Source organism: Luteimonas pelagia (assembly GCF_054776035.1).
In genome coordinates this window covers 845,846-901,969 of the sequence record NZ_BAAHCG010000001.1, presented here as the reverse complement: position 1 = coordinate 901,969, position 56,124 = coordinate 845,846, and the positions used below count along the sequence as shown (strand labels likewise).

48 protein-coding genes, 1 other RNA gene and 2 pseudogenes (2 of these 51 only partly in view) are annotated in these 56,124 nt (G+C 72.5%); 38 read left to right on the top strand and 13 right to left on the bottom strand.

The window, feature by feature from the left end; all coding sequences use genetic code 11:
• The 7 genes and pseudogenes from ACYU7H_RS04145 to ACYU7H_RS04115 form a co-directional block, all read left to right on the top strand.
• Nucleotides 1-763: the 3' portion of a type II secretion system minor pseudopilin gene (locus ACYU7H_RS04145; RefSeq protein WP_460813065.1), read on the top strand. It extends 80 nt beyond the left edge of the window; 763 of the gene's 843 nt are visible here — the last part of the coding sequence; its start codon lies off the left edge, out of view; it ends in the stop codon at nt 761-763.
• Nucleotides 760-1,956, top strand: coding sequence for a PilN domain-containing protein (locus ACYU7H_RS04140; protein WP_460812703.1), 1,197 nt, complete (start codon nt 760-762; stop codon nt 1,954-1,956). Before ACYU7H_RS04145 ends, ACYU7H_RS04140 begins: the two co-directional genes overlap by 4 nt.
• Nucleotides 1,940-2,563 (top strand): type II secretion system protein GspM, encoded by a 624-nt coding sequence (gspM, locus tag ACYU7H_RS04135; RefSeq protein WP_460812702.1) that lies wholly within the window; start codon nt 1,940-1,942, stop codon nt 2,561-2,563. The genes ACYU7H_RS04140 and gspM overlap by 17 nt, the downstream gene beginning before the upstream one ends.
• Nucleotides 2,553-3,359, top strand: a complete 807-nt coding sequence (locus ACYU7H_RS04130) for a type II secretion system protein XpsN (protein WP_460812700.1) — start codon at nt 2,553-2,555, stop codon at nt 3,357-3,359. The genes gspM and ACYU7H_RS04130 overlap by 11 nt, the downstream gene beginning before the upstream one ends.
• Nucleotides 3,360-3,519: 160 nt before the next feature.
• Nucleotides 3,520-5,658 carry a type II secretion system secretin GspD gene (gspD, locus tag ACYU7H_RS04125; protein ID WP_460813063.1) on the top strand — a complete coding sequence of 713 codons (2,139 nt, stop codon included), beginning with the start codon at nt 3,520-3,522 and terminating at the stop codon, nt 5,656-5,658.
• Nucleotides 5,659-5,665: 7 nt separating this feature from the next.
• Nucleotides 5,666-6,508 (top strand): annotated as a pseudogene (locus ACYU7H_RS04120) (glycosyltransferase family 2 protein); the annotation flags it as partial.
• A gap of 89 nt (nt 6,509-6,597) precedes the next feature.
• The gene (locus ACYU7H_RS04115; RefSeq protein ID WP_460812698.1) at nt 6,598-7,455 is read left to right on the top strand and encodes a glycosyltransferase family 2 protein; all 858 of its coding nucleotides are present in this window, start codon (nt 6,598-6,600) and stop codon (nt 7,453-7,455) included.
• Here ACYU7H_RS04115 and ACYU7H_RS04110 read toward each other — a convergent pair.
• The 3 genes from ACYU7H_RS04110 to ettA all read right to left on the bottom strand — a co-directional run bounded on the left by ACYU7H_RS04110 (nt 7,452) and on the right by ettA (nt 10,834).
• The gene (locus tag ACYU7H_RS04110; RefSeq protein WP_460812697.1) at nt 7,452-7,967 is read right to left on the bottom strand and encodes a hypothetical protein; all 516 of its coding nucleotides are present in this window, start codon (nt 7,965-7,967) and stop codon (nt 7,452-7,454) included. The two genes, ACYU7H_RS04115 and ACYU7H_RS04110, sit on opposite strands and share 4 nt — an antisense overlap.
• An 85-nt stretch (nt 7,968-8,052) precedes the next feature.
• Nucleotides 8,053-8,865, bottom strand: a complete 813-nt coding sequence (gene pyrF, locus ACYU7H_RS04105; RefSeq protein ID WP_460813062.1) for an orotidine-5'-phosphate decarboxylase — start codon at nt 8,863-8,865, stop codon at nt 8,053-8,055.
• A gap of 307 nt (nt 8,866-9,172) precedes the next feature.
• Complete coding sequence (gene ettA, locus ACYU7H_RS04100; RefSeq protein WP_460812695.1) at nt 9,173-10,834, bottom strand: energy-dependent translational throttle protein EttA; 1,662 nt, start codon at nt 10,832-10,834, stop codon at nt 9,173-9,175.
• Nucleotides 10,835-11,246: 412 nt separating this feature from the next.
• Here ettA and glyA point away from each other — a divergent pair, with 412 nt between their 5' ends.
• The 5 genes from glyA to ACYU7H_RS04075 all read left to right on the top strand — a co-directional run bounded on the left by glyA (nt 11,247) and on the right by ACYU7H_RS04075 (nt 15,701).
• Nucleotides 11,247-12,515, top strand: a complete 1,269-nt coding sequence (gene glyA, locus ACYU7H_RS04095; RefSeq protein WP_460812694.1) for a serine hydroxymethyltransferase — start codon at nt 11,247-11,249, stop codon at nt 12,513-12,515.
• A 156-nt stretch (nt 12,516-12,671) separates the two neighbouring features.
• Nucleotides 12,672-13,196, top strand: a complete 525-nt coding sequence (nrdR, locus tag ACYU7H_RS04090) for a transcriptional regulator NrdR (protein WP_460812693.1) — start codon at nt 12,672-12,674, stop codon at nt 13,194-13,196.
• Nucleotides 13,193-14,317, top strand: a complete 1,125-nt coding sequence (gene ribD / locus ACYU7H_RS04085) for a bifunctional diaminohydroxyphosphoribosylaminopyrimidine deaminase/5-amino-6-(5-phosphoribosylamino)uracil reductase RibD (protein ID WP_460812691.1) — start codon at nt 13,193-13,195, stop codon at nt 14,315-14,317. Before nrdR ends, ribD begins: the two co-directional genes overlap by 4 nt.
• Complete coding sequence (locus ACYU7H_RS04080; protein ID WP_460812689.1) at nt 14,314-15,075, top strand: class I SAM-dependent methyltransferase; 762 nt, start codon at nt 14,314-14,316, stop codon at nt 15,073-15,075. The genes ribD and ACYU7H_RS04080 overlap by 4 nt, the downstream gene beginning before the upstream one ends.
• Nucleotides 15,075-15,701, top strand: coding sequence for a riboflavin synthase (locus ACYU7H_RS04075; protein WP_460812687.1), 627 nt, complete (start codon nt 15,075-15,077; stop codon nt 15,699-15,701). The genes ACYU7H_RS04080 and ACYU7H_RS04075 overlap by 1 nt, the downstream gene beginning before the upstream one ends.
• Here the strand turns inward: ACYU7H_RS04075 and ACYU7H_RS04070 are convergent.
• Nucleotides 15,664-16,605: a hypothetical protein gene (locus ACYU7H_RS04070; RefSeq protein WP_460812685.1), complete on the bottom strand. Its 942-nt coding sequence runs from the start codon at nt 16,603-16,605 to the stop codon at nt 15,664-15,666. The genes ACYU7H_RS04075 and ACYU7H_RS04070 overlap by 38 nt on opposite strands.
• Before the next feature lie 58 nt (nt 16,606-16,663).
• The gene (locus ACYU7H_RS04065) at nt 16,664-17,215 is read right to left on the bottom strand and encodes a hypothetical protein (protein WP_460812683.1); all 552 of its coding nucleotides are present in this window, start codon (nt 17,213-17,215) and stop codon (nt 16,664-16,666) included.
• Nucleotides 17,216-17,435: 220 nt separating this feature from the next.
• On the opposite strand from ACYU7H_RS04065, the gene ribB reads away from it, so the two are divergent.
• From ribB to thiL, 4 genes are all read left to right on the top strand, one after another.
• Complete coding sequence (ribB, locus tag ACYU7H_RS04060; protein ID WP_460812682.1) at nt 17,436-18,548, top strand: 3,4-dihydroxy-2-butanone-4-phosphate synthase; 1,113 nt, start codon at nt 17,436-17,438, stop codon at nt 18,546-18,548.
• A gap of 30 nt (nt 18,549-18,578) precedes the next feature.
• Nucleotides 18,579-19,046, top strand: coding sequence for a 6,7-dimethyl-8-ribityllumazine synthase (gene ribH, locus ACYU7H_RS04055; protein ID WP_460812680.1), 468 nt, complete (start codon nt 18,579-18,581; stop codon nt 19,044-19,046).
• Nucleotides 19,043-19,498, top strand: a complete 456-nt coding sequence (gene nusB, locus ACYU7H_RS04050; RefSeq protein ID WP_460812678.1) for a transcription antitermination factor NusB — start codon at nt 19,043-19,045, stop codon at nt 19,496-19,498. The genes ribH and nusB overlap by 4 nt, the downstream gene beginning before the upstream one ends.
• A gap of 61 nt (nt 19,499-19,559) precedes the next feature.
• Nucleotides 19,560-20,573, top strand: coding sequence for a thiamine-phosphate kinase (thiL, locus tag ACYU7H_RS04045; protein WP_460812677.1), 1,014 nt, complete (start codon nt 19,560-19,562; stop codon nt 20,571-20,573).
• Nucleotides 20,574-20,944: 371 nt separating this feature from the next.
• Here thiL and ACYU7H_RS04040 read toward each other — a convergent pair whose 3' ends face one another.
• The 3 genes from ACYU7H_RS04040 to ACYU7H_RS04030 are packed head-to-tail and all read right to left on the bottom strand — an operon-like array spanning nt 20,945 to nt 24,243.
• Nucleotides 20,945-22,330 (bottom strand): FAD-binding oxidoreductase, encoded by a 1,386-nt coding sequence (locus ACYU7H_RS04040; RefSeq protein WP_460812675.1) that lies wholly within the window; start codon nt 22,328-22,330, stop codon nt 20,945-20,947.
• A 37-nt stretch (nt 22,331-22,367) separates the two neighbouring features.
• On the bottom strand, nt 22,368-22,772 hold the full coding sequence (locus ACYU7H_RS04035) for a YraN family protein (RefSeq protein ID WP_460812673.1): 405 nt from the start codon (nt 22,770-22,772) through the stop codon (nt 22,368-22,370).
• Nucleotides 22,756-24,243 carry a penicillin-binding protein activator gene (locus ACYU7H_RS04030; RefSeq protein ID WP_460812672.1) on the bottom strand — a complete coding sequence of 496 codons (1,488 nt, stop codon included), beginning with the start codon at nt 24,241-24,243 and terminating at the stop codon, nt 22,756-22,758. Before ACYU7H_RS04030 ends, ACYU7H_RS04035 begins: the two co-directional genes overlap by 17 nt.
• Nucleotides 24,244-24,313: 70 nt before the next feature.
• Here ACYU7H_RS04030 and rsmI point away from each other — a divergent pair, with 70 nt between their 5' ends.
• The 17 genes and pseudogenes from rsmI (at nt 24,314) to lpxC (ending at nt 43,203) form a co-directional block, all read left to right on the top strand.
• The gene (gene rsmI / locus ACYU7H_RS04025; RefSeq protein WP_460812670.1) at nt 24,314-25,180 is read left to right on the top strand and encodes a 16S rRNA (cytidine(1402)-2'-O)-methyltransferase; all 867 of its coding nucleotides are present in this window, start codon (nt 24,314-24,316) and stop codon (nt 25,178-25,180) included.
• Between the two features lie 12 nt (nt 25,181-25,192).
• An RNA gene (rnpB, locus tag ACYU7H_RS04020) (RNase P RNA component class A) lies at nt 25,193-25,544 on the top strand.
• A gap of 831 nt (nt 25,545-26,375) precedes the next feature.
• Nucleotides 26,376-26,822, top strand: coding sequence for a division/cell wall cluster transcriptional repressor MraZ (gene mraZ / locus ACYU7H_RS04015; RefSeq protein WP_460812668.1), 447 nt, complete (start codon nt 26,376-26,378; stop codon nt 26,820-26,822).
• Nucleotides 26,819-27,772, top strand: a complete 954-nt coding sequence (gene rsmH, locus ACYU7H_RS04010) for a 16S rRNA (cytosine(1402)-N(4))-methyltransferase RsmH (RefSeq protein ID WP_460812666.1) — start codon at nt 26,819-26,821, stop codon at nt 27,770-27,772. The genes mraZ and rsmH overlap by 4 nt, the downstream gene beginning before the upstream one ends.
• Nucleotides 27,769-28,041, top strand: a complete 273-nt coding sequence (ftsL, locus tag ACYU7H_RS04005) for a cell division protein FtsL (RefSeq protein ID WP_460812664.1) — start codon at nt 27,769-27,771, stop codon at nt 28,039-28,041. Before rsmH ends, ftsL begins: the two co-directional genes overlap by 4 nt.
• Nucleotides 28,038-29,798: pseudogene (locus ACYU7H_RS04000) on the top strand (peptidoglycan D,D-transpeptidase FtsI family protein); the annotation flags it as partial. The gene ftsL and the pseudogene ACYU7H_RS04000, both read left to right, overlap by 4 nt.
• A gap of 32 nt (nt 29,799-29,830) precedes the next feature.
• Nucleotides 29,831-31,312 (top strand): UDP-N-acetylmuramoyl-L-alanyl-D-glutamate--2,6-diaminopimelate ligase, encoded by a 1,482-nt coding sequence (locus tag ACYU7H_RS03995; protein ID WP_460812662.1) that lies wholly within the window; start codon nt 29,831-29,833, stop codon nt 31,310-31,312.
• Entirely contained in the window at nt 31,303-32,715 is a 1,413-nt protein-coding gene (locus ACYU7H_RS03990; RefSeq protein ID WP_460813060.1) for a UDP-N-acetylmuramoyl-tripeptide--D-alanyl-D-alanine ligase, read from the top strand. Before ACYU7H_RS03995 ends, ACYU7H_RS03990 begins: the two co-directional genes overlap by 10 nt.
• Nucleotides 32,705-33,784, top strand: a complete 1,080-nt coding sequence (gene mraY / locus ACYU7H_RS03985) for a phospho-N-acetylmuramoyl-pentapeptide-transferase (RefSeq protein ID WP_460812660.1) — start codon at nt 32,705-32,707, stop codon at nt 33,782-33,784. The genes ACYU7H_RS03990 and mraY overlap by 11 nt, the downstream gene beginning before the upstream one ends.
• Nucleotides 33,784-35,109 (top strand): putative lipid II flippase FtsW, encoded by a 1,326-nt coding sequence (gene ftsW, locus ACYU7H_RS03980; protein ID WP_460812658.1) that lies wholly within the window; start codon nt 33,784-33,786, stop codon nt 35,107-35,109. The genes mraY and ftsW overlap by 1 nt, the downstream gene beginning before the upstream one ends.
• A complete protein-coding gene (gene murG, locus ACYU7H_RS03975) occupies nt 35,109-36,224 on the top strand; it encodes an undecaprenyldiphospho-muramoylpentapeptide beta-N-acetylglucosaminyltransferase (protein ID WP_460812656.1) in 1,116 nt (371 codons plus the stop codon). Before ftsW ends, murG begins: the two co-directional genes overlap by 1 nt.
• Nucleotides 36,221-37,681 carry a UDP-N-acetylmuramate--L-alanine ligase gene (gene murC, locus ACYU7H_RS03970; protein WP_460812655.1) on the top strand — a complete coding sequence of 487 codons (1,461 nt, stop codon included), beginning with the start codon at nt 36,221-36,223 and terminating at the stop codon, nt 37,679-37,681. Before murG ends, murC begins: the two co-directional genes overlap by 4 nt.
• A complete protein-coding gene (locus ACYU7H_RS03965; RefSeq protein ID WP_460812654.1) occupies nt 37,678-38,682 on the top strand; it encodes a D-alanine--D-alanine ligase in 1,005 nt (334 codons plus the stop codon). Before murC ends, ACYU7H_RS03965 begins: the two co-directional genes overlap by 4 nt.
• Complete coding sequence (locus ACYU7H_RS03960) at nt 38,679-39,455, top strand: cell division protein FtsQ/DivIB (protein WP_460812652.1); 777 nt, start codon at nt 38,679-38,681, stop codon at nt 39,453-39,455. Before ACYU7H_RS03965 ends, ACYU7H_RS03960 begins: the two co-directional genes overlap by 4 nt.
• Complete coding sequence (ftsA, locus tag ACYU7H_RS03955) at nt 39,452-40,687, top strand: cell division protein FtsA (protein ID WP_460812650.1); 1,236 nt, start codon at nt 39,452-39,454, stop codon at nt 40,685-40,687. Before ACYU7H_RS03960 ends, ftsA begins: the two co-directional genes overlap by 4 nt.
• A gap of 32 nt (nt 40,688-40,719) precedes the next feature.
• The gene (gene ftsZ / locus ACYU7H_RS03950) at nt 40,720-41,970 is read left to right on the top strand and encodes a cell division protein FtsZ (protein WP_460812649.1); all 1,251 of its coding nucleotides are present in this window, start codon (nt 40,720-40,722) and stop codon (nt 41,968-41,970) included.
• Between the two features lie 324 nt (nt 41,971-42,294).
• On the top strand, nt 42,295-43,203 hold the full coding sequence (gene lpxC, locus ACYU7H_RS03945) for a UDP-3-O-acyl-N-acetylglucosamine deacetylase (protein WP_460812648.1): 909 nt from the start codon (nt 42,295-42,297) through the stop codon (nt 43,201-43,203).
• A 308-nt stretch (nt 43,204-43,511) separates the two neighbouring features.
• Here the strand turns inward: lpxC and ACYU7H_RS03940 are convergent, their stop codons facing one another.
• Nucleotides 43,512-43,991 (bottom strand): DciA family protein, encoded by a 480-nt coding sequence (locus ACYU7H_RS03940; protein ID WP_460813058.1) that lies wholly within the window; start codon nt 43,989-43,991, stop codon nt 43,512-43,514.
• Between ACYU7H_RS03940 and ACYU7H_RS03935 the strand changes: the two genes are divergently transcribed.
• The 3 genes from ACYU7H_RS03935 (at nt 43,976) to ACYU7H_RS03925 (ending at nt 49,002) form a co-directional block, all read left to right on the top strand.
• Nucleotides 43,976-44,890: a M23 family metallopeptidase gene (locus ACYU7H_RS03935; protein ID WP_460812646.1), complete on the top strand. Its 915-nt coding sequence runs from the start codon at nt 43,976-43,978 to the stop codon at nt 44,888-44,890. The genes ACYU7H_RS03940 and ACYU7H_RS03935 overlap by 16 nt on opposite strands.
• A gap of 155 nt (nt 44,891-45,045) precedes the next feature.
• Nucleotides 45,046-47,775, top strand: coding sequence for a preprotein translocase subunit SecA (secA, locus tag ACYU7H_RS03930; RefSeq protein WP_460812645.1), 2,730 nt, complete (start codon nt 45,046-45,048; stop codon nt 47,773-47,775).
• Nucleotides 47,776-48,045: 270 nt separating this feature from the next.
• The gene (locus tag ACYU7H_RS03925; RefSeq protein WP_460812643.1) at nt 48,046-49,002 is read left to right on the top strand and encodes a Nudix family hydrolase; all 957 of its coding nucleotides are present in this window, start codon (nt 48,046-48,048) and stop codon (nt 49,000-49,002) included.
• A gap of 247 nt (nt 49,003-49,249) precedes the next feature.
• Here the strand turns inward: ACYU7H_RS03925 and ACYU7H_RS03920 are convergent, their stop codons facing one another.
• Complete coding sequence (locus ACYU7H_RS03920; RefSeq protein ID WP_460812642.1) at nt 49,250-49,723, bottom strand: REP-associated tyrosine transposase; 474 nt, start codon at nt 49,721-49,723, stop codon at nt 49,250-49,252.
• Nucleotides 49,724-49,944: 221 nt separating this feature from the next.
• Here ACYU7H_RS03920 and coaE point away from each other — a divergent pair, with 221 nt between their 5' ends.
• The gene (coaE, locus tag ACYU7H_RS03915) at nt 49,945-50,574 is read left to right on the top strand and encodes a dephospho-CoA kinase (protein WP_460812640.1); all 630 of its coding nucleotides are present in this window, start codon (nt 49,945-49,947) and stop codon (nt 50,572-50,574) included.
• Between the two features lie 493 nt (nt 50,575-51,067).
• On the opposite strand, the gene ACYU7H_RS03910 is transcribed toward coaE, so the two are convergent.
• The 3 genes from ACYU7H_RS03910 to pilB all read right to left on the bottom strand — a co-directional run bounded on the left by ACYU7H_RS03910 (nt 51,068) and on the right by pilB (nt 55,207).
• Nucleotides 51,068-51,931: a prepilin peptidase gene (locus ACYU7H_RS03910; protein ID WP_460812639.1), complete on the bottom strand. Its 864-nt coding sequence runs from the start codon at nt 51,929-51,931 to the stop codon at nt 51,068-51,070.
• A gap of 74 nt (nt 51,932-52,005) precedes the next feature.
• On the bottom strand, nt 52,006-53,274 hold the full coding sequence (locus ACYU7H_RS03905; RefSeq protein WP_460812637.1) for a type II secretion system F family protein: 1,269 nt from the start codon (nt 53,272-53,274) through the stop codon (nt 52,006-52,008).
• A 211-nt stretch (nt 53,275-53,485) separates the two neighbouring features.
• Entirely contained in the window at nt 53,486-55,207 is a 1,722-nt protein-coding gene (gene pilB / locus ACYU7H_RS03900; RefSeq protein ID WP_460812636.1) for a type IV-A pilus assembly ATPase PilB, read from the bottom strand.
• Nucleotides 55,208-55,525: 318 nt separating this feature from the next.
• Between pilB and ACYU7H_RS03895 the strand changes: the two genes are divergently transcribed.
• A protein-coding gene (locus ACYU7H_RS03895; RefSeq protein WP_460812634.1) for a glycosyltransferase family 2 protein crosses the window boundary here: on the top strand, nt 55,526-56,124 show its 5' portion. 277 nt of this gene lie beyond the right edge of the window; 599 of the gene's 876 nt are visible here — the first part of the coding sequence; its start codon is at nt 55,526-55,528; its stop codon lies beyond the right edge, outside the window.

Below are 56,124 nucleotides of genomic sequence, written 5' to 3'. Positions count from 1 at the left end.
GCTGGCCGGCGGCGTCGCCGCGGCGCAGGCCGCGCGCGCCGGCATCGAGTACGCGGTGTCGCGTGCGTCCTCGCAGGACCCCGAACGGATCTGGGTCCCGGACGGCCGGCCGTACGCGTGGACGTTCGACGGCGCGCGGGTCGACGTGTCGCTGGTGGACGAATCCGGCAAGCTCGACCTCAACCTCGCCGACGCGGTCCTGCTCGCGAACCTGCTGCGGGTGCTGGATGTCCCCGACGGCGACGCAGGTCGGTTGGCCGCGGCGATCGTCGACTGGCGCGACACCGATTCGCTGACCCAGCCGGGCGGCGGCGCGGAGGACGCGCAGTACGCGGCGGCCGACCGCCCGTACGGCGCGAAGGACGCGCCGATAGAGGGCATCGCCGAACTCGAGCAGGTGCTGGGCATGACGCCGGACCTGTTCGCGCGGCTGGTGCCCAACATCACCGTCTTCGGGGGGCGCGGCCGGCCGGACGCGGCGTATGCGCCGCCCGCGGTGCTGGCCGCGCTGGGACTGGACCCGGAGCAGGTCGCCGGCCTGCGCGCGCGCTGGGACCCCGCGTCCGGCGTGCCGCCGCCGATGTTGCCGGGCTTGGGCCCGGTCTCCGGCGGCGGCAGCGGCACGTATAGTATCGAGAGCCGCGCGCAGCTCGAGGACGGTCGACGTTCGACCCTTCGCGTCGTGGTGCGCGCCGGCGGGACCGGCCTGCCGGGCTCGGTCTACACACCCCTGTCGTGGGAGGAGGGAGTGGTGTCGCGATGACGTCGCTGCGCGCCAGGCTCGGCCGCGTGGGTGCCCGTGTTGCGCCCGGCGGGGGCGGTTTCCTCTCGTGGTGGGGCCGTGCGCTCGCCGCGTGGCTGCCGCGTCGCTGGCGGATCCTGTTCGGCCTCGAGCGCGGGCGGTTGCTGCTCGCGCCGGCGACCGGCGCGGACGGGATCGCGGAAGTGCGGCTCCGCCTGCAGGAGGACGCCGACCTGCGCGACCTCGGCCAGGTGCCGCTGCCCGCGTCGCCGTGGCCGGACGCCCTCCCGGCCGACGCGGCCACGGCCGATCCGTTCGCGCACCTGCTGTCCCCGGCGCTCGCCGACCTGCCGCGCTGGCTGGTGCTGCCCGCGGCCGACGCGCTGCGGCGGCGGCTCGTGCTCCCGGCCGCCGCGGTCGATCGGCTGCGCGAGGTGGTGGGCTTCGAGATCGATCGACAGACGCCATTCCCCGCCGAGGCGGTCGCCTACGATGCGCGCGTGGTCGGTCGGCGCGGCGACGCGCAGGTCGAGGTGGAGCTGGTCGCGGTGCCGCGGACCGCCGTGCAGGCCGGGCGCCAGGCGCTCGGTCCGCTCGACCGCAGCCTCGCCGGCATCGACGTCGCGGGCGCGGACGGCCTGCCGGTCGGCGTGAACCTGCTGGCACCGGCCGAACGCCGGCACGTCGCCGATCCCTGGCGCGGCTGGAACCTCGCGCTCGCGGGCGTCGCGCTGCTCACCCTCGCGCTCGCCCTGTGGCAGGTGCTGGACAACCGGCGCGACGCGGCCGACGCGTTCGAACAGGCGCTGGCGCCGCGTGCCCAGCAGGCACGCCAGGCCGCGATCCAGCGCCAGCAGTTGCAGGCGCTCGTCGAGGGCCAGGCCTTCCTCGACCAAGCGCGTGCGGCCCGCCCGGCGATGGTCGAGGTGCTGGACGAACTCGCGCGCCGGCTGCCCGACAGCACGTACCTGGAAAAGATCTCCGTCGAGGACGACCGCTTGCTGATCATCGGCCTGAGCGCCGAGGCCTCGGCGCTGGTGCGCCGGCTGGAGGCATCCAGCCTGTGGCGCTCGCCGGCGCTCACCGGGGCGCTGCAGCCCGACCCGCGGACCGGGCGCGACCGCTTCACGCTCACCGCCCAGCTGGTGGCCCCACCGGCACCCGGCGCGGCGCCGGTCACGGACACGGAGGCCGGCGATGCGGCTGCCCGCTGACCGCGACCGCTGGCTGGCACTCGCGCTGCTGCTCGGCGTGCTCGCGCTCGCGTACCTGTTGCTCCTGCACCCGTGGTGGACCGTGCCGATGGCCGAGGCGCAGGCGCGCATCGAGGCGCTGCGCGAGCGCGACCTGCGCGTGCGCGCGCAATTGCAGCAGGCGCCCGCGCTGGCGACGCGGCTGCAGGAAGTGCGTGCCACGCAGGCGCGGGGCGCGGGTTTCCTCGAGGAGCCCACCGCCGAACTGGCGACGGCAAGCCTGGTGCAGCGGCTCGAGTCGGTGGTGCAGGAGGCGAGCCCCGGAAACACGGCCTGCGCGATCACCAACCGCGCACCCGTGCCCGCCGCGGGCCGCGAGGACGACTACCGGCGTGTGACCGTGCAGGCGCGCCTGCGGTGCGGCCACGCCGAACTGGCTGCGGTGCTGCACGCGCTGGAGAGCGGGACCCCGCGCCTGTTCGTGGACAACCTCAACCTGGTCGCCGAGACGCGGGTCTTCCTGGGTGGCTCGAGCGGGGGGCAGGGCGGCATGGACGCAAGCTTCGAGCTGCACGGCTTCCTGCGGCCGACGCCGGCGTCCGATGGCGGGGTGGTCGATGCGCCTTGACGCCGCCGGCCCGCGCACCTGGTTGCTGGCCGCCCTCGCGGGTGGTGGCGCGGTGGCGTGGGTGCTCGCGCTGGCCGGCATGGGCGGGCGCATCGAGCCGCTGCCGGACGATCCCTCGCTGCAGCGGCCCCTGCCGCGCGACGTGGCGCCCGCGCCCGCGCGACTCGGCCCGCTGGCGCAGTACGACGAGATCGGCAGCCGCCCGCTGTTCACCTCCGACCGCCGTCCGAAGCCGTTCTCGCTGCAGTCCGGCGAGCCCGGCGCCGAGGCGCAGACCTTCGACTACGTCCTGACCGGCGTGATCCAGGCGCCGTCGCTGCAGATCGCGGTGCTGCAGCCGGCCGGTGGCGGCGAGCCCGTGCGCCTGCGCGTGGGCGAGTCGCCGGAAGGCGCCGGCGCCTGGCGCCTGGTCGCCGTGCATCCGCGCAGCGCCGTGTTCGAGGGGCCGGAGGGCCAGCAGGCGATCGACCTGCGCACCTGGGATGGCGTGGGCGGGGCGCCACCGACGCCGTCGCAACCGCCGGCGCCGCCGGCATCGGCCGACGTGATGACCGACGCGGACGCGCCCGCGCCGCCGGACGCCGCGATGCCCACCGCCGCGCCCCAAACCGTCGAATCCGCGGAGGCCGACCAGGCCCCCACCGCCGATGACGCGCAGGCGCGGATGGACGCGATCCGCCGACGCATCGAGGCGCGTCGCGAGCAGTTGCGGCGCGAGGCGCAGTCCGGCGGCAACGCGAAACCCACAGGCGAGGCCGGCCGCGAGGATCCGCCCATGTCGCCACCGACCCGATAGAGTGCACCCGATGACGACATCGCCCCTGACGACATCGCCCCGGATCCAGAGCCAGACGCCGGCCCATGCCGCTCCGGGCGCCGCGCCCACCGGGCCACGACCGCTGCGCGCGGGCCTGGCCGGGTTCGCGCTGGCGCTGCTGCTGGCGGCCTGCACCACGATGCCCGGGCCGGTGGTGTCGCGCGCCGGTGCGATCGGCACCGCGCCGCCCGCGGGCGCGCAGGCCGGCACGACGCCGGGGGCCACGACCACCGAGATCCTGCCCGAACGGGGCGCGGCGACCGGCGACCCGGCACCACAGGTCCGTCGCGGGACGGGCCAGGTGATCAACCAGGCGGCCGCCGCCGCGCCGCGCCCGGATCTGGGCGGCACCAGCGGCGCGGTGCGGCTGAATTTCGAGGGCGAGGCGCTGCACGCGGTCGTGAAGGCGGTGCTGGGCGACATGCTCGGCCAGAACTACGTGATCGCGCCGGGCGTGCAGGGCACGGTGACCCTGGCCACGCCGCAGGCCGTCAGCCCGGCGCAGGCGCTGAGCCTGCTGGAGATGGTGCTCGCCTGGAACAACGCGCGCATGGTGTATTCGGACGGCCGCTACAACATCGTGCCGTCCGACGTCGCGCTGGCCGGCACGGTGGCGCCGAGCACCGGGCCGGCGTCGGCCGCGCGCGGCTTCGAGTCGCGGGTGGTCCCGTTGCGCTACATCTCCGCCGAGGAGATGAAGAAGGTGCTCGAGCCGTACGCGCGGCCGAACGCCATCGTCGCCACGGACTCCGCGCGCAACCTCATCACCATCGCCGGCACGCGCGCCGAACTGCAGAACTACCTGCGCACGATCGAGATCTTCGACGTCGACTGGCTGAGCGGCATGTCGGTCGGCGTGTATCCCGTCGCCGGCAAGGCCTCGGACGTGGTGTCGGACCTGGAGAAGGTGTTCGGCGAGGACAGCAACTCGCCCGTCGCCGGCATGTTCCGCTTCCTGCCGCTGGACGGCGCCAACGCGGTGCTGGTGATCACGCCGCAGCCGGCGTACCTGGACGACATCCAGCAGTGGCTGGACCGGATCGCCGACGCGGGCGGCGAGCCGCAGCTGTTCTCTCACGAGCTCAAGTACGTGCGCGCACGCGATCTCGCCCAGCGGCTTTCGGAGGTGTTCGGCGGCAACCAGGGTTCGAGCCGCGGTCGCGGCGAGCCCTCGCTGATGCCGGGACTGACCGCGGGCAGCCTCGGCGGCGGTGGCGGAGGCCGCTCGCTCGGCGGCGGCCGCGACGCCGGGATGGGGGACGGCATGTCCGCCGGCGGGCAGGGCGGCGGGATGGAAAGCACGATGTCGCTGGACCCGCGCGAGGAGGGCGACGGCAGCGTCGCGCTGGAGGTCGAGGGATCCCGCGTGGGCGTGTCCGCGGTCGAGGAGACCAACACGCTGCTGGTGCGCGCCACGCCGCAGGCGTGGCGGTCGATCCGCGAGGTCGTCGAGCGCCTGGACGTGATGCCGCTGCAGGTGCACATCGAGGCCCAGGTCGCCGAGGTGAAGCTCGCCGGCGACCTCCGCTACGGCGTGAACTGGTTCTTCGAGAACGCGATCGACGACAGCCTGCGCGGCGCCGCGCTGAACCGCGGCTTCTGGGGCGACATCGAGGGCAGCGCGGGCAACGCGGGGCTGGCCTGGACGTTCCTGGGCAACAACGCGATGGCCACCATCAGCGCGCTGGACGAGGTCACCGACGTGCAGTTGCTGCAGACCCCGTCGGTGGTCGTGCGCAACAACGCCGAGGCCGAACTCAACGTCGGCACGAGCATCCCGGTGCAGACGGTGTCGTTCAACCCGATCGGCGGCAACGAAGGCACCGTCGCCCAGGTGCAGTACCTGGACACCGGCGTGATCCTGCGGGTGCGCCCGCGCGTCACCCGCGAGGGCATGGTGTTCCTGGAGATGGTCCAGGAAGTCAGCTCGCCGGGGCCGGTGCCGCAGAACTGCGACGTCAACTGCAACGTGCCGATCGACACCCGGCGCCTGAAGACCGAGGCCGCCGTGCAGAGCGGCGAGACGGTGATGCTGGCCGGCCTGATCAGCGACGGCGTGGCCCGTGGCTCGAGCGGCATCCCGGGCCTGAGCCGGATCCCGGTGATCGGCGGCCTGTTCGGCACGCAGACCTCGCGCACCGACCGCAGCGAAGTGATCATCCTGCTGACGCCGCGCGTCATCCGCGATCCGCAGCAGGCCCGCGAGCTGACCGACGAATACGGCCGCCGGTTCCGCGCGCTGGAGCCGATGCGGGTGACCACCCAGCCGGTGCCCTGATCGCCGCGTGACCGCTTCCGCACCCACCGCGGATGCCCTGCCGGTGGTGCTGCTGCCGCTGGGCCCGGACGACGACGCGCTCGACGCCTGCCTGGCCTCGCTGGAGGCGGGCACGCCGCGCGGCACGCGCGTGTGGCTGGCGGACGACGCGGCCGCAGGCCCGCGCGCGCTGGCGATCGTCGACGGCTGGCTGGCGCGCACCCGGTTGCAGGCGCACTACACCCGGCGGCAGCGCCCGGTCGGCGAGAGCGCGCACCTGCACGAACTGCTCGCCGCCTGCGGCGATGCCGACGTCGTGGTGCTGGCGCCCGACGCGCGGCCGGCGCCCGGCTGGCTGGTGCAGCTGGCCGCCTGCCTGCGGCGCGACCCCGCCATCGGCACCGCGACGCCCTGGTGCAACGCCGGCGAGGCGACCGCGTGGCCCCGCATCGGTGACATCGCGCCCGCGCCGCCGTTGGCCGACATCGCGCCGGCCGCCGCGGCGATGCCGCCGCGCCATCCCGAACTGCCCTCGGCGGTGGGCCACGCGGTCGCGCTCCGGGGGCGCGCCCTGCAGCGCGCCGGCGGACTGGACGTGGACAGCTTCGGCTCGTGGTACGCGGCGCTGGTCGACCTGTCGCTGCGCCTGGCGGGCCTGGGTTGGCGCAACGCGCTGTGCGACACCGCCTTCGTCGCGCGCGAACGCGAGGGTGCGCCGTTCGACGGCGACCTCGACGCGCTGGCCGCGCGCTGGCCGGCGTGGCACGCGCGCCTGGCCCGGTTCCTGATGGACGACCCGCTGCGGCCGCTGCGCGAGGAACTTGCGCGCCGGCTGGCCGCCCGCGACGCCGCCGGCCCGCAGCCCGACCTGTTTCCCGGCGCCGCGGCGCCGGCAGCCGCCCCCACCGATGACGCGGCCTCCGGCGCAGCGCTCCCGGCGCCGGCCGCCGAGGCCGTGCCATGAGCGGGTCCGGCGACGCGATCGGCGCGGTCGTGGTGACCTACCGGAGCGAGGCGACGATCGGCGAGTGCCTGGACCGGCTGCGCGCGGCGCGCGGCGTTGCCGCGATCCGCGTGGTCGACAACGGCTCCGACGACGGCACCGTGTCGGTCGTGCAGCGCCACGCGCTGGCGGATCCGCGGGTGCGCTTCGTCGCCAACCCCGACAACCCCGGCTTCGCCGTGGCCTGCAACCAGGGCGCGGCCGACCTGCGCGACGACGCGCCCGCGTGGCTCGCCTTCGTGAACCCGGATTGCCTGGTCGATGCGGACTCGCTGGTCCGCCTGCGCGAACACGCCGTGGCGCTCGGCGGCGACGCGCTGGTCGGCGCGGACCTGGTCGACGAGGCGGGCGTGCGCGACGCCGCGGCGCGGCGCCGAGACCCGGACTTCGCCGCGATGCTGCGCGCCCCCTGGGCGGCGACGCGCCTCGGGGTGCCGTTCGACGGCGACGCTCCCCTGCAGCGGGTGGACGCGGTGTCGGGCGCGCTGATGCTCATGCCATGGCGGCTGTTCGCGCGCATCGATGGCTTCGACACCGGCTACCGCCTGCATGCCGAGGACCTGGACCTGTGCCGGCGCGCGCGCGAGGCCGGCGCCGCCGTCGCGGTCGCCAACGACGTGCGCGTGGTGCACCTGCGCGGCGTGTCCTCGCGCTCCCGGCCGGTCTTCGTGGAGTGGCACAAGCACCGCGGCCTGTGGCGCTACTTCCGCCGCTTCGAGGCGGCGCGCCGGCCGGCGTGGCTGCGTGCCGCGGTCGGGGCGATGATCTGGGCGCGCTTCCCGCTCGGGGTGCTGCGCGCGCTGGCCCGGCGCTAGCGGAAGCGGAACTTCACCTGCAGGCCGAGCGTGGCGGGCGTGACGTCATCCAGCGGCGGCAGCAGGATCAGGTTGGCCCCGACGCGGGTCCATTCGATCTTCGCCACCAGGCCGCCCGCGGGCGCGATGCCGCCGTCGTTGTAGCCCGGATAGCCGGTGACCACGCCGCCGAACGCGCCGACGCGCACGTGGTCCCCGAGCGCGAACGGGGTGAACTGGTAGACGGCGTAGAACGAGCCTTCCTCGAGCGAGTTGTGGAACCAGCCGGCCGCCACCGCGTGCGCCGGCCGCCATTGCGCCTCCACGCCCACGCCCGGGTTGAACTCGTTGAACGACTCGCCGGGCGCCAGGTAGTCGGATTCGTCGCCGAAATGGTGCGAACCGATGTTGGCGTTGCCCCACCACTCGGGCGCGGCCGGTCGCCCGTCCGCGGCCTGCGCGGTGGCGGTGGAGAGCAGGCCGACCAGGCCGAGCGCGACGGCGGTGCGGAGGGCGGAACGCGGGGTGTGCATGCGGGCGACCGTATGGCGGGCACGCGCGGATGCTAGCGCGCGGCTGTCATGCCGCGGTCATCCGTCCTGCACCTGGCTGAACCGGTCAGCGGTGGCGGTTGAGCAGGTCGCGCAGGTCGCGCGCCGCGGCCGCGGCGGCGTCGGCGAAATCCTCGCCCCCCGAGGCATAGAGGATCGCGCGCGAGGAACTCACCAGCAGGCCGGTGCCCTCGGCCGTGCGCGCGTTGCGCACCACCGCCCCGGCGTCGCCGCCCTGCGCGCCGACGCCCGGTACAAGCAGCGGCATGTCGCCGACGATCGCGCGCACCTCGCGCAACTGTTCCGGCCAGGTCGCGCCGACCACCAGCGCGCAGTTGCCATTCCCGTTCCATTCGCCCGCCACCTTCCGGGCGACGTGCTGGTACAGCGGACGGCCATCGATCACCAGGTCCTGCAGGTCGCCTGCGCCCGGGTTGGACGTGCGGCACAGGATCACCACGCCGCGGTCGGCGCGGTCCAGGAACGGCTGCACGGAATCCCGGCCGAGATACGGGTTGGCGGTCACCGCGTCCGCGGCGTAGCGGTCGAAGGCCTCGGCCGCGTAGTGCTTCGCGGTGCTGCCGATGTCGCCGCGCTTGGCGTCCAGGATCACGGGGATGCCGGGGTGGGCGGCGTGCACGTGGGCGATGAGGCGGGCGAGGGCGTCCTCGGCGCCGAGCGCCGCGAAGTGGGCGATCTGCGGCTTGAAGGCGCAGGCGAACCCGGCGGTCGCGTCGACGATGTCGCGGCAGAAACCGAACGCCGCATCGGGATCACCGGCGAACCGCGCGGGGAACTTCGCCGGCTCCGGATCCAGCCCGACGCAGACCAGCGTGTCGGCGTCCGCCCAGCGTGCCCTCAGTGCCTGCATGAAGCCCATCGCCACCTCCCTCCGGTTGACCGTCATCCCGCTCGGCCGTCATTCCCACCGGGCCGTCCTTTCCAACCGCCCGTCATTCCCAGCCCGCTGCCGTCATTCCCGCCCCGGTGCCGTCATTCCCACCCCGCTGCCGTCACCCCGGTGCCGTCATTCCCACCCCGCTGCCGTCATTCCCGCGAAGGCGGGAATCCATCTTGCCCCCCGCAGTGGATCCCCGCCTTCGCGGGGATGACGACGTCGGGCCGGGCGAAGCGAAAATGGATCCCCGCCTTCGCGGGGATGACGCCGTGGCCGGGCCGCCGCGAGGTCACTTCAGCGCCTTGAACCGCAGGCGGTGCGGGCCGGCGGCCTCGTCGCCCAGGCGGCGCTTCTTGTCTTCCTCGTACTCGCGGTAGTTGCCCTGGAAGAACTCCACGTGCGAGTCGCCCTCGAACGCCAGGATGTGCGTGGCGATGCGGTCCAGGAACCAGCGGTCGTGCGAGATCACGAAGGCGTTGCCCGGGAACTCGAGCAGCGCGTCCTCGAGCGCGCGCAGCGTCTCGACGTCCAGGTCGTTGGACGGCTCGTCGAGCAGCAGCACGTTGCCGCCCTGGAGCAGGGTCTTGGCCATGTGCAGGCGGCCGCGCTCGCCGCCCGAGAGCGAACCCACGCGCTTCTGCTGGTCGGAACCCTTGAAGTTGAAGCGGCCGATGTAGGCGCGCGACTGGATCTCGATGCCGTTGATGTTGAGGATGTCCAGCCCGCCGGACACCTCCTCCCACACGTTCTTGTCGCCCTCCAGCGCCTCGCGGCTCTGGTCGACGTAGGCCAGGTTCACGGTCGGGCCCATGATGATCTCGCCCGAGTCCGGCTTCTCCTGCCCGGTGATCATCTTGAACAGGGTCGACTTGCCGGCGCCGTTCGGGCCGATGATGCCGACGATCGCGCCCGGCGGGACGATGAAGCTGAGGTCGTCGATCAGCAGCCGGTCGCCGAACTTCTTCGACACGTTGCGGAACTCGACCACCGAGTTGCCCAGGCGCTCGCCCGGCGGGATGAAGATCTCGTTGGTCTCGTTGCGGCGCTGGTAGTCGACCGACTGCAGCTCGTCGAGCCGCGCCAGGCGCGCCTTGCCCTTGGAGCGGCCGCCCTTGGCGTTCTGCCGCGCCCACTCGAGCTCCTTCTGGATCGCCTTCTGGCGCGCCTTCTCCTGCGATTCCTCGCGCTTGAGGCGGTCCTCCTTCTGCACCAGCCACTCGGTGTAGTTGCCCTTCCAGGGGATGCCGCGGCCGCGGTCGAGCTCGAGGATCCACTCGGCGGCGTTGTCCAGGAAGTAGCGGTCGTGGGTGACGGCCACCACGGTGCCCGGGAAGCGGGCCAGGAACTGCTCCAGCCACTCGACCGACTCGGCGTCCAGGTGGTTGGTCGGCTCGTCGAGCAGCAGCATGTCCGGCTTCGACAGCAGCAGGCGGCACAGCGCGACGCGGCGCTTCTCGCCGCCCGACAGCGGGCCGATCTTCGCGTCCCACGGCGGCAGGCGCAGGGCGTCGGCGGCGACCTCGAGCTGCTGCTCGAGCAGGTGCGCGTCGCCCGAGGCCAGGATCGCCTCCAGGCGCTCCTGCTCCTTGGCCAGCGCGTCAAAGTCCGCGCCTTCCTCGGCGTAGGCGGCGTACACCTCGTCCAGGCGGTGCTGCGCCCTGAGGATGTCGCCCACGCCTTCCTCGACCGCCTCGCGCACGGTCTGCTCCGGATCGAGCTCCGGCTCCTGCGGCAGGTAGCCGACCTTGATGCCGGCCTGCGGACGCGCCTCGCCGGTGAAGTCCTGGTCCACGCCGGCCATGATCCGCAGCACCGTGGACTTGCCCGAGCCGTTCAGGCCCAGCAGGCCGATCTTGGCGCCGGGGAAGAACGACAGCGAGATGTCCTTGATGATCTGGCGCTTCGGCGGGACCGTCTTGGACACGCCGTTCATGGTGTAGATGTACTGCATGGATGCGTTCTCGGTGCGTGGGGCGACGCGGCTCGCAGGCGGACGGCAGCGACCTGCCTGTGGGGGCAGGGGCCGGCCTGGATCGCGGGAAGCGCGCATTATCGGTGATCCCGCCGGCCGCTGCCACGGCGCCGGTGGGCGCGTCCGCGGGCAGGGGCGGGCATCCGCCCGGGCGGTCACGGACCCGTTCGCGGCGACGTCGCGAAGGGCATCGCGGGCGTAGGCCCGCTCCTACGGGGGTATTCGACGACGCCCGCCTGCCCCTGTAGGAGCGCGCCTACGCGCGCGATCGCTCCGAAGCGGATCCAAGGGGGCGCCAGCCACCCGGCCCGCAGCCACCACACCTCCGCCCCGGCAGCCGCCACGGCCGAGCCGCTACACTGCATGGCCTTCCCCAGCCCCCGGAGCGGCGATGTTCCCGCGCGATGCCCGCATCGAAGGATTCGACCCCGAACTGGCCCAGGCGATCGCCGACGAGCGCCGCCGCCAGGAGGACCACGTCGAGCTGATCGCCAGCGAGAACTACGCCAGCCCGCGGGTGCTCGAGGCCCAGGGCAGCGTGCTGACCAACAAGTACGCCGAGGGCTACCCGGGCAAGCGCTACTACGGCGGCTGCGAGTACGTCGACGTCGCGGAGCGGCTGGCCATCGACCGCGTGAAGCAACTCTTCGGCGCCGACTACGCGAACGTCCAGCCCCATTCCGGCTCGCAGGCCAACCAGGCCGTGTACCTGTCGCTGCTGCAGCCGGGCGACCGCATCCTGGGCATGAGCTTGGCCCACGGCGGCCACCTGACCCACGGCGCCAAGGTCAACATCTCCGGCAAGCTCTTCGACGCCGCCCAGTACGGCGTCAACGACCAGGGCCTGATCGACTACGACGAGGTCGAGCGCCTCGCCGTCGAGCACAAGCCGAAGATGGTCGTCGCCGGCTTCTCCGCGTACTCGCAGGTGGTGGACTGGGCGCGCTTCCGCGCCATCGCCGACAAGGTCGGCGCCTACCTGTTCGTGGACATGGCGCACGTCGCCGGCCTGATCGCCGCGGGTGTCTACCCGAACCCGCTGCCGCACGCCCACGTGGTCACCTCCACCACGCACAAGACCCTGCGCGGTCCGCGCGGCGGCATCATCGTCGCGAAGGCGCCGGACGAGGACCTGCAGAAGAAGCTGCAGTCGATCGTGTTCCCGGGCATCCAGGGCGGGCCGCTCATGCACGTGATCGCCGCGAAGGCCGTCGCGTTCAAGGAGGCGCTCGAGCCGGGGTTCAAGAGCTACCAGCAGCAGGTCGTGAAGAACGCCCAGGCGATGGCCCGCACGATCATCGAACGCGGCTACCGCATCGTGTCCGGCGGCACCGGGAACCACCTGATGCTGGTCGACATGATCGGCAAGGAAGTGGCCGGCAAGGCGGTCACCGGCAAGGAGGCGGAGGCCGCCCTCGGCCGCGCCCACATCACCGTCAACAAGAACGCGGTGCCCAACGACCCGCAGAAGCCGTTCGTGACCTCGGGCCTGCGCATCGGCACCCCGGCGGTCACCACCCGCGGCTACGGCGAGCAGGACTGCGTGGACCTGGCCAACTGGATGTGCGACGTGCTCGACGCGCCCGCCGACGAGGGCGTGATCGCCTCGGTCCGCGACAAGGTCACCGCGCAGTGCCGCAAGTTCCCGGTGTATGGCTGACCGCGATCGCGCCACCCCCGTCGTCCCCACCCCCCCTGTCGTCCCGAACGCAGTGAGGGACCTGCGTTTCCGGTGCACGCCGCGGATGAAGAGCAATAGCAGGTTCCTCGCTGCGCTCGGAACGACATCGGTTGCGGGCGGAAGCCGCGCACGCTGATGCACTGCCTCTTCTGCCAGCACGACGACACCCGGGTGATCGACTCGCGCGTGTCCGAGGACGGCGCCACCATCCGCCGGCGCCGCGAGTGCGCCGCCTGCGGCGAGCGCTTCTCCACGCTGGAGACGATCGAACTCAAGCTGCCCGCCATCATCAAGGGCGACGGACGGCGCGAGCCGTTCGATGCGCGCAAGCTCCGCCACGGCTTCGATCGCGCGCTGCACAAGCGGCCGGTCTCGGAGGAGGAGGTGGAGGCCGCCGTGCGCGCGGTGGTCCATCAGCTGCGCATGACCGCCGAGCGCGAGGTCGCCTCGCGCCGCGTCGGCGAGTTCGTGATGTCGGAACTGCGCAAGCTCGACCACGTCGGCTACGTCCGCTACGCCTCGGTCTACCGCGCGTTCGAGGACGTGGCGGATTTCCGCGAGGAACTCGACCGCCTGGAGAGCGACAGCGCCGGCGAGGGCCAGTTGCCGCTGCTGGATCCGGATGCACCGGCGGGCCGCACCGGGAAGCGACGCCCATGAAGAAGACGACGATGGACGGACCCGCGTTCAGCGCGATCGACCACGCGCTGATGGCACGTGCGCTGCGCCTGGCCGACAAGGGCGCGTACACCACGCGGCCGAACCCGATGGTCGGTTGCGTGCTGGCGCAGGGCGACCGGATCGTCGGCGAGGGCTGGCACGTGCGCGCCGGCGAGCCGCATGCCGAAGTGCATGCGCTCAAGGCGGCGGGCAAGGACGCGCGCGGCGCGACCTGCTACGTGACGCTGGAGCCGTGCGCGCACGACGGCCGCACCGGTCCATGCGCCGACGCGCTCGTGCGCGCCGGCGTGGCGCGGGTGGTGGCGGCGATGCGCGATCCGTTCGACCAGGTCGACGGAGCCGGCCTCGAAGTCCTGCGCCAGGCCGGTATCCAGGTCGACGTGGGCCTGCTCGAGCGCGAGGCGCGCGAGCTCAACCGGGGATTCGTGTCCCGCATCGTGCGTGGCCGGCCGTGGGTCCGGGTGAAGCTCGCGAGCAGCCTCGACGGGCGGTCCGCGCTCGCCGACGGCGACTCCAAGTGGATCAGCGGCGAGGCGTCGCGTGCCGACGTCCAGCGCTGGCGTGCACGGTCGGGCGCGATCCTCACCGGCGCGGGCACCGTGCTGGCGGACGACCCGTCGCTGACGGTCCGCCTCGGGGACGACACGCCGTTCGTCCCGCCGCTGCGCGTGGTGCTGGACCCGGGCCTGGCGACGGTCTCGCGCGGCAAGGTGCGCGAGGGCGACGCGCCCACCCTGTACGTCCATGCGCCTGACGTGAAGCCCCCTCGCGGCCTCACTGCAGAGCGCGTCCACGTGCCGGTCCATCGCGGGGGGTTCGACCTGCTTGCCGTGATGAAGCTCCTCGCGGAACGGCAGATCAACGAAGTGCAGGTGGAAACCGGCGCCACGCTGGCCGGTGCGCTGCTGGCCAGCGGGCTGGTCGACGAGTTGCTGCTCTACGTCGCGCCGGTGCTGCTCGGCGCGGAGGCCCGGCCCCTGTTCGACGGCCTGGACATCGCGACGATGGGCGAGCGCCTGGGACTCGACATCCTGGAAACGCGCCGGTTCGGCCACGACCTGCGCGTGCTGCTGCGTCCGCCGGAACCCGCCAGGCCATGACCGCGCGCGTGGCGTTCGCCGACCACTTCTCGGCGGTCGCGGCGGACTACGCCGGCGCCCGGCCGGACTATCCCGACGCGCTGTTCGACTGGATCGCCGCGATCGCCCCCGGCAGGGCGCTGGCCTGGGAGGCGGGCTGCGGCAGCGGGCAGGCCACCGCGGACCTGGCCACGCGCTTCGACCGTGTGCACGCGACCGACCCGAGCGTCGCCCAGGTGGCGCAGGCCCGTGGGCCGTCCAACGTCCGGTTCGTGGTCGAACGCGCCGAGGCCTGCAGCCTGGCCGACGGGAGCGCGGACGTCGCCTGCGTCGCACAGGCGCTGCACTGGTTCGACCGCGACGCGTACTTCGCCGGATGCGATCGCGTGCTGCGCCCCGGCGGCGTTCTGGTGGCCTGGGGCTACGGGGATGTCGTCGTGTCGGCGTCGCTGCGCGCGGCGAACGATGCGTTCCAGCGCGACATCCGGGCGCACTGGCCCGCCGAACGCGCGTTGGTCGACGCGGCGTACGCGGGTTTCGCCTGGCCGTTCGAGCGGGTGGACGCGCCGGCGTTCGCGATGACCGCACGCTGGCCGCTGTCGCGCCTGCTGCGCTACTTCGCCAGCTATTCGGCCTCCCGGCGCTGCCGGGACGCCACCGGCCACGATCCGGTCGAGGCGCACCGCGCCACGTTCGAAGCCGCGTGGCCCGACGCCGCGGTGCCGGTCGACGTGCGTTGGCCACTGTTCGTCCATGCCCGCAGTAAGGGGACGGCCTGATGTTCACCGGGCTGGTGGAGGGCGTCGGCACGCTGGCCGGTCGCGACGCGCGCGGCGGCGACGCGCGCCTGCGCATCGCGATCGGCACGTTGCCCTGGGGCGACGGCGCGGCCGTGGCGCTGGGGGAGAGCATCGCCGTCAACGGCACGTGCCTGACGGTGGTCGCCTTCGACGACGGCGGGTTCGAGGCGGACGCCTCCAACGAAACGCTCGCGCTGACGACGCTCGGGGAACTCGAGCTCGGACGCGCGGTGAACCTGGAGCGCGCGCTTCGCGCCGACGCGCGCCTCGGCGGGCACCTGGTGAGCGGCCACGTGGACGGCGTCGGCCGCGTGCTGTCGGTCACCGGCGACGCGCGCGCGCAACGCTGGCGCTTCGCGGCGCCCGCGCGGCTGATGCGCTACCTCGCCACCAAGGGCTCGATCTGCGTCGACGGGGTCAGCCTGACGGTCAACGCGGTCGAGGACGCCGCCGCGGACGCCGGCGGCGGCGACGGTGCCTTCGAGGTCGCGCTGGTCCCGCATACCGTCGCGCACACGGCGTTCGGCGCCACGGCGCCCGGCGACCCGGTCAACCTGGAGGTCGACGTCATCGCCCGTTACGCGGAGCGGTTGCTGGCGCGCTGACGCCGCACGTGGCGCCGTTGGAGTCGCGCCAGAGTTCGCCGGGTTTGCTGTCCATGAAGTCGGGTGCCCGTGCTTCGACGCAGGCGCAGTAGCCGCGGATGGAAGCAAACCTCGGATCTGCTTCCGACTCGACCGGTTCCGTCCCCAGGAAGAGGCCGAGGTTGAGCTGTGCGAGGACGCCGCCCCGGAGGCTTGTGCGCGTTTCATTGCGGAAACGAAGTCCGAGAAATTCTCTCGGCGTGTCCTGGGTGAAGAGATCGAGCAGGATGGGTGGCAGGACGTGCGCGACCTCCAGCGTCGAAGGAATGCGCCCCGCGGAGTCGAGCCAGCTGCAGGCCTGCGCGGTGTACGCGAGCGCCTCGTTGTTGACCAGGTGCAGGTCGCGGCGATGGAGTTTCACGTGCGTGAGTTCGTGCGCCACTGCCAGTGCACCCCTGGCCGGTGCGGATTCGATGTCGTCGCATGCCATGTGCACACCGACCGCGATGCTGGCCTCGGTTCCGCCGAGGCGGAAGATTCCCTCGCGCAACGCGAAGGAGCGGCCTTCCGGGACCAGGTGGATGGTGACGGCTACCGGAAGTTCCTTCAGTGCACGTCGTACCTCGGGCGCCCGGGCGGCGGCTGCCATCGAACGCGACGCGCGCTGGAGTGCCTGCCGGCTCGGTGTCGACCTGCATGTCGCGTCCGGATGGAGCTTCCACGCGACCCGGAACCGATCATCGATCCGATCGATGTGGATGTCGGCAAACCCGGCCGGTGCCACGGGAGGACCGCCGCCGAGTTGCGTCCGAAGCGTCGTGGGATGCCCGGTGAACCAGTTGAAGAACAGGCGAACCTCTGCGTGGACGGGGCTTGCCACTAGCAACGCTGCAAGCGCAAGTAATGCGGCTCTGCTTCCTTTCATTGGCTTTCGTCCCTGATGCGTGCGGGAAGCCGGGCTTGCGCCCGGCTTCCGTTGGCGATTACTGCATTCGACGGAAGTCCCCGTCGGGGAACTGCGCGTGGTGCCACGAGTCTGTGGCCGCGGCGACGTCGGTGCCAAGGTACTTCAGGACGAGCGAGAAGACGTTCGTGCCCGTGACGGATCCGACGCGGACGCCGTCGATGTCCATCTCGATCGCCGTTGCACCGACCGCGGTCGCGCGAAGCCAGCGGTTGACCATCACCGGATCCGCCAGCCTGAGGGCATCGCCCGACCGGTTAACGGTGAACGTCCTGCTTGCGTAGGTGGTGTCGTCCACCTTCAGGCGGATCGTTGCGGTCGACGTGTTGGACAGCACCGGGACATTGCCTTGGCCCAGGTCCGCGGCGACCCCGTTGGCGTCGAACGCCGCCAACTCGGCGGAAGTGATCGGTGCCTTGTGCGACCTCAGCACGAAACTCGGTCGGCACGTCGCGGTGGCGCTGCCCGAGTCGTAGTCACAGGCGTCCTGGAAGAACTTGACGAGGTCGCATCCGCTGAGCGCGATGCCACCCAGCACGATCAGGCCGATCAGGCGTGTCTTTCCGAACATGGGTCCAACTCCTTTTGGTCATGAGCGCTGCGTCCTGCAGCGGCGGGCTTTTTAGTCCGCGATCCGGCCCGCGTCCACCCGGGTGGAGGCCCGCGAAGGGGCGGGCCGCGTGGCCGTCCCATCCACGGAACACAGCACCATCAGGCACTTGCGCGACACGACCCCCGCCGATCGGCGAAAATGGTCGGGTTTCCCCCACGCCACGCCCTCCGGAATCGCCATGGCCTTCGCACCCATCCCCGACCTGCTCGACGAGATCCGCGCCGGGCGGATGGTCGTGATCGTCGACGACGAAGACCGCGAGAACGAGGGCGACCTGATCATGGCCGCCGAGCTCGTGCGGCCGCAGGACGTGAACTTCATGGTCACGCACGCGCGCGGCCTGGTGTGCCTGTCGCTCACGCGCGAGCGCTGCGGCCAGCTCGGCCTGCCGCCGATGGTCCGCGACAACACCTCGCAGCACCACACGAACTTCACCGTCTCGATCGAGGCGGCCGAGGGCGTGACCACCGGCATCAGCGCGTACGACCGCGCCCACACCATCCGCACCGCCGTGCGGCCGGACGCCAAGCCGGCCGACCTCAGCCAGCCGGGCCACATCTTCCCGCTGCAGTCCCAGCCCGGCGGCGTGCTCAGCCGTGCCGGCCACACGGAGGCCGCGGGCGACCTGTCGATGCTCGCCGGCCTGGAGCCGGCCGGCGTGCTGGTCGAGATCCTCAACCCCGATGGGACCATGGCCCGCCGGCCGGAACTGGAGGTGTTCGCGCGCGAGCACGGCTTGATGATGGGGTCGATCGCCGACCTGATCGCCCACCGCCTCGCCACCGAGCACACCGTCGAGCGCATCGAGGAGCGCGACATCGACACCGAGTTCGGCCCGTTCCGGATGGTCTGCTACCGCGACCGCATCGCGCACGACCTGCACTTCGCGCTGGTGCGCGGCGCGCCGGACGCGGCCACCCCGACGCTGGTCCGCGTGCAGGTCGAGAACCCGTTGGCGGACCTGCTCCACTGGCGCCGCGAGGACTTCGGCGTGCATGCCACCGACGCGCTGCGCGCGATCGACGCCGCGGGGCAGGGCGTGATGGTGGTGCTGTCGGCGCCTCGCGACCCGGCCTCGCTGCTGGCCCGCCTGCGCGCGCAGCCGGAGGCGGCCTCCGGCAAGGACGTCGGCCAGTGGCGCCGCAACGGCGCGGGCGCCCAGATCCTGGCCGACCTCGGCCTGGGACGCCTGCGCGTGCTGGGTCCGCCGCGCAAGCAGGTCGGGCTCGGCGGCTTCGGGCTGGAGGTGGTCGAGTACGTCGATCCGGCCGGCCCCGCGGCGCTACGCTAGACTGCGCACCCCCGCCGGACCCCCGCCCCGATGCCCCACCTCGAAGGCGACCTGCGCGCCCCCGACGGCGCGCGCTTCGCGATCCTCGCCAGCCGCTGGAACCCGCGCATCACCGATGCGCTGGTGGCCGGCGCGCGCAAGGTGTTCGCCGACAACGGCGTGGACGAGGCCGCGGTGGACGTGGTCCGCGTGCCCGGTGCGTGGGAGCTTCCGCTCGTCGCGGCCCGGCTCGCGGCCGCCGGCGGTCACGCCGCGGTGGTCGCGCTCGGTTGCGTGGCGCGCGGCGACACCCGCCACTACGAGCACGTCGCCGACCGCTGCGCGGAAGGGTTGATGCGCGTGTCGCTGGACTTCGGCATGCCGGTGCTCAACGGCGTGCTCGCGGTGGAACGCTTCGAGGACGCCGAGGCCCGCGCCGGTGGCACCCACGGCAACAAGGGCGAGGAGGCCGCGCTGGCCGCGATCGAGATGGCCCACCTGCTGGAGCAACTGCCATGAACCGGCGCCGCGACGGCATCGACCCGGTCGCGCGCTCGCGCGCGCGCCGCCGCGCGCTGCAGGCGGTCTACGCCTGGCAGGTGTCCGGCGGCGACGCGCGCAGCGTCATCGCCCAGTTCGCGCACGAGCAGGCGCACGAAGTCGCCGACCTCGAGTACTTCGAGGACCTGGTGCGCGGCGTCATCGCGCACGTGGCCGACCTCGACGCCGCGCTGGCCGGCTTCCTCGACCGGCCCGTCGAGCAGGTCGACCAGGTCGAGCGCGCCGCGCTGCGCATCGCCGCGTACGAACTCCGCCACCGGATGGACATTCCCTACCGCGTGGTGATCAACGAGGCCATCGACAGCACCAAGCGCTTCGGCTCCGAGCACGGCCACACCTACGTCAACGGCGTCCTCGACAAGGCCGCCGCCCAGTGGCGCGAAACCGAGGCCCGCGCCCCGCGCGACTAGCCAAAACCCCTGTCGTCCCGAGCACAGCGAGGGACCTGCATCTCGGCATCGGACCCACCCCATGCCCGAATTCGATCTCATCGCCCGCATCCGCGCCCGCGCGACCGCGCGCGACGACGTCCTGCTCGGCATCGGCGACGACGCCGCGCTGCTGCAGGTGCCGGCCCATCGATCCCTCGTGGTCGCCACCGACACGCTCAACGCCGGCATCCACTTCCCCGTCGACACCGCGCCCGCCGACATCGGCTGGAAGGCGCTGGCCGTCAACCTGTCCGACCTCGCGGCCATGGGCGCGCTGCCCGCGTGGTGCACGCTGTCGCTCTCGCTGCCGCAGGCGGACGACGCCTGGATCGACGCGTTCCTCGACGGCTTGCTGGACCTGGCGGGAGCGCACGATGTCGCCCTCGTGGGCGGCGACACGACCCGGGGGCCATTGTCGATCTGCGTGACCGTGCACGGGTTCGTCGATGCGCCGCAGGCGCTCCTGCGCAGCGGTGCGCGCGTCGGGGATGACGTTTGGGTGACGGGCACGCTGGGCGATGCCGCGGGCGCGCTGGCGCTGCTGCAGGCCTCGGAGGCGATCGTGACCCCGGTGTGCGAAGCGGCGCCGGTACTGCGCGCGGCCGAGGCGGGGGAACTGCAGTCGCTCGCGATCCTGCGGCCGCGCCTGGACCGGCCCGTGCCGAGGCTGGCGGCCGGCCACGCCCTCGCCGGACTGGCGCACGCGGCGATCGACGTTTCGGACGGGCTGGTCGCGGATGCCGGCCATGTCGCGACCGCGAGCGGCCTGGCCATCGACCTCGACATCGAGGCGTTGCCGGCGTCCGACGCACTCCGCGCGGCTTTCCCCGACGATGCGCGGCGCCTCGCCCTGCAGGCCACGGGCGGCGACGACTACGAACTGTGCTTCACGGCCGCTGCCGTCGATCGCGACGCGGTGCGCGCGGCGCTGCAGGCCGTCGGCCTCGACGCCACCATCGTGGGCCGCGTCGTGCCGGGCGTGGGCGTGCGCGCGAAGCACGCCGACGGCAGCGCGTGGCAGCCGCCGCGTGCCGGGCACGAGCATTTCGCGTGACGCCGGCGTCACGCCCGCCGCGCGCGACGCGTCTCCGAAAGCAATCGCGCACGCAGGTGCGCTCCTACCGATCGATCCGCCACATCCCCATCCCCCGTAGGAGCGGGCCTACGCCCGCGATCGCCTGCGCCCCGACGACCTGACCTCCGCGCAATCGCGCGCGTAGGCGCGCTCCTACGGTGGGACATGGATTCATCGGTCTCGCGCCGGATGGAATCGCCTTTACCGGCCGTGCCGCTGTAGGCGCGGGCCTACGCCCGCGATCGCCTGCGCCGCGACATCCTGGCCACCGGGCAATCGCGCGCGTAGGCGCGCTCCTACGGGGGTCGGTAAGTGGCTGTGCAATCCTCGTGCGGGTTGCACGGGGTGGATCATCCGTCGGGCAGCAGCTTGCCCGGGTTGAGGATGCCGTCCGGATCGAACACGCGCTTCACCCCGCGCATCAGCCCCAGCGTCGGTGCGCCCACCGCCCGGGCCATGAAGTCGCGCTTGAGCAGGCCGATGCCGTGTTCGCCGGACAGCGTTCCGCCCAGTTCGATCGCCAGTTCGAACACGCCCGCCAGCGCGGCGTCGGCGCGTCCGGACTGGTCCGCATCCGACGGGTCGTACAGGATGTTGACGTGCAGGTTGCCGTTGCCGGCGTGGCCGAAGCTGACGATCGGCAACGCGAACTCGCGCGACAGCGACTGCACGCCGGAGACCAGTTCGGGAATCCGCGACACCGGGACGACCACGTCCTCGTTGATCTTTCCCGGCGCCAGCGTGCGCAGCGCGGGCGACAGCGCCTTGCGCGCGGCCCACAGCGACGCCGCGGCGGCCTCGTCGGCCGCGTCGTCGATGGCGACGAGCCCGTCGCCGCCGGCCGCGGCCATGACCGCCTCCACCGCGGACGGCAGGCTGTCGTCGTCCCCATCGGCCTCGAGCATCAACAGCGCGCCGGCATCCTCCGGCAGGTCCGCGCCACCGACGGTGCGCGCCAGGCGCACGCAGTCGCCATCCATGAATTCGAGCATCGACGGTGTCTGCGGCTGCGCCATCAACCGCGCGACGGCCGCCGCGGCGGATTCGACGTCGCGGTACAGCGCGCGGATCGCGCGGCGCCGCGTCGGCTTCGGCACCAGCCGCAGGCTCGCCTCCACCACCAGCGCCAGCGTGCCCTCGCTGCCGACGACCAGCCGCTGCAGGTCGTAGCCGGTCGCGCCCTTGGTGGTCTCGCTGCCGAGCCGCAGCAGCTCGCCCGCGCCGGTGACCACGGTGAGGGCGAGTACGTTGTCGCGCGTCGCGCCGTACTTCACCGCCCGCGGGCCGCCCGCGTTGCAGGCAAGGTTGCCGCCGATGGTGGAGAAGTCCGCGCTGGTCGGATCCGGCGGCCAGAACAACCCGTGCGGCGCGAGCGCGCGCTGCAGGTCGCCGTTGAGCACGCCGGGCTGTACCACCGCGCAGCGGTCGCCGGGACGGATGGCGACGATCCGGTCCATGCGTTCGAACGACACGACCACCCCACCGGCCAGCGGCACCGCGGCGGCGGTCGTGTTGGTCCCGCGCCCGCGCGCGACGATCGGCACGCGGTGCGCGCGGCAGGCCCGCACGAGCGCGACGACCTGGCCGGTGTCGCGTGGCAGGGCCACCGCATCGGGCACCGCGAGGCGCCGCGAGTTGTCGTAGCCGTAGGTCAGGCGCTCGTCGGGATCGCGGCGCCAGCCGTCGCCGAGCAGGGCGGCGAGTTCGCGGTCGAGGGCGTCGGGGAGGTCGGCCATGCGGCGATTATCGTCCCGCGGGGCGGCGCCCGCCCGGTCAGCAGTCGTCCGCGCGGAACGCGTCGCGGATCCAGTGCAGGCGCGGCGTGGCCGGATCGCCGCTGGCTTCGACGACATCGAAGCGGCAGGGCGCGTCGGCGAGGCCACGGTGGCGCGAGAGGAACAGCTGCGCCGCGCGGACCAGCCGCCGGCGCTTGCGGACATCGACCGAGGCCGCGCCGCCCCCGAAGCCGCGTCCGGCGCGGTAGCGCACCTCGACGAAGACGACGGTGGTCGCGTCGCCATCCTCGTCGAGCATCACCAGGTCGAGTTCGCCCGTGCGATAGCTGGCGTTCGCCGCCACCGGGCGGAGCCCTTCGCGCTGCAGGTGCGCGGCGGCCGCGGCCTCGACCGCGGCGCCGCGCGCACGGCGATCGATGCGCGGCTCAGCCGCCGGCGCCATCGGCCAGCGGGACCTGGCGTCCACCGCGGAAGGTCGACCACGCCGGGGAACGCAGCACGTTGCCGACCGCGTCGATCGCCAGAACGCCGGTCGCGCCGCGCAGCTTGCCCTCGACCATGCCCGCGGCGAGCTCGGGGTACGCCGTCAGCAGCCAGGCGTCGTAGCCGAACGCGAACAGCCGCGCCGCGCCGCCGCGTGCGGTGGGCAGGCGCGCACCCAGCGCGTCGGCCGACGGCAGGCCCGCCACGCCGCGCACGGTCCAGGTTTCGGCCGGGAACGCGATGCCGTCGAGCAGCGCGTCCTCGCCGGCATCGCCGGTGCCGAGCGTGAGCTGCGACGTGGCCACGCGCGGCAGCCCCGACAGGCCGGCCATCGACAACTGCGGCACGACTTCGCGCGCCTTCGGCGCACGCACGGCCAGGAACACGGCGTCGGCGGCCGGCACCGTCGCGGGCGGACCCTCGGCGGCCGGCGGCGGGGTCGGCAGGCCGGCACCCGCGGCGACGCGCAACGCGGCCGCGAGGTCCGCGGTCTCGCCGCCGACGTAGAAGGTCTGCGCGACCGAACCGCCCCGCGCCTCGAAGTGCTGGGCGAACGCCTGCGCCGACCGCCCCAGGCTCTCGTCGGTGCCGACCAGCACCAGCGCGCGCCGCTGGCCGCGCTGCAGCAGGTACTCGGCCGCGGCGATGCCCTCGTCCTCGGGCGACAGGGAGAAACTCGCATGGCCGGCGGGCGGCGCATCCTGCGCACGGTTCAGCGCCAGCATCGGCACCGACAGCGCGCCGCTGGCGAACACCGACGCCACTTCGTCGCGGCCCAGAGGTCCGACGACGAAGTCCGCGCCGTCGGCGACCGCGCGGTTGTATGCCGCCAGCGGCCCGCCCATCGCGGTGTCGTGGAACACGACCTCCGGTTTGCGCCGGGTCTCGCCGTGGTAGCCGGCAAGGAAGCCGTCGCGCACCGGCGCGGCAGCGCGCGCCAGGTCGCCGGTCAACGGCAGCAGCATCGCCACCTTCGCGGGCGGGCGGTAGCCGTCCGCCTCGGCGGGCATGCGGCCGTCGAGCGACCAGAGGCCGTCCGAATCGAACGGGCGGGGCAGGGCGAGCCCGCGGCTGAGCAGCGCGCGGCCGGCGAAGGCGTACAGCGGATCGCCCGGCGGGAGCGCAGCGGCTTCGCGCGCCAGCGTGGCGTCGTCGATGCGCGCCAGCAGGGCGTCGATGCGCGCGGCGTTGTCGGCGCGCGCCTGGCCGGCCAGGCCCACATGCGCGCGCGCCAGGTCGGCCGCGGCGGCGAAGTCCGCGTCGACCTGTTGCGCCTGCGGCGCCGGGGCGACCGTCTCGCTGACGCGCACGGTGCTCGCGCAGCCGGCGGCGAGCGCCAGCGCGAGCAAGGGCGTCGCAAGGACGAACCGGGCAGGGGAGGGCGTGCGGTGCTGCGTCGGGCGCGCGGCCCGGTTGGTGCGGTCAGGCATCGGTTGTCGCGCCGCGCGGCGCCCCGTTGGAAACCGCTAGGATTCTAACCATCCCGTTGGTGGAGGCACGATGCACGCTCCCGAAGCCGCCGGCGCCGGCCGCGCCGGCGTCCCGACCGCCGGCACGCTCCACGTCGTCGCCACCCCGATCGGCAACCTGGGCGACCTCTCGTCCCGGGCGCGCGAGGTGCTGTCGACGGTCGCCGCGGTCTGCGCAGAGGACACGCGCCGCACGCGGCAGCTGCTGGCGCATTTCGGCATCGAACGCCCGCTGGTCGCGCTGCACGAGCACAACGAGGACGCGCTCGCGGCGCAGCTGGTGGCCCGGCTCCAGTCCGGCGAGTCCCTCGCGCTGGTGTCGGACGCGGGCACGCCGCTGGTCAGCGATCCCGGGTTCCGGCTGGTGCGCGCCGCGCGTGCCGCCGGCGTGCGGGTCTCGCCGCTGCCTGGCCCGTGCGCCGCGATCGCGGCGATGAGCGTGGCGGGCGTGCCGAGCGACCGGTTCGTGTTCGAGGGCTTCCTGCCCGCGAAGGCCGGTGCGCGCCGGGAGCGCCTGGCAGGCCTGGCGGGCGAGTCGCGCACGCTGGTGTTCTACGAGTCGTCCCACCGCATCGCCGAGAGCCTCGCGGACATGGCCGGCGCCTTCGGCGGCGACCGCCCCGCCGTGGTGGCCCGGGAACTGACCAAGCTCTTCGAAACAGTGCTCGACGGCCCGCTCGACACGCTGGTGGCCAGGCTCGAGGCCGATCCCGACCAGCGCAAGGGCGAGTTCGTGGTGGTGGTCCAGGGCGCGCCGGAGGACGCGGACGCGCGGGTGGCCGAGGGCCGCCGGGTCTACGCGAAGCTCGCCACCCACCTCCCGCCCTCGGCCGCCGCCAGGCTCGCGGCTGAACTCACCGGCGCGCCGCGCAAGGCCCTGTACGGCAGCGCGGAGTAGAATGCGCGCGGCGGAGTCGGCCAGGCAGTCGCGTCATCCCTTCGGGGGTGCCGAGGAAAGTCCGGGCTCCACAGGGCACGGTGCCAGGTAACGCCTGGGCGGCGCGAGCCGACGGAAAGTGCAACAGAGAGCAGACCGCCGATGGCCCGCAAGGGCACAGGCAAGGGTGAAACGGTGCGGTAAGAGCGCACCGCGAGCCTGGCAACAGGCCGGCACGGCAAACCCCACCGGGAGCAAGGCCAAATAGGGAGGCTATGCCGCGGCCCGCGGTGCCTCCGGGTAGGCTGCTCGAGCCATGCGGTGACGCATGGCCTAGAGGAATGACTGTCCACGACAGAACCCGGCTTACAGGCCGGCTCCGCCCCCTCCATCCTCTCGACGACCCTCCCGCAGTGTGCGGGCTTGCGGCCCGACGCTCCGGCCTGGTGGGCGGAATTCGCTCTTCCCTCGATCAGGGCATCCTGCCCTGACTCGGGCGCTGGCCATCCATGGCCAGCTGGACGCGAACACCGCCCACCAGTCCGCAGCTCGTTTCGTCTGTCCCGGTGATCCTTCGGTTGGGTTCTTCGAAGCCGCCATCTATCGCGACCAGGTGCCCGCGGGGGGGATGCCCTCGACAGGGGTGGGCTACGCCTTTCAGGTGTTGATCCGAATCGAAGGAGGCGGCGTGCAGCAGCGGTGAGCCGCGGGCTGATGGCGTGGGGTCGCGCAGAGCAGGCCAGGGATGGCCTGCGCCCGAGTCAGGGCAGGGTGAGCGCGGACGGCTTGCGCGGCACTGCCGCGCGTCCGGGCGAACGCCCGGCGCTATGCGCCGGGCCGGACTCCCGAAGGGAGCCCTGACCGAGGGACAAGCGACCCCGCGGCATCAGACCGTGGCGTCGGTCCGGAAGCCCGGCCGCGGTCCCGCCTGCTGCGATGCAGCACAGGCCTCGCCTCATCGTGGATCGGTCGCGGGGCCCCTGCCTTCGAAGGTCCCTAATCTCAAAAAATGAGACGAAACAGCAGCTAGTGGATAAGTCTTGAACAATTCTCTGAAGTTCGTCGCAAGCCATTGACGGCAAAAGCGAAATTGCCCGCGAAACTTGTTGACAACCCTGTGGGGCGCTCCTAAGGTGGCGCCACGTGGGAAATCCGGGGAAGCCGGGGAATCCCGTGGCAGAAGCCCGCCGCAGACGGGCACCCCACCGGGCAGGCGATGTTCCAGGGCGAGACCGCCATCACCATCGACGACAAGGGCCGCCTGGCGATTCCCACCGCCTGGCGCGACGACGTCGCCCGTGCCTGCGGAAACCGCCTCGTCCTGACCTACAACCCCTTCGAGTCCGGTTGCCTGTACCTGTATCCCCACCAGGTGTGGGAAACGGTGCGCGACCAGATCAACGCGCTGCCGCGCACCCGGAAGAACAGCCGCCTGCTCCAGCTCAAGCTGGTCGGCGCCGCGGCGTTCGTCGAGCCGGACGGCAGCGGCCGCATCTCCATTCCCGCCAGCCACCGCGCCGCCGTCGGCATCGAACGGCGCGCCGTGCTGCTGGGCATGGGGGACAAGTTCGAGCTGTGGAGCGAGCAGGCCCACCACGACCAGATCCGGCAGACGCTCTCTGACGAGGACCTGGGCGGGGAGCTGCTCGACCTGCAGCTGTGACGGGCGGTGGCCCGGATGCCCGGTCCGGCCACCTTCCCGTCCTGTTCGCGCAGACCCTGGAAGGCCTGCGCGTGAGGCCGGACGGAACCTACCTGGATGGCACGTTCGGGCGCGGCGGCCATGCGCGCGGGGTGCTGCAACGACTCGGCCCCGGAGGCCGGCTGCTGCTGATGGACAAGGACCCGGAGGCGATCGCGGAAGCCCGGCGTGAATTCGGCGCCGATCCCCGCGTGGCCGTCTTCCACGGCAGCTTCGCGGAGATGGGCCGCTGGGAGGCCGCCGCCGGCGGCCTGGACGGCGTGCTCCTCGACCTGGGCGTGTCCTCGCCGCAGCTGGACGTGGCCGGCCGCGGCTTCTCGTTCTCCAAGGACGGCCCGCTGGACATGCGCATGGACACCTCGTCCGGCGAGTCCGCGGCGCAATGGCTGGCGCGCGCCGACGAGCGCGAGATCGCGGACGTGCTCTGGACCTATGGCGAGGAGCGCCAGTCGCGCCGGATCGCGCGCGCCATCGTGGCCGCGCGCGCCTCCCACCCGATCGAACGCACCGCCCAGCTCGCCGAACTGATCGCCCGCGCGATGCCGCGCGGCGCGGCGAAGATCCATCCGGCCACGCGCAGCTTCCAGGCCATCCGCATCCACGTGAACCGCGAACTCGAGGACCTCGAGGCGGGGCTGGAGGCGGCGTTCGCGCGCCTGCGGCCGGGTGGCCGGCTGGCCGTGATCAGCTTCCACTCGCTCGAGGACCGGATCGTCAAGCGCTTCATCGCCGCGCGCGCGAAGGCGCCGCCGGCCGACCGCCGTCGTCCGGTCGAAGTCGCGTTCACCCCGACCCTGCGCGCCATCGGCGGGGCGGTGAAGGCCGACCAGGCCGAGGTGGACGCCAATCCGCGCGCCCGCAGCGCGGTGCTGCGCGTGGCCGAGCGGCTCGGCGACGGAGGCGACGCATGACGCCCCGCCGGCACGCCCTGCTTGCCCTCCTGGTCGCCGCCAACATCGGCTCGGCGATCGCGGTCGTGCACGCGCGCCATGAACACCGCCAGCTGTTCTCCAACCTGACGCGGCTGCAGGCCGCGCGCGACGAGCTGGAGATCGAGTTCGGCCGCCTGCAGCTCGAGCAGGCCACCTGGGCGGAGAGCAACCGCGTCGACCAGGTCGCGCGCCGTCGCCTGGACATGCGCTTCCCGGCGCCCGAGGACATCGTGGTGGTGCGTCCGTGATCGGCTGGCCGCGCAAGGACGCCAAGACCGGACGCGGCCGCAAGGCCGTGCCGCGCCCCGCGGCGCGCGCGCGGGCGGGCCAGTTCAACCTGCGCGGGCGGTTGGCGCTGGTCGGCGGCACGCTGGCGCTGTGCTCGCTGGCGCTGGTGGTGCGCGCGGTCGACCTGCAGCTGGTGGACGATGCCTTCTACCGCCGCCAGGGCGACGCGCGGTTCCTGCGCGAACTGCCGATCCCGGTGTCGCGCGGCATGATCACCGACCGCCACGGCGAACCGCTGGCGGTCTCCTCGCCGGTCGAGTCGGTGTGGGCGAACCCGCAGGAACTGCTCAAGGCGCCGGACCGCCTGCCCGAACTGGCGAAGGCGCTGGACGTCCCGCACGAGCACCTGGTGCGCAAGCTGGGCCAGCGCGCGGACAAGGAGTTCGTCTACCTCAAGCGGCGCATGAACCCGGCCGACGCGCAGGCGATCCTCGCGCTCGGCATCCCGGGCGTCGCCAGCCAGCGCGAGTTCCGCCGCTTCTACCCGCAGGGCGAGGCGCTGGCCCACGTGCTGGGCTTCACCAACATCGACGACCAGGGCCAGGAAGGCCTGGAGCTGGCCTTCGACGAGTGGCTGCGCGGCACCCCGGGCCGCAAGAAGGTCATCCGCGACCGCCGGGGCCGGATCGTCGAGAACGTGGACCTGCTGGCCGCGCCGGAACCCGGCCGCGACCTCACGCTGTCCATCGACCGCCGGATCCAGTATCTGGCCTACCGCGAGCTCAAGGAGGCGCTCGTCGAGCACTCCGCCAGCAGCGGTTCGGCGGTCGTGCTGGACGTGGCGACCGGCGAGGTGCTGGCGATGGCCAACCTCCCTTCCTACAACCCCAACGCCGTCGACGCGCGCGACCGCGACGCGCGCCGCAACCGCGCGGTCACCGACGTGGTCGAGCCCGGGTCGACCATGAAGCCGTTCACCGTGGCCGCGGCGCTGGAAGCGCGCGTGGTGACGCCGAGCACGCCCATCGACACCAGCCCCGGCTGGATCGCGCTCGGCCGCTTCACCCCGCGCGACCTGCGCAACTACGGCCTGCTCGACGTCACCGGCGTGATCACCAAGAGCTCGAACGTGGGCTCGATCAAGATCGCGCAGAGGCTTCCGGACAAGGACTTCCACGCGTTCCTGACCAGCGTCGGCTACGGCCACTCCACCGGCAGCGGCTTCCCCGGCGAGTCCTCCGGCGTGCTGCCCAGCCCGGCCAACTGGAGCGGATCGTCCAAGGCGACGATTTCCTACGGCTACGGCCTGTCGGCCACGCCCCTGCAGGTCGCGCAGGCCTACGTGACCCTGGGCAACGGCGGCCGCCGCATCGCCCCGAGCTTCGTCAAGGGGCAGCCGGGCGAATCGGAGCAGGTGATCGATCCGGAGGTCGCGGCCGAGGTCGTGCGGATGATGGAGACGGTGACGCTGCCCGGGGGCACCGCCACGCGCGCGGCGATCCTCGGCTATCGCGTCGCCGGCAAGACCGGCACGTCGCGGCAGGCGAGCGAGGGCGGCTACTCGCGCCGCTACTCGTCGCTGTTCGCCGGCCTGGTGCCGGCCAGCAACCCGCGGTTCGCGATGGTGGTGCTGATCAACGAGCCGGATGCGAGCAAGGGCCACGGCTACGGCGGCGGCGCCGTCGCCGCGCCAGTCTTCCACGACGTCATGGCCGGCGCGCTGCGCCTGATGGACGTGGCGCCCGACGACCTGGACACCTGGATGGCGGCGCAGGCCGACGCGCAGGCGCAACGCGCGAGGGCGGCGCGATGAGCGGCGCGATGTCCCTCGCCCGGTTGCTGCCCGACGTGCCCGGCGTGCCGGACGTGCCGGTGGCGCGCCTGGTCCAGGACAGCCGCGCCCTGCGCGCGGGCGACGCCTTCGTGGCGATCCCGCCGGTGGACGAGAGCCAGTCCGGGCTGCACGGCCTGCAGTTCGTCGACCATGCGCGCGCGGCGGGCGCGGTGGCGATCCTGTTCGAGCCGCCCGCCCCCGACGCCTGGCCCGCGCCTGCGGATGCGATTCCCGTGCCGGGCCTGCGTGCGCGCCTGGGGGCGATGGCCGACACCCTGTACGGCCGGCCCACCGCGCACATGCGCATGGCGGGCGTGACCGGCACCAACGGCAAGACGTCGACGGTGCAGCTGCTGGCGCAGGCGTGGCAGTCCATCGGCATGCGCAGCGCGACCATCGGCACGCTCGGCGCCGGCCTGCACGGCCGCGAGGAAGCGACCGGGTTCACCACGCCGCTGGTGCTGCACCTGCACGCGCTGCTCGCCGAGCTGCACGCGGCGGGCGCGGAGGCGGTGGCGATGGAAGTCAGCTCGCACGCCCTGGACCAGGGCCGCGTGGACGGCGTGCATTTCGACGTGGCGGTGTTCACCAACCTCAGCCGCGACCATCTGGACTACCACGGCGACATGGCGGCCTACGGCGCGGCGAAGGCCAAGCTGTTCGCCTGGCCCGGCCTCGGCGCCGCGGTGCTGAACCTGGACGACGCGTTCGGGCGCGAACTCGCGGGCGCGCTGCCCGATGGCGTGCGCGCGATCGGCGTCAGCACGCGCGGTGCGACGGGCGCGACGCTCATGGCGGAAGGCGTCGAGCTCGACCAGGACGGGCTGGCCTTCGACCTGGTGGTCGGCGGCGCGCGCCATCCGGTGCGCTCGCCGCTGCTCGGCCGTTTCAACGTGGACAACCTGCTGGCGGTCGCCGGCGTGCTGCACGCCGCGGGCGAGCCGGCCGCGCGCATCGCCGCGATCCTCGGTGGACTGAAGCCGATCCGCGGCCGGATGAACCGGCTCGGCGGCGACGGCCTGCCGCTCGTGGTCGTCGACTACGCGCACACGCCCGACGCGCTGGAACAGGCGCTCGCCACGCTGCGCGCGCACGCGCCGGCCCGGATCCTGTGCGTGTTCGGCTGCGGCGGCGAGCGCGACACCGGCAAGCGGCCCGAGATGGGCGCGATCGCGGCGAAGCTCGCCGACCTGGTCGTGGTGACCGACGACAACCCGCGCAGCGAGGATGGCGACGCGATCGTCGCCGGCATCCTGGCCGGCATCCACGACCAGGCCGGCGTGGCGGTGCTGCGCGACCGGCGCGCCGCCATCGCGCGCGCGATCGGCCAGGCCCGCGCCGACGACATCGTGCTGGTCGCCGGCAAGGGCCACGAGCCGTACCAGGAGATCGACGGCGTGCGGCATCCCTTCGACGACACCGCCGTGGCCCGCGACGCGCTGGAGGCCTGGCAATGACCCCGGTCGCGCTCACGCGGATCGCGGAAGCGGTCGGCGGCCGGCTTGTCGGCGCCGACACCGCGCACGACGTGCTGATCGACGCCGTCTCGACCGACACGCGTGCCCTCGACCACGCCAACGGCCAGGGCGTGCTGTTCGTCGCGCTGCGCGGCGAGCGCTTCGACGGGCACGACCATGCCGCCGCCGCCGAGGAAGGCGGCGCGCGCGCGTTGCTGGTCTCGCGGCCCCTGGACGTGCGCCTGCCGCAGGTGGTGGTCGCCGACACCGAGCGCGCGCTGGCGGCGCTGGCCTCGGCCATGCATCGCGCGCGCAATGGCCGGACCCGCGTGCTCGCGGTCACCGGAAGCAACGGCAAGACGACGGTGAAGACCCTGCTGCTGTCGATCCTGTCGCGCTGCGGCAAGGCCTACGGCAACCCGGGCAACCGCAACAACGAGATCGGCCTGCCGCTGGCGGTGATCGACGCGCCCGACGACGCCGACTTCGCGGTGTACGAAATGGGCGCGGGCAAGCCCGGCGACATCGCCTACCTGACCGCGGTGGCCCGCCCCGAAGTGTCGCTCGTGAACAACATCGCGCCCGCGCACCTGGAGCGCATGGGCAGCCTGCTGGGCGTGGCCGACACCAAGGCCGCGATCTACGACGCCCTGCCCAACGGCGGTACCGCGGTCATCAACGCCGACGACGCGTTCGCGCCGTACTTCGCCGAGCGCGCGCACGGCCGCCGGATCGTGCGCTTCGGCATCGAGTCGACCGCCGACGTGGTCGCCCGCGACATCCAGCCCGAGGGCGAGGGCACGCGCTTCACGATGGACACGCCGCAGGGCGCCATCGACGCCACGCTGGCGCTGCCGGGCCGCCACAACGTGCGCAACGCGCTCGCGGCCGCGGCCATGGCAATGGCGGTGGGCGCCACGCTCGAGCAGGTGCGCGACGGCCTGGCCGCCGCCACCCCGGTCGCCGGCCGGCTGGTCGTGCGCACGCTCCCGGGCGGCGCCACGCTGGTGGACGACAGCTACAACGCGAACCCCGGCTCGCTGCTCGCGGCGATCGAACTGCTCGGCGCGGGCCCGCAGGCCGGTTGGCTGGTGCTCGGCGACATGCGCGAGCTCGGCGACGACGCCGCCGCGCTGCATGCCGAGGCCGGGCGTCGCGCGCGGGCCGCGGGGATCAAGCGCCTGTACGCGCTCGGCGAACTGAGCGCGCACGCCGCGCGTGCGTTCGGCGAGGACGGGCGGGTGTTCTCCGCCCACGCCGCGCTGGCCGACGCGCTGCGCGCCGACCTGGGCACGCACCCGGACGTGCGCGTGCTGGTGAAGGGGTCGCGGGGCAGCCGCATGGACCGGATCGTCGAGGCGCTGCTTCCGGGCGGGCCAGGGGAGGCACACGATGCTGCTTGAACTCGCGCGCTGGCTTGAGCAGCTCGAAAGCCTGTTCGGCCTGTTCCGCTACATCACGTTCCGCTCGATCGTCGCGGCGCTGACCGCGCTCGCGCTGTCGCTGTGGTGGGGCCCGGCGGTGATCCGCAAGCTCGCCCAGTTCAAGGGCCAGCCGATCCGCAGCGAGGGGCCGAAGACGCACTTCTCCAAGGCCGGCACGCCGACCATGGGCGGCGCGCTGATCCTGATGACGGTGATCGTCTCGGTGCTGCTGTGGGGCGACCTGCGCAACCGCTACGTGTGGGTCGTGCTGGCGGTGCTGGTCGCCTTCGGCGCGATCGGCTGGTACGACGACTGGATCAAGATCGTGCGCCGCGACCCGAACGGGCTGGCCTCGCGCTGGAAGTACGCGATGCAGTCGCTGTTCGGCCTGGCGGCGGGCGTGTTCCTGTTCATGACCGCCGACACGCAGGCGGCCACGACCTTCTTCGTGCCGCTGCTCAAGGACGTGGCGATCCCGCTGGGCGTGCTGTTCGTGGGCGTGGCCTACTTCTGGATCGTCGGCTTCTCCAACGCGGTCAACCTCACCGACGGCCTGGACGGCCTGGCGATCCTGCCGACGGTGCTGGTCGCCTGCGCGCTGGGCGTGTTCGCCTACGCCTCGGGCAACGTCGTGTTCTCCGAGTACCTGCAGATCCCGCAAATCCCCGGGGCGGGCGAGCTGGTGATCATCTGCGCGGCGATCGCCGGCGCAGGGCTCGGGTTCCTCTGGTTCAACACCTACCCGGCGATGGTGTTCATGGGCGACATCGGCGCGCTGGCGCTGGGCGCGGCGCTGGGCACCATGGCCGTGATCGTGCGCCAGGAACTGGTGCTGGTGGTGATGGGCGGCGTGTTCGTCATCGAGACGCTCTCAGTGATGATCCAGGTGGCGTCGTTCAAGCTCACCGGCAAGCGCGTGTTCCGGATGGCGCCGATCCACCACCACTTCGAGCTCAAGGGCTGGCCGGAGCCGCGCGTGATCGTGCGCTTCTGGATCATCTCGGTGGTCCTCGTGCTCGTCGGCCTCGCGACGTTGAAGGTGCGCTGATGGGCGACGCCCGCCACCAGGCTACCCGGCTCGACGCGATCGAAGGGCGCTTCGATCCGTGGCTGCTCGGCGCCGTGCTGGCGCTGGCGTGCCTGGGCGTGGTGATGGTGGGCTCGAGCTCGATCGCCATCGGCGAGGGCCTCGGCGTCGGCCCGTTCTACTTCCTCGCCAAGCACCTGGTGTACCTGGTCGCCGGCGGCCTGATCGCCGTGTGGCTGGCGCGCACCGAACTGAAGTCGATCGAACAGTTCGACCGCGTGCTGCTGCTCGGCGCGGTCGCGCTGCTGGTGCTGGTGTTCGTTCCGGGCATCGGTCGAAGCGTCAACGGCGCGCGCCGCTGGCTCGACCTGGGCATCGCCGGCTTCCAGGCCGTCGAGGCGGTGAAGCTGATGTACATCGTGTGGCTGGCCAGCTACCTCAAGCGCTTCTCCGCGGAGGTGGGCGCCACGTGGCCGGCGATGCTCAAGCCGCTGGGCGTGGCGCTGCTGCTGGTGGTGCTGCTCGGCCTGCAGCCGGACTTCGGCTCGCTGTCGCTGGTACTGGCGGTGACCGCCGGCATGCTGGTGCTGGGCGGCGTGCACCTGCCGCGGATGGCCGCGCCGGTCGTCGTCGGCCTGCCGGTGCTGGCGATCGTGGCCATCGCCGAGCCCTACCGCATGCGCCGCCTCACTTCCTTCATGGACCCGTGGTCGGATCCGTTCGACAGCGGCTACCAGCTGACCAACGCGTTGATCGCGGTCGGCCGGGGCGAGTGGTTCGGCGTCGGCCTGGGCGGGTCGATCCAGAAGCTGGCCTACCTGCCCGAGGCGCACACCGACTTCATCCTGGCGGTGATCGCCGAGGAGCTGGGCTTCGTGGGCGTGTGCGCGGTGATCGCGCTGTACGCGATCGTGGTCTGGCGCGCGTTCTCGATCGGCCTGGCGTGCGTGGAGATGCGCCGCCACTTCGCCGGCTACTGCGCGTTCGGCATCGGGTTGCTGGTCGCGCTGCAGAGCTTCGTCTCGATCGGCGTGAACCTCGGCCTGCTGCCGACCAAGGGGCTGACGCTGCCGCTGGTGTCCTCGGGCGGTTCCAGCGTGCTGGCCACGTGCGCGGCGATGGGCCTGCTGCTGCGCGTGTCCTACGAGCTCGATCGCGCGCAGCGCCAGGTCGCGCGCCTGCGTGGCGATGCGACGCCGCCGCCGGGCGACGAGAAGCCGCCCGTGCCGGCGACGACCCAGCCGCTGCCGGCCGCGGCGCGCGGCAATGCCGCCGCGAAGTCGGCCGGACGCGGCACCAGCCGCCTGCGCGGGCGCATCGAGCCGAACCTCGGGAGGACCTCGTGATGGCGCGCCGCATGCCGCCCGGCGAGGCCCCGGTGATGATCCTGGCCGGCGGCACGGGCGGGCACATCTTCCCGGGCCTGGCGCTCGCCGCCGCGCTGCATGCGCGCGGCGTGCCGGTCAGCTGGCTGGGCGCGGCCGGCGGCATGGAAACGCGGCTGGTGCCGGAGCACGGCATCCCGATCGACACCATTTCCGTCGGCGGCCTGCGCGGCAAGGGCAGGGCGACGCTGCTCGCCGCACCCCTGCGCCTGCTGCGCGCGCTGTTCGCCGCGTGGCGGGTGATCGGCCTGCGCCGTCCGCGCGCGGTAGTCAGTTTCGGTGGCTACGCGGCGGGGCCGGGCGGGCTGGCCGCGTGGCTGCGCGGCCGGCCGCTGCTGGTGCACGAACAGAACCGCGCGCCCGGTTTCACCAACACGGTGCTGGCGCGGCTGGCCCGGCGCGTGCTCACGGGCTTCCCCGGCACCTTCGAGCGCGAGGAGACCGTGGGCAACCCGGTGCGCGACGCCATCGCCACCGTGCCTGCGCCGGCCGAGCGCCTCCGCGACCACGGTGGCGCCATGCGCCTGCTGGTGCTCGGCGGTAGCCAGGGCGCGCGCGCGCTGAACACCGCGGTGCCCGCCGCGCTGGCGGCGCTGGGGCAGCCGATCGACGTGCGCCACCAGTGTGGCGAGCGGCTCGCCGACGAGGCCCGGGCCGCATACGCGGCGGCCGGCGTGCCGGTGTCGCTCGAACCGTTCATCGCCGACATGGCGCAGGCCTACGCCTGGGCCGACGTGGTCGTGTGCCGCGCCGGCGCGCTGACCCTGGCCGAGCTCTGTGCCGTCGGCGTCGGCAGCGTGCTGGTGCCGTTCCCGGCGGCCGTCGACGACCACCAGACCCGCAACGCCGAATACCTGGTCGAACAGGGCGCGGCGCGACTGCTGCCGCAGGACGACGGCGACCTCGCCGACCGCCTGCGCGCGGTGCTGGCCGAACTGGCCGGCGATCCCGCGCTGCGCCTGCGCATGGCCGAGGCCGCGCGCGGCCTGGCGCGCGCCGACGCCGCCGAGCGCGTCGCCTCGATCGTGCTGGACACCGCCACCCCCACGCCGCGCGACACGGAGACCCCGCGATGAGCCGCCACGAGCGTCGCCTGATGCAACCCGGCGACCTGGGCCGCGCCGACTTCGCGCGCGCGTGGCCGCGCGTCCACTTCGTCGGGATCGGCGGCACGGGCATGAGCGGCATCGCGGAAGTGCTGTGCACCCTCGGCTACCAGGTGTCGGGTTCGGACAACGCCGAGAACGCGGCCACGCGCCGGCTGGTGACGCTGGGCGCGACGGTGCACAAGGGGCACGCGGCGTCGAATGTGCTCGGCGCCGACTGCGTGGTCGTCTCCAGCGCGATCCGCCAGGACAACCCCGAACTGATGGAGGCGCGTTCGCAGCGCATCCCGGTGGTGCCGCGCGCGGAGATGCTGGCCGAGCTCATGCGATTCCGCCGCGGCATCGCGGTGGCCGGCACCCACGGCAAGACCACCACGACCTCGCTGATGGCCAGCGTGCTGGCCGAGGGCGAGCTCGACCCGACCTTCGTCATCGGCGGCCAGCTGCTGGCCGCGGGTGCCAACGCGCGCCTCGGGCGCAGCGAATGGCTGGTGGCCGAGGCCGACGAGAGCGACGGCAGCTTCCTGCGCCTGAACCCCCTGGTCGCGGTGGTCACGAACATCGACGCCGACCACCTGGAGAACTACGGCGGCGACTTCGCCAACGTCCAGCGCGCGTTCTCCGAGTTCCTGCACCGGCTGCCGTTCTACGGCCTGGCGGTGCTGTGCATCGACGACCCGGAAGTGGCGAAGCTGGCCGCGGACACCCCGCGCCACGTCATGACCTACGGCTTCGACCCGTCGGCCGACGTCCGCGCCGAGGACGTCGAGCAGTCCGGCGCGCGCATGCGCTTCACGCTGTGCCTGCCCGATGGCGCGCGCTGCAACGTGATGCTGGCGCTGCCCGGCCGCCACAACGTGCTCAACGCCCTGGCGGCGGCCGCCGTCGGTTGGCAGCTGGGCGTGGAGCCGAGGGCGATCGCACGGGCGCTGGAGGCGTTCGCCGGGATCGGCCGCCGCTTCAACCTGCTGGCCAAGACGCCGCTGCCCGACGGTGGCCTGGCGACGGTCGTGGACGACTACGGCCACCACCCGCGCGAACTGGCCGCGGTGTTCGACGCCGCCCGCGGCGGCTGGCCCGACACGCGCCTGGTCGTGGCCTTCCAGCCGCACCGCTACAGCCGCACGCGCGACCACTTCGACGAGTTCGCCGCCGTGCTGTCCAGCGTCGACGCGCTGGTGCTGACCGAGGTGTATCCGGCGGGCGAGGCGCCGATCGCCGGCGCCGACGCCAAGTCGCTGGCGCGCGCCATCCGCGCGCGGGGCCGCATCGACCCGGTCGTGGTGGGCGGCACGGCGGACCTCGGCCCCGTGCTCGGCGACGTGCTGCGCGACGGCGACCTGCTGCTGATGATGGGCGCCGGCGACATCGGCGCGGCCGCCCAGCGGCTGGCCGCGCACGGCTTCGGCCGGGAGGGCGGCGAATGAGCGCCATGCACCCGCCGCGCGTCACCGACCCGGCCGTGTTCGGGCGCGTGGCCGTGCTGATGGGCGGCACCAGCGCCGAGCGCGAGGTCTCGCTCGACTCCGGCCGCAACGTGCGCGAGGCGCTGCGCGCCCGCGGCGTGGACGCGCACGCGGTGGACGGCATCCCGGCACTGGTCGACGCGATCCGCGGCGACGGCTTCGACCGCGTCTTCAACATCCTCCACGGCAACAAGGGCGGGGGCGAGGACGGCGTGCTGCAGGGCCTGCTCGACGCGCTCGGGGTGCCCTACACGGGCTCGGGCGTGCTCGGCAGCGCGCTGTCGATGGACAAGGTGCGCACCAAGCAGGTGTGGCTCGCCGAGGGCCTGCCGACGCCCGCCTACGCGCGCCTGGCGCCGGGTGGCGACGACATGGCCGCGCGGATCCGCGCCGCGGCGGACGAGGTCGGTTTCCCGCTGATCGTGAAGCCCTCCTGCGAGGGCTCGAGCGTCGGCATCTCGCGCGTGTTCGACGCCGAGGGGCTGGACGCGGCGGTCGAACTGGCCGCGCGCTATCCCGGCGAGCTGCTGATGGAACAGATGGTGGTCGGTGACGAGCTGACCGTCGGCATCCTCGGCGACGGCGCTGCGCGCATCGCGCTGCCGTCGATCCGCATCGTGCCCAAGGGCGAGTGGTACGACTACCACGCCAAGTACGTCGCCGAGGACACGCAGTACCTCTGCCCCGGGCTCGAGGGCGACGACGAGGCCGCGATCGGCCGGCTCGCGCTCGACGCGTTCGCCGCGGCGGGATGCAGCGGCTGGGGCCGCGTGGACGTCATGCGCGACCGCGCGAGCGGCACGATGTACCTGCTCGAGGTGAACACCGCGCCGGGCATGACCAGCCACTCGCTGGTGCCCAAGGCCGCGCGCCAGCTGGGCATCGGTTTCGAGGACCTGGTGTGGCGGATCCTTGAAGGCACCGTCATTGAAGGCATCGACGCCGGCGGGGGTGCGCGATGAGCGCACTCCTTCGCGTGCTCGCCTGGGCGCTGGCGGTGGCGCTGGTCGCCGCACCCGTGGTCGCGCTGGTCAATGGCTGGGTCGGCGCCGAGCGCTGGCCGCTGCGCACCCTGCGCGTACACGGCCAGTTCGAACGCGTGGACGAGGCCCGCCTGCGCGAGACGGTGCTGCCGCACGCCCGCGCCGGCTTCTTCGCGGTCGACCTGGACGCGGCCCGCGCCGCGGTCGCCGCGCTGCCGTGGGTCGAGCGCGCCGAGGTGCGCAAGCGCTGGCCCGACGTGATCGAGGTCAATGTCGTCGAACACGTCCCGTTCGCGCGCTGGGGCGAGGACCGCGTGCTGTCCGAGCGCGGCCTGCTGTTCCCCGCGTCGGGCATCGACCTGCCGCCGGGCCTGCCGCGGCTCGCCGGCCCGGAGACGCGCACCGGCGACGTGGTGGCGCTCTACAACGAGGCGCTCGCGCTGTTCGGGCCCACCGGCCGCCGCGTCGCCGCCGTGGCGATGGACGCCCGCGGCAGCTGGCGCCTGCGCCTGGCCGACGGCACCGAGGTCGTGGTCGGCCGCAGCGACGCGCGCCCGCGACTGGCCCGCTTCGCGCGCGTGCTGCCGGGCCTGGTCGCAGCCGAGCCGCGCCAGCTGCTGCGCGCCGACCTCCGCTACACGAACGGCTTCGCCCTGGTCTGGGGCGAGCCCGCCGAGGCCGGCGAGGCGCCGGCACCCGGGACCGCCACGCAGCCGCCGGGCGCGTCGGCCATGACACGAGGAACCGCATGAACCGCAAGGGTGACAAGTCGCTGATCGTGGGCCTGGACATCGGCACCTCCAAGGTGACCGCGCTGGTGGGCGAGTACGCGCCCGGCAGCCCGATCGAGGTGATCGGCATCGGCTCGCACGAGTCGCGCGGCCTGCGCCGCGGCGTGGTCGTGGACATCGACTCGACCGTGCAGTCGATCCAGCGCGCGGTCGAGGAGGCCGAGCTGATGGCCGGCTGCGAGGTCCGCTCGGTGTACGCGTCGATCTCCGGCAACCACATCCAGTGCCGCAACTCGCAGGGCATCGCCCCGATCCGCGACGGCGAGGTCAACTATGCCGACCTGGACCGCGTGCTGGACGCCGCCAAGGCGGTGGCCATCCCGGCCGACCAGAAGATCCTGCACGCGATCCCGCGCGACTACGTGCTGGACGACTCGCAGGAAGGCATCCGCAACCCGGTCGGCATGACCGGCGTGCGCCTGGAGGTGCACGCGCACCTGGTGGTCTGCGCGCAGTCGGCGGCCGCGAACGTGAGCAAGTGCGTGCAGCGCTGCGGCCTGCAGGTCGACGACCTGGTGCTGGCATCGCTCGCCTCCAGCACCGCGGTGCTGACCGACGACGAGCGCGAGCTCGGCGTGGCCCTGGTGGACATCGGCGCGGGCACCACGGACCTGGCGGTGTTCGTGCACGGCGCCATCGCCCACACCGCGAGCCTGCCGATCGCCGGCGACAAGGTCACCGAGGACATCGCGCACATGCTGCGCACGCCCACGCCGGAGGCCGAGCAGATCAAGGTGCGCTACGCCTGCGCGCTGGCGCAGCTGGCCACCGCCGAGGAATCCATCCAGGTCCCGAGCGTCGGCGACCGCCCGCCGCGGCGCATGCCGCGCGCGTCCCTCGCGCAGGCCGTGCAGGCCCGCTACGAGGAGATCTTCGAGATGGTCCAGGCCGAGCTGCGCCGCAGCGGCTTCGAGCAGCACGTGCGCGCCGGCATGGTCCTGACCGGCGGCGCCGCGAAGATGGAAGGCGTGGTGGAGCTGGCCGAGGAGATGCTGCAGATGCCCGTGCGCGTCGGCATCCCGCAGCACGTGACCGGCCTGGGCGAAGTGGTGGGCAACCCGGTCCATGCCACCGGCGTGGGCCTGCTGCTGATGGGCAGCCAGATCGAGAACCCGCGCCGGCCGGTGCTGCCGGCGGGGCGGGCGGGGACGGTGTTCAACAAACTGCGGAACTGGTTCCGCGGCGAGTTCTGAGCGAGCGGTACATAACAACGGAGGACGAGGACATGGCGCATTTCGAACTGGTCGAGAAGATGGCCCCGAACGCGGTCATCAAGGTGGTGGGCGTGGGCGGCGGCGGTGGCAACGCGGTCGCGCACATGGTCAGCAGCAGCGTGGACGGCGTGGAGTTCATCACCGCCAACACCGACGCGCAGGCGATCAAGAACTGCGGCGCGAAGCTGCAGCTCCAGCTGGGCAGCAACGTGACGAAGGGCCTGGGTGCCGGCGCGAACCCCGAGGTCGGCCGCCAGGCCGCGCTCGAGGACCGCGAGCGGATCATGGACGCGCTCCAGGGCGCGGACATGGTGTTCATCACCGCGGGCATGGGCGGCGGCACCGGTACCGGCGCGGCGCCGGTGGTGGCGCAGCTGGCCAAGGAGATGGGCGTGCTGACGGTGGCCGTGGTCACCAAGCCGTTCCCGTTCGAGGGCCGCCGGCGCATGCAGGTCGCGCTCAAGGGCATCGAGGAGCTGGGCCAGCACTGCGACTCGCTGATCACCATCCCCAACGAGAAGCTGATCAGCGTGCTGGGCCGCAACGCCACGATGATCCAGGCGTTCCGCGCGGCGAACGACGTGCTGCTCGGCGCGGTGCAGGGCATCGCGGACCTGATCGTCCGCCCGGGCCTGATCAACGTCGACTTCGCCGACGTGCGCACCGTGATGAGCGAGATGGGCCTGGCGATGATGGGCACCGGCAGCGCCCGCGGCGACGACCGCGCGCAGGCCGCCGCCGAGTCGGCGATCCAGAACCCGCTGCTCGACGACGTCAACCTGTCCGGCGCCAACGGCATCCTGGTCAACATCACCGCCGGCCCCGACTTCACCATGGCCGAGTTCGACGAGGTCGGCCGCACGGTGGAGAACTTCGCCTCCGAGGACGCGACCGTGGTCATCGGCACCGTGCTCGACCCGGACATGCAGGACGAGGTCAAGGTCACGGTGGTGGCGACCGGCCTGAACCGGGCGGCCGCCCGCCAGCCGGTCCGCGACTACGGCAGCCGCGCCGACTTCGGCCAGCGCGAGCAGGCCAACCGCGCCCCGGTGCGACTGGTCCGCAACGCGACCACCGGCCAGCCGGACTTCGACGCGATGGCCAACGTGGAGGAGGCCAACCGCGGCGCGCCGAGCTTCGCCAGCGCCCTGCGTGGTGGCCGCACCGCGGCCGCCGAGCCGGCGCAGGCCGCGCCCGCGGTGGCGGAACTGCCGGACGACTACCTCGACATCCCGGCCTTTCTCCGCCGCCAGGCCGACTGATCCACCGTCGGCCGCCGGTCCCGGCACCGGCCCCGCGAGGGGCCGGCGGGTCCGGTCCGCTCCAGCACGACCCGGGCTGCGCCGCCCGGGCCGTGGCGTCCTCTTCGGCCGGTCGGGTCGCCCCCGACCGGCTGTTTTCATGTCCGCTCGGGAAGGCGCGGGGTCGGATTCGTGACACGGGCGCGACAGCGCCTTGCTTACGTTCAGGTTCAGCAGGCCGCGTGCTAACCTTCCCGCCGTTTAGATGACGGTTCCCGCCGTCCGGGAACCCGCGCCACGCCTGGGTTCCAGCCGTTCGCCCGACGAGATCCGAGCTGCCCCCGAATGCTTCGCCAGCGCACCCTCAAGCACATCACCCGCGCCACCGGCGTGGGCCTGCACAGCGGAGAGAAGGTCTACCTCACGCTGCGGCCGGCCCCGGTGGACACGGGCATCGTGTTCCGCCGCGTGGACCTGGCCCCGGTGGCCGAGATCCCGGCCGACGCATCGCTGGTGACCGAGACCATGCTGTGCACCGGCCTGTCGAAGGACGGCGGCAAGGTGATGACCGTCGAGCACCTGATGTCCGCGCTGGCGGGCCTGGGCATCGACAACGCGTGGATCGAACTGTCGGCGCCCGAGGTGCCGATCATGGACGGCTCCGCGGGCCCGTTCGTGTTCCTGCTGCAGTCGGCCGGCGTGGTCGAGCAGGAGGCGCCCAAGCGCTTCATCCGCGTGCTCAAGCCCGTCGAGGTCCGCGACGGCGACAAGATCGCCCGCTTCGAGCCGCACGACGGGTTCCGGATCGGGTTCACGGTCGAGTTCGACCACCCGGCGATCCCGGCCTCGCGCAGCCGCGCGGAGGTCGAGTTCTCCACCAGCTCCTACGTGAAGGAAGTCAGCCGCGCCCGGACCTTCGGGTTCATGCGCGACCTGGAGTTCATGCGCGAGCGCAACCTCGGCCTGGGCGGCTCGATGGACAACGCCATCGTCCTGGACGAGTACCGCGTGCTCAACGAGGACGGGCTGCGCTACGCGGACGAGTTCGTCCGCCACAAGATCCTCGACGCCGTCGGCGACCTGTACCTCGCCGGCCGGCCGATCATCGGCGCGTTCGAGGGCTTCAAGTCGGGCCACGCGCTGAACAACAAGCTGGTCCGCGCCCTGCTGGCCCAGCCCGATGCCTGGGAGGAAGTCGTCTTCGACGATCCCGGCGCCGCCCCGGTCGCCTACGGCGAGCCGCTCCCCGCCTGACCCGCGTCCCGATTGCCCCGCCACCCTCGTAGGAGCGCCCCTACGGGCGCGAACCCGCGTGGGCCGGACACAGGCGCGGTCTTCGCGCCCGTAGGGGCGCTCCTACAGGGCTGGCGCTGTTTGTGTGACGTGCGTCACATAACCCGTTGATCTGGGTGAGCAAGGCGTGAACCCCGGCCCTGCTTTTAACGCGATCTTAACGAATACCCACGAACCCCTTAACAACCGGCCCCCACCCGGCCGATAGGATGCGTCCGGTCGTCTTCACCGGGCGTCGACAAACGTGACATCCGGCGCGGGGCGGCCACTCAACCGGAATCTTCGTCGCGGCGCTTGCCGCCGGCGGCGGAACCGGAAGGGGCGGCCTCCAGGGAGGCCAGGGCGGCGCGCAGCGCATCGCGCGACGCCTGCGACATCGGCACGGCGGGACGTTCCGCGGGCCGGGGTTGGTGGAAGGGTGCGGTCGCGGTCCTGACCACGACGGCATCCACATCGAGTCCGACGGAGCGGGCCGCGTCGAGGAGTTCGGGTTCGGCAAGTCTCAGCTTGGCGTTCCAGACGGGGGATTCGACGAGAAATACGAGCTTGTGGCCGGAGACGTTCGCAAGCCGCGCATGCGCGGCGAGCACCGGTGGCAGGCAAGGGCGCAACCGACGGTCCAGGGCGTCGAGCATCAAGGCTCGGCGGATCGGGTCGCCGGACGCATCGGCCAGCAGCGCTTCGAGCGCGGGGGTCGGGGCGGACGGCGCGGGCCGGGAACCAGACATCGGGAATGACCTTGAAGACAGCGATCAACAATACATTGCATACCCTCATCGCGATGCCGGCCCAGGCGCGGGCGTTCGCGACCCGCAGCCCGCTGCTGGCCGCCGGCCTGCTGCTGGCGACCGGCATGGTGTTCGGCGCCGGCGCGCGCAGCGGCATCGGCATGGTCGAAGTGGACCGCGCGCAGGCCCAGGCGGCCGCGCAGCAGGCCGAGGTCGAGCAGATCCGGGCCGGCGCGCAGCGCGAGATCAACGCCCTGGCCGCCCGCATGGGCGAGCTGCAGGCGCAGGCCACCCGCCTCAACGCGCTCGGCGAGCGCCTGACCCGCGTCGGCCAGCTGGCCGACGGCGAGTTCGACTTCGACCGTCCGGTCGCCATCGGCGGCGCGGGCAAGGTCGAGGACATGCCGCCTGCCGAGCTGGCCTCGGACCTGGCCTCGCTCGAGGGGCAGTACGCCGCCGCCGGCCAGCAGCTGTCGGTGCTCGAGTCGCTGCTGTTCTCGCGCGAGCTCGACCGCAACGCGACCCCGTCGCGCGCGCCGATCGCCGACAGCTACGTGACCTCGGGCTACGGCATGCGCTCGGACCCGCTGCGCGGCGGCCGCCAGTACCACAAGGGCATCGACTTCGAGGCCGACACCGGCGACGCCGTGCTGTCGGTGGCCGACGGCGTGGTGAGCTTCGCCGGCGCGCGCTCGGGCTACGGCAACGTGGTCGAGGTCGACCACGGCAACGGCTACGTCACCCGCTACGCGCACAACTCGCGCCTGACCCGGCGCGTGGGCGACCTGGTCCGCCGTGGCCAGGAGATCGCCAAGGCCGGCTCCACCGGCCGTTCGACCGGCCCGCACGTGCACTTCGAGGTGTGGGAGAACGGCGTGGCGGTCAACCCGCGCCGCTTCCTGGGCGAGACGCGCGGCTGAGCCGACGGGGGCCGCGGCCCGGGTTGAACCCGGGCGGGCCGGCCCCAACTGCTACAATCGCGAACCCGTGAAAAAGGGCGCCCGGCGCCCTTTTTTATTTGTGTCGCGGACTCCCGGCGCAGCGCCGGCCCGCCCGCACCCGACCCCGGAATCCCATGCTCAACAGCCTGCTGACCCGCGTCTTCGGTAGCCGCAACGAACGCCTCCTCCGCCAGCTCGAAGGCATCGTCAAGAAGGTCAACGCCCTCGAGCCGGAGCTCCAGAAGCTCGACGACGAGGCGCTCAAGGCCAAGACCCCCGAGTTCCAGCAGCGCATCGCCAACGGCGAATCGCTCGACAAGGTCCTGCCCGAGGCCTTCGCCGTCTGCCGCGAGGCCAGCCGCCGCGTGCTGGGCATGCGCCACTACGACGTGCAGCTGATCGGCGGCATGGTGCTGCACCTGGGCAAGATCGCCGAGATGCGCACCGGCGAGGGCAAGACCCTGGTCGCCACCCTGCCGACCTACCTCAACGCCCTGGAAGGCAAGGGCGTGCACGTGGTCACCGTCAACGACTACCTGGCCCGCCGCGACGCCGCCTGGATGGGCCGGCTGTACAACTGGCTGGGCCTGTCGGTCGGCGTGGTCTACCCGGGCATGCCGCATGCCGACAAGAAGGGCGCGTACGCCGCCGACATCACCTACGGCACCAACAACGAGTTCGGCTTCGACTACCTGCGCGACAACATGGCGCTGTCGAAGGACGACCGCCACCAGCGCGGCCTGAACTACGCGATCGTCGACGAGGTCGACTCGATCCTGATCGACGAGGCCCGGACCCCGCTGATCATCTCCGGCCCGGCCGACGAGTCGCCGGACCTGTACATCAAGGTCAACCGCATCGTCCCGACGCTGGTGCGCCAGGTCGAGGAGGAGGGCGAGGGCGACTACTGGGTCGACGAGAAGGGCAAGCAGGTGCACCTGTCCGAGGCCGGCATGGAGCACGCCGAGTCGCTGCTGCGCGCCGCCGGCATCGTCCAGGAGGACGACAGCCTGTACGCCCCGCACAACATCCACGTCGTCCACCACCTCAACGCGGCGCTGCGCGCGCACGCGATCTACCAGCGCGACGTCGACTACATCGTGCGCGACGGCGAAGTGGTGATCGTCGACGAGTTCACCGGTCGCACCCTGGCCGGCCGCCGCTGGTCCGACGGCCTGCACCAGGCGGTCGAGGCGAAGGAGGGCGTGCCGGTCCAGCGCGAGAACCAGACGCTGGCGTCGGTGACGTTCCAGAACCTGTTCCGCATGTACCGCAAGCTCTCGGGCATGACCGGCACGGCGGACACCGAGGCGTTCGAGTTCAACTCGATCTACGGCCTGGAGGTGATCGTCATCCCGACCCACCGGCCGATGGTCCGCGAGGACCACCCGGACCTTGTGTTCCTGACCCGCGACGCGAAGTTCAAGGCGGTGATCGAGGACATCCGCGAGTGCAACGGCCGCGGCCAGCCGGTGCTGGTGGGCACGACCTCGATCGAGACCTCCGAACTGCTGTCCAACGCGCTGCGCCAGGCCGGCATCGCCCACGAGGTGCTCAACGCCAAGCAGCACGAGCGCGAGGCGCACATCGTCGCCCAGGCCGGCCGACCGGGCGCGGTCACCATCGCCACCAACATGGCCGGCCGCGGCACGGACATCGTGCTCGGCGGCGCGCTGGAGTCCGAGCTCGAGGCGCTGGGCGAGGACGCCGACGAGGCGGCGCGCGAGGCGGTGCGCACGGAGTGGAAGGCCCGCCACGAGGCGGTGCTGGCCGCCGGCGGCCTGCACATCATCGGCACCGAGCGCCACGAGTCACGCCGCATCGACAACCAGCTGCGCGGCCGCTCCGGCCGCCAGGGCGACCCGGGTTCGAGCCGGTTCTTCCTGTCGCTGGAAGACAACCTGATGCGCATCTTCGCCGCCGACTGGGTGCAGAAGGCGATGCGGATGATGGGCATGAAGGAGGACGACGTCATCGAGGACCGGCTGGTCACGCGCCAGATCGAGAAGGCGCAGCGCAAGGTCGAGGCCCACAACTTCGACATCCGCAAGAACCTGCTGGACTACGACGACGTCAACAACGACCAGCGCAAGGTGATCTACCAGCAGCGCGACGAGCTGCTGGAGGCCGAGAGCGTCAAGGAGAACGTGGAGGGCATCCGCGCCGACGTGGTCGACGCGATGGTCGCGCGCCACGTGCCGCCCGATTCGATCGACGCGCAGTGGGACCTGGCCGCGCTCGAGGCCGAGCTGCGCGACGAGCTGGGCGTGGAGATGGACCTGCGCGGCATGGCCGAGCGCGAGAAGGAGCTCGACGCCGAGGAGATCGCCACCCGCGTGGAGCGCGAGGTCGAGGCGCACTTCGCCGCGCGCGAGGCCTCAATCGGCGCGGAGAACATGCGCATGCTCGAGAAGCACCTGATGCTCAACGTGCTCGACCAGAGCTGGAAGGAGCACCTGTCGCGCATGGACTTCCTGCGCCAGGGCATCCACCTGCGCGGCTACGCGCAGAAGCAGCCGAAGCAGGAGTACAAGCGCGAGGCGTTCGAGCTGTTCTCGGAGATGCTGGAGAAGGTCAAGCGCGAGGTCGTGCTGCTGCTCGCCCGCGTGCGCATCCGCAGCGAGGAGGAGATCGCCGCGCTGGAGGCGCAGGAGCGCGCGCAGGCCCAGGCCCGCGCCAGCCAGATGCAGTTCCAGCACGCCGACGCCGGCGGCTACGGCGCCGACGAGGAGGCCGCCGCGGTCGCCGCGCCGGGCCAGGGCTTCGAGAAGACCGCGCGCGCGCTGCCCAAGGTCGGCCGCAACGAGCCCTGCCCCTGCGGCAGCGGCAAGAAGTACAAGCACTGCCATGGACAGCTCGCCTGACCCGGACCGAAGTCGCCGCCCGCCCCGCGTCCTCCGGGCCGCGGGCACGCCCGGTTCCACCCCGCGACGGCATGCCCCGAATCCGGGGGCCTCAACTTCCGTAGGAGCGGGCCTTCGCCCGCGATCGCCTTCCCGGCGCAACCAACCGCGGCGCGGTGCGTTCGCTGTTCCGGGTCCCGTGGCGCTTCCGGCGACGCGGGGCGCCTATCGCGCCTGTAGAGGCGCTCCTACGGGTGGCGATTGCAGGGGGTCGCTGGCGGGGTATGTCGCATGAATGACGGCGCGCCCTTCGTCGACGTCGTGGCCGGCGTCATCACCGATCCCAAGGGCCGGATCCTGCTCGCGCGGCGCACCGAGGGCCGCGACCTGGCGGGCCTGTGGGAATTCCCCGGCGGCAAGCGCGAGGCGGGCGAGTCGGCGGAAGGCGCCCTGGCGCGCGAGCTGCACGAGGAGCTCGGCATCCGCATCGAGCCCGGCGAGGCGGTGATCACCGTCCCGCATGCCTACCCGCACAAGCGGCTGCGGCTGGACGTGCGCCGCGTCCGATCGTGGCAGGGCATCCCGCGCGGCCACGAGGGCCAGGCGCTGGCCTGGGTGCCCGCGCACAAGCTGCCGGATTACGCGATGCCCTCGGCCGACCGGCCGGTCGTCGCGGCCCTGCTGCATCCGGACCGCTACCTCGTGACGCCGGCGCCGACCGGCCGCGGCAAGCGGTGGCTGTCGGCGCTCGAGCGCGCGTTGGGTGGCGGCCTGAAGCGGATCCAGCTGCGCCCCGCCGGATTCGATCCCGCCCGCTGGCCCGCGCTGGCGGCCGAAGCCGTCGCCCTGTGCCGGCGCTTCGGCGCGCAGGTGCTGGTGAACGGCGACGTCGGCCTGGCGGACGAGCTCGGGACCGGCGTGCACCTGCGCGCGGCGCAGCTGTCCGAGTTCGATGCGCGTCCGTTGCCGGCCGGCGTGCCGGTCGCCGCCTCCTGCCACGACGCGGACGAACTCGCGGCCGCCGCACGGATCGGCTGCGACTTCGCGGTGCTCGGCCCGATCGAGGCCACCGCCTCGCACCCGGGCACGCGCGGCATCGGCTGGGACGCCTTCGCCGCGCTGCGCGAGAGAAGTGACCTGCCGATCTACGCGATCGGCGGCCTGGCCCCCGGCGACATCGCCTCCGCCCGCGCCCACGGCGCCCAGGGCATCGCGGCCATCCGCGGCCTCTGGCCCGGCCTCATCTGATCGGCCCATCCCGCGATCGACTCGCCCCCCCACACCCGTAGGAGCGGACCTACGTCCGCGATCGAATGCCCGCGTTACTCAGGATTGCGCCGCACCCCCATCGCGCCTGTAGAGGCGCTCCTACGGAAAGGTGCGGTCCGGACGACGACAGTCCCCGTAGGAGCGGACCTGCGTCCGCGATGGAACGCCCCGTGCCTCCGACCCGCCTCGCGAACCCATCGCGCCTGTAGAGGCGCTCCTACGGGGGCTACAACCAGATGGCGTTCCAGTACGGGTAATCGCCGACACGCCGCACCAGCCCCGCGCGCTTCGGGTTGGCCACCACGTACCTCGCAGTGGCCGCGAGATCCTCGTCGGCCCGCAGCGCCCGGTCATGGAAAGCCGGCTGCCAGACCCGTCCCTCGCGCCCGCCGCCCCGGTTCGCCTCCCGTGCACTCGCCGACTTCAACCGCCCGACGAGCCCCTGCAGCGTGTCCCCCGCGCCGATCGTCACCAGCCAGTGCGCGTGGTCGGGCATCAGCACCCAGGCCAGCATGCTCGATTCGCGCAGGACCCCGGGGCGCTCGAACGTCGCCGCCGCAGGCGCCGCGAACCGCCAGCTTTCGAACAGCCGCTCCCGTTCGTGGGTGGTCGCGGTGACGAGATACGTGGTGCCCGGGACAGTTGCGCGCCCCTTGCGGAGCGCCTGGTGTCCGCGATCGCTTTCGGCTGGCATGTCCATGCCGACGATCCTGCGGCCCGATGCCGCGACCCCGGCATCGGCGATCCCCGTCCCGGCGGGTCGGACTTCCGCGGCGTGGGGCGTGCGAGCATAGGGCGCATGCATCGGAGCCTTCGCATGAAGCGGCCTGCCAACCCGCCGACGGATACGGCCGCGCCCTCGATCGCACCGGTCGCCCCGGCAGGCAGGATCCGGGTCATGGCCAGCTGCAGGGATCGCGCATGAGCCGGTTCGTCGTCGGCCTGACGGGCGGGGTGGCATCCGGCAAGTCCACGCTGGCGCGCGCCTTCGAGGCGCTGGACGTGACGGTGGTGGATGCGGACGTCGCGGCGCGGGAGGCGGTGGCGGTCGGGAGCGATGGGCTGCGTGCGGTGGTCGAGGTGTTCGGCGCCGCCGTGCTGTCGGCCGACGGATCACTCGACCGCGCGGCGATGCGGCAACGCGTGTTTTCCGACGACGACGCGCGCCGGCGGCTCGAGGCGATCATCCATCCGCGGGTTCGCGCGGCGCTCAAGGAGGCGTGCGTGGCGGCGCCCGGGCCCTATGCGATCGCGGCCATTCCGTTGCTGGCCGAGGGTGGCGGGCGACGGGCGTATCCGTGGCTGGACCGGATCCTGGTGGTCGACGTGCCGGTCGAGGTGCAGGTCGAGCGCCTGCTCGCGCGCGATGGCATCGACGCGGCGCTCGCGCGGCGCATGGTCGACGCGCAGGCCAGCCGCGCGGCGCGGTTGTCGATCGCGGACGACGTGGTGGTCAACGACGGATCGGTCGAGCGGTTGGAGGCGGCGGCGCGGGGATTGGATGTCCGGTATCGCGAATTGGCCGGAGCTGGCGCGGGATCGCGGACGTAGGTCCGCTCCTACGGGGGTTGTCGGGCGTGGCGGTTGGTTCGTTCGCCGTAGGAGCGCCTCTACAGGCGCGATGGGCGTGCGGCGCGGGTCGGCGCAACGCGGGCGTTCGATCGCGGATGTAGGTCCGCTCCTACGGGGGTTGTCGGGCGTGGCGGTTGGTTCGTTCGCCGTAGGAGCGCCTCTACAGGCGCGATGGGCGTGCGGCGCGGGTCGGAGACCAACGCGGGCGTTCGATCGCGGACGTAGGTCCGCTCCTACGGGGGTTGTCGGGGGTCGCCCGGTCGGGTCATCCGCCGTAGGAGCGCCTCTACAGGCGCGATGGGCGTGCGGCGCGGGTCGGAGACCAACGCGGGCGTTCGATCGCGGACGTAGGTCCGCTCCTACGGGGTTGTCGTCGGTTCGTTCGCCGTAGGAGCGCCTCTACAGGCGCGATGGGCATGCCGGGTGCAATCGGCGCAGAGGTTGCCTGGACAGGCGCTGCGCGGGACTGCGCTCAGGCCAACCCGGCCAGCCGCATGTACCAGCCGACCAGCTGCTCGCCCCACATGAAGACGGCCCAGCCGGCGACGGCGAGGTAGGGGCCGAAGGGAATCGGCGTCGCCCGGTCGCGGCCCTGCGTGGCCAGCCAGATCGAGCCGATCACCGCGCCCACCACCGACGACAGCAGCACCGTCGGCAGGATCCCCGACAGCCCGACCCACGCCCCCAGCGCGGCCAGCAGCTTGAAGTCGCCGTGGCCCATGCCTTCCTTGCCGGTGAGCTGCTTGTACAGCCACCACACGGTCCACAGGCTCAGGTAGCCGGCGATCGCGCCGAGCAGCGCCGGCTTCACCGGCATGTACAACGCGTCCGCGCTGGCGATCAGCCCCAGCCACATCAGGGGCAGGGTGAGCTGGTCGGGCAGCAGCTGCGTGCGCAGGTCGATCCCCGACAGCGCGATCAGGTAGCCCGTAAGCAGCATCGCCCCGAAGCCCTGCCAGCCGAACCCGAACTTCCAGACGCAGGCCACGAACAGCACCGCCGTCAGCAGTTCGACCAGCGGGTACTGGAACGAGATCGGCGCCCTGCAGGTGCGGCACTTGCCGCGCAGGGCGAGCCAGCTGAAGACCGGGATGTTCTCGTACCAGGACAACTGGCGCTTGCACGACGGGCAGTGCGAGGGCTCGACCACGATGCCCGGCGGCGGCGGATCGTAGTCCTCGGGCTCGCCCAGCATCTCTCGGCTGTCGCGCTTCCATTCCCACTCCAGCCGCTTGGGCAGGCGCAGGATCACCACGTTCAGGAAGCTGCCCACCAGCAGCCCGAAGCCCGCCACCAGCGGGAAGCCGATGGCGGGGTTCTGGTCCAGGTACGCCATCTAGGTGGCCGGCGTCGCTTGGGCGGGGCCCGCGGCGCGATGCGCGCGGGCCCCCCGGGAGTGCGGACCCGCCATCAGACGACGGCGGCCAGCTTGAAGATCGGCAGGTACATGGCCACGACCATGCTGCCCACGATCAGGCCCAGCATTACCACGATGATCGGCTCGATGAGGCTGGCCAGCGCGTCGACCGCGTTGTTGACCTCTTCCTCGTAGAACTCGGCCACCTTGAACAGCATCGTGTCCAGGGCGCCGGCCTCCTCGCCGATCGCGGTCATCTGCAGGACCATGTGCGGGAACAGGCCGGTCTGCTTCATGGCCATGTTGAGCTGGTAGCCCACCGCGACGTCGTCGCGCACGCGCTTGACCGCCTGCTCGTACACCGTGTTGCCGGTGGCGCCGGCAACCGAGTCCAGCGCCTCGACCAGCGGCACGCCGGCCTTGAAGGTCACCGCCAGGGTGCGCGAGAACCGGGCCAGCGCGGCCTGGTGCATGATGTTGCCGACCACCGGCAGCTTCAGCACCAGCCGGTCCAGGAAGTGCGAGAACCGGATCGAGCGCTTCTTCGCCATGATGAAGGCGACCACGGTCCCGACCGCCACGAGCAGCAGCAGCCACCACCAGCTCACCATGAACCGGCTGAGGTTCACGAACAGCATGGTGAACGCCGGCAGGTCCGCGCCGAAGCCGGAGAACACGGCCTCGAACTGCGGCACCACGAACACCAGCAGGATCGCGCTGACCAGCAGCGCCACCGCGATGACCATCGCCGGGTAGAACAGGGCCTTCTTGATCTTGCCCTTGAGGGTCTCGATGTTTTCCTTGTACGTGGCGATCGTCTCGAGCACGGTGTCGAGCACGCCCGCCGACTCGCCCGCCTTCACCAGGTTGCGGTAGAGCTCGTCGAACTGCACCGGGTACTTGCCCAGCGCGTCGGAGAGCGAGGTGCCGCTCTCGATGTCGGCGCGAAGGCCGTTGACCATGTCCTTCATGCGCGGGTTCTTCTGCCCGCCGGAGATGATCTCCAGCGCCTGCACGATCGGCACGCCCGAGCGCAGCATGGTGGCGATCTGGCGGCTGAAGACCGCGATGTCCTTCGGGCTGATGCGCTTGCCCGCGCTGCCGAACAGCGGCTTGGGCTTGGGCTTGACCACCGTCGGGGTGATGCCCATCCGGCGCAGCTCGGCGCGCAGCATGTTGGCGTTCTTCGCCTGCTGCTCGCCCTTCATCTTGACGCCGCGCTTGTCCGTGCCTTCCCAGACGAACTCGGTGAACGGGTCCGGGCGCCGCGGCGGGGTCTTCCTTGCGGCCGCGGACTTCGCGGCGGAACGGGTCACGGCCATGGGTCAGTTCCTCATGCCAATGTCAGTGCAGCAAATCGTCGGGAGAGGTCGCGGAGGTTCGCGCGCGTAGGCGCGCTCCTACAGGGGCTGGCGATGACACGCACCCGTAGGAGCGGGCCTACGCCCGCGAACGCCTGCCCCGCGAAGCCGGACATGCCGGCATTCGCGCGCACGGGCGCGTTCCCATGGAGGCGGAATGACGCGATGGCCATCAGTCGGTCGTCACCCGGTTGATCTCGGCCAGGCTGGTCACGCCGTTCCTGACCTTCATCAGCGCGGACTGGCGCAGGTCGCGCACGCCCGCCTTCTGGGCGGCCTCCGCGATCTGGATCGCGTTGCCGCCGGCCAGCACGATCTCGGCGATCTCGTCGCTCATCGGCATCACCTGGTAGATGCCCGTCCGGCCCTTGTAGCCCTCGGTGCAGTCCGGGCAACCGACCGCCTCGAAGATCTTCAGCCCGGCGTGGATCTCGTCGGAACTGAAGCCTTCGGCCAGCAGCGCGTGCTCGGGCAGGTGCACCTCGCGCTTGCAGTCGTGCAGGCGGCGGGCCAAGCGCTGGGCCACCACCAGGGTGACCGAGCTGGTGATGTTGTATGGCGCCACGCCCATGTTCATCAGGCGCGCGATGGTCTGCGGCGCGTCGTTGGTGTGCAGGGTGGACAGCACCATGTGGCCGGTCTGCGCCGCCTTGATCGCGATCTCGGCGGTCTCCAGGTCGCGGATCTCGCCGACCATGATCACGTCCGGGTCCTGGCGCAGGAAGCTGCGCAGCGCGGCGGCGAAGGTCATGCCGCGCTTGGCGTTCATCTGCACCTGGTTGATGCCGGGCACGCGGATCTCGACCGGGTCCTCGACGGTGGAGATGTTGCGCTGCTCGTCGTTGAGGATGTTCAGCGCGGTGTACAGCGACACGGTCTTGCCCGAGCCGGTCGGGCCCGTGACCAGCACCATGCCGTAGGGCTTGACCACCGAATTGGTGTACAGCGCCTGCTGGTCCGGCTCGTAGCCCAGCTTCTCGATGCCGAGCTTGGCCGCGCCGCCGTCCAGGATGCGGAGCACCACCTTCTCGCCGAACAGCGTCGGCAGGGTGCTCACGCGGAAGTCGATCTGCTTGGTCTTGGACAGGTTGAGCTTGATGCGGCCGTCCTGCGGCACGCGCTTCTCGGCGATGTCCAGCTGCGCCATGACCTTCAGGCGCGCGGAGATGCGGGCCTGCAGCTTCACCGGCACCTTGGCCACCTGCTTGAGGATGCCGTCGATGCGCAGGCGCACCCGGTACTCGGTCTCGTAGGGCTCGAAGTGGATGTCCGAGGCGCCGCGGCGGATCGCGTCCACCAGCACCTTGTTGACGAACTTCACCACCGGGGTGTCGTCGCCCTTGGCGTCGACGCCGGTGTCGCCGGCCAGGTCCTCGTCGCCGCCGCTGACCTCCAGGCCCTCGAGCCCTTCCTCGTCGGCGACCGCGTCGGCCAGCGCGTCGGCGTTCTCCAGCCAGGTCTCGATGGCGCGCTTGACCTGGTCCTGGTCGACCAGCAGCGGCTCCACCGTCAGGTTGGTGTGGAACTTGAGCTCGTCCAGCGCGCGCGTGTTGGTCGGGTCGGAGATGCCCACGAACAGCCGGCCGCCGCGCTTGTACAGCGGCAACGCCTCGTGCTTGCGGACCAGGTCCTCGCTGACCAGCTTGATGGCCGATTGCGCCGGGTCCATCGCGGTCACGTCGAACAGCGGCATGCCGAACTCGATCGCGTTGGCCGCGGCCAGCTGCGCCGGCGTCACCAGCTTCTTGTCGGAGATCCACCGGGCGAGCGGCTTGCGCGCCTGCTGGGCCTCGTCCATCGCCTCGCGCGCCTCGGCCTCGCCGAGGACGCCGTCCAGAACCAGGCGCCGGGCAATGCCGGTGATCCCCACCAGGTTGGCGGTCACGACGCCCATCCCCTTGCCATCCAAAGACTTCTCCCCGTGCGGACTGTACCGCAAAGCACCCACCACGCGAACGCACCGCACGGCCCGTTCAGGACACCCGTCCCAGTTCCCGAAGCCAACGCCGAACCCGGTCCCGGACGCTATTCCGCCCCCTCCCCGAACGCAACGCCAATCGCCCCGGAATTCCAAACGCCCGGGATTCCAAACGCCCCGGAATGCCAACCTGCCCCGTAGGCGCGCGCCGACGCGCGCGAACCCCGCGAACGCGTCCGCGGCGCCGCGGCGCCCCCAACCGCACCCGCCCGGTTCCGCGCTACCCTTCCGCGAATGGGGATCGAACAGTCGGACATCACCGTCATCCTGCCCGCCAGGAACGAGGCCGAAGGCCTGCGCCGCACCCTCCCGGCGCTGCGCGCGTGCCTGCCGCGGGCGGAGGTCATCGTCGTGGACGACGGGTCCACGGACGCCACCGCGTCGGTCGCCGCCGAACACGGGGCCCGCGTGCTGTCCGCACCCTACGGCATGGGCAACGGCGCGGCCATCAAGCGCGGCGCGCGTGCCGCGGGCGGCGAGATCCTCGTGTTCATGGACGCCGACGGCCAGCACGACCCGGCCTGCATCCCGGCGCTGCTCGAGCGGCTGGAAGCCGGCTACGACATGGCGGTGGGCGCCCGGGACGCGTCCGGACAGGCCAGCGCAGGCCGCAGCGCGGCCAATGCGCTCTACAACCGCCTGGCCAGCTGGATGACCGGGCACAAGGTCGCCGACCTCACGTCCGGCTTCCGCGCGGCCCGCGCCTCGCGCTTCGGCGAGTTCCTGCACCTGCTGCCCAACGGGTTCAGCTACCCGACCACGAGCACGATGGCCTTCTTCCGCAGCGCCTACCCGGTGGCCTACGTGCCCATCCCGGTGGCGGCGCGGATCGG

Coding starts and splice junctions, on each gene's coding strand:
- ACYU7H_RS04140 (WP_460812703.1), top strand. CDS start 760: ATGACGTCGCTGCGCGCCAGGCTCGGCCGCGTGGGTGCCCGTGTTGCG.
- gspM (WP_460812702.1), top strand. CDS start 1,940: ATGCGGCTGCCCGCTGACCGCGACCGCTGGCTGGCACTCGCGCTGCTG.
- ACYU7H_RS04130 (WP_460812700.1), top strand. CDS start 2,553: ATGCGCCTTGACGCCGCCGGCCCGCGCACCTGGTTGCTGGCCGCCCTC.
- gspD (WP_460813063.1), top strand. CDS start 3,520: ATGCCCGGGCCGGTGGTGTCGCGCGCCGGTGCGATCGGCACCGCGCCG.
- ACYU7H_RS04115 (WP_460812698.1), top strand. CDS start 6,598: ATGAGCGGGTCCGGCGACGCGATCGGCGCGGTCGTGGTGACCTACCGG.
- ACYU7H_RS04110 (WP_460812697.1), bottom strand. CDS start 7,967: ATGCACACCCCGCGTTCCGCCCTCCGCACCGCCGTCGCGCTCGGCCTG.
- pyrF (WP_460813062.1), bottom strand. CDS start 8,865: ATGGGCTTCATGCAGGCACTGAGGGCACGCTGGGCGGACGCCGACACG.
- ettA (WP_460812695.1), bottom strand. CDS start 10,834: ATGCAGTACATCTACACCATGAACGGCGTGTCCAAGACGGTCCCGCCG.
- glyA (WP_460812694.1), top strand. CDS start 11,247: ATGTTCCCGCGCGATGCCCGCATCGAAGGATTCGACCCCGAACTGGCC.
- nrdR (WP_460812693.1), top strand. CDS start 12,672: ATGCACTGCCTCTTCTGCCAGCACGACGACACCCGGGTGATCGACTCG.
- ribD (WP_460812691.1), top strand. CDS start 13,193: ATGAAGAAGACGACGATGGACGGACCCGCGTTCAGCGCGATCGACCAC.
- ACYU7H_RS04080 (WP_460812689.1), top strand. CDS start 14,314: ATGACCGCGCGCGTGGCGTTCGCCGACCACTTCTCGGCGGTCGCGGCG.
- ACYU7H_RS04075 (WP_460812687.1), top strand. CDS start 15,075: ATGTTCACCGGGCTGGTGGAGGGCGTCGGCACGCTGGCCGGTCGCGAC.
- ACYU7H_RS04070 (WP_460812685.1), bottom strand. CDS start 16,605: ATGAAAGGAAGCAGAGCCGCATTACTTGCGCTTGCAGCGTTGCTAGTG.
- ACYU7H_RS04065 (WP_460812683.1), bottom strand. CDS start 17,215: ATGTTCGGAAAGACACGCCTGATCGGCCTGATCGTGCTGGGTGGCATC.
- ribB (WP_460812682.1), top strand. CDS start 17,436: ATGGCCTTCGCACCCATCCCCGACCTGCTCGACGAGATCCGCGCCGGG.
- ribH (WP_460812680.1), top strand. CDS start 18,579: ATGCCCCACCTCGAAGGCGACCTGCGCGCCCCCGACGGCGCGCGCTTC.
- nusB (WP_460812678.1), top strand. CDS start 19,043: ATGAACCGGCGCCGCGACGGCATCGACCCGGTCGCGCGCTCGCGCGCG.
- thiL (WP_460812677.1), top strand. CDS start 19,560: ATGCCCGAATTCGATCTCATCGCCCGCATCCGCGCCCGCGCGACCGCG.
- ACYU7H_RS04040 (WP_460812675.1), bottom strand. CDS start 22,330: ATGGCCGACCTCCCCGACGCCCTCGACCGCGAACTCGCCGCCCTGCTC.
- ACYU7H_RS04035 (WP_460812673.1), bottom strand. CDS start 22,772: ATGGCGCCGGCGGCTGAGCCGCGCATCGATCGCCGTGCGCGCGGCGCC.
- ACYU7H_RS04030 (WP_460812672.1), bottom strand. CDS start 24,243: ATGCCTGACCGCACCAACCGGGCCGCGCGCCCGACGCAGCACCGCACG.
- rsmI (WP_460812670.1), top strand. CDS start 24,314: ATGCACGCTCCCGAAGCCGCCGGCGCCGGCCGCGCCGGCGTCCCGACC.
- mraZ (WP_460812668.1), top strand. CDS start 26,376: ATGTTCCAGGGCGAGACCGCCATCACCATCGACGACAAGGGCCGCCTG.
- ftsL (WP_460812664.1), top strand. CDS start 27,769: ATGACGCCCCGCCGGCACGCCCTGCTTGCCCTCCTGGTCGCCGCCAAC.
- ACYU7H_RS03995 (WP_460812662.1), top strand. CDS start 29,831: ATGAGCGGCGCGATGTCCCTCGCCCGGTTGCTGCCCGACGTGCCCGGC.
- mraY (WP_460812660.1), top strand. CDS start 32,705: ATGCTGCTTGAACTCGCGCGCTGGCTTGAGCAGCTCGAAAGCCTGTTC.
- ftsW (WP_460812658.1), top strand. CDS start 33,784: ATGGGCGACGCCCGCCACCAGGCTACCCGGCTCGACGCGATCGAAGGG.
- murG (WP_460812656.1), top strand. CDS start 35,109: ATGGCGCGCCGCATGCCGCCCGGCGAGGCCCCGGTGATGATCCTGGCC.
- murC (WP_460812655.1), top strand. CDS start 36,221: ATGAGCCGCCACGAGCGTCGCCTGATGCAACCCGGCGACCTGGGCCGC.
- ACYU7H_RS03965 (WP_460812654.1), top strand. CDS start 37,678: ATGAGCGCCATGCACCCGCCGCGCGTCACCGACCCGGCCGTGTTCGGG.
- ACYU7H_RS03960 (WP_460812652.1), top strand. CDS start 38,679: ATGAGCGCACTCCTTCGCGTGCTCGCCTGGGCGCTGGCGGTGGCGCTG.
- ftsA (WP_460812650.1), top strand. CDS start 39,452: ATGAACCGCAAGGGTGACAAGTCGCTGATCGTGGGCCTGGACATCGGC.
- ftsZ (WP_460812649.1), top strand. CDS start 40,720: ATGGCGCATTTCGAACTGGTCGAGAAGATGGCCCCGAACGCGGTCATC.
- lpxC (WP_460812648.1), top strand. CDS start 42,295: ATGCTTCGCCAGCGCACCCTCAAGCACATCACCCGCGCCACCGGCGTG.
- ACYU7H_RS03935 (WP_460812646.1), top strand. CDS start 43,976: ATGACCTTGAAGACAGCGATCAACAATACATTGCATACCCTCATCGCG.
- secA (WP_460812645.1), top strand. CDS start 45,046: ATGCTCAACAGCCTGCTGACCCGCGTCTTCGGTAGCCGCAACGAACGC.
- ACYU7H_RS03925 (WP_460812643.1), top strand. CDS start 48,046: ATGAATGACGGCGCGCCCTTCGTCGACGTCGTGGCCGGCGTCATCACC.
- ACYU7H_RS03920 (WP_460812642.1), bottom strand. CDS start 49,723: ATGGACATGCCAGCCGAAAGCGATCGCGGACACCAGGCGCTCCGCAAG.
- coaE (WP_460812640.1), top strand. CDS start 49,945: ATGAGCCGGTTCGTCGTCGGCCTGACGGGCGGGGTGGCATCCGGCAAG.
- ACYU7H_RS03910 (WP_460812639.1), bottom strand. CDS start 51,931: ATGGCGTACCTGGACCAGAACCCCGCCATCGGCTTCCCGCTGGTGGCG.
- ACYU7H_RS03905 (WP_460812637.1), bottom strand. CDS start 53,274: ATGGCCGTGACCCGTTCCGCCGCGAAGTCCGCGGCCGCAAGGAAGACC.
- pilB (WP_460812636.1), bottom strand. CDS start 55,207: ATGGGCGTCGTGACCGCCAACCTGGTGGGGATCACCGGCATTGCCCGG.